We start from the raw sequence: 57,671 nt of genomic DNA on the forward strand, positions 1-57,671 counted from the left end.
ACAGCTTACAGCTTACAGCTTACAGCTTACAGCTTACAGCTTACAGCTATATCATTTATTGCGGTTTTCTTTACTAAATGCGCGGATCTTACGTTTTTGCGAAAGAGTCACTTTATTAGTACGTCCTGCAAATGGGTTATCACCTTCTCTAAATTCGATTTTGATAGGTGTGCCCATAATTTTTAATGCTTTACGATAGTAGTTCATTAAGTAGCGTTTATAGCTATCTGGTAAATCATGTACTTGGTTACCGTGAATTACGATACGTGGTGGGTTATAACCACCCGCGTGCGCGTATTTAAGCTTAACGCGGCGACCACGAACCAGTGGCGGCTGGTGATCAGCTTGTGCCATGTCCATGATGCGGCGCAGCATAGCAGTGCTAATACGCTTAGTTGCTGATTCATAAGCTTCGTCAATTGACTCAAACAAATGACCAACACCTGTACCATGTAAAGCTGAGATAAAGTGTAAGCGTGCAAAGTCAATAAAGCCTAAGCGACGGTCAAGCTCCGATTTAATACGATCTTTCACGTAATCATCAAGGCCATCCCATTTATTCACAGCAATAACCAGTGAGCGGCCAGAATTTAAGGCAAAACCAAGTAAGCTTAAATCTTGATCCGAAATGCCAGCGCGGGCATCTACAACCAATAGCACCACGTTACAATCTTCGATTGCTTGGAGGGTTTTGATCACTGAGAATTTCTCAACCACATCGCTGACTTTTTTGCGTTTACGTACACCAGCGGTGTCGATCAACACGTATTCTTTTTCGTTACGAGTCATTGGAATATAAATAGAATCGCGGGTTGTGCCCGGCATATCATAAACAATAACGCGTTCTTCACCTAATATACGGTTAGTCAGTGTTGACTTACCTACGTTAGGACGACCGATAATAGCAAGTTTTACTGGCTTATCTGCAAATGCTTCATGCGCTGTAGAATCTTCATCATCTTCAGAGTATAAATCGATTAACTCGTCGTCATCGCCTTTACCATCATCATTTTGCGCACTCAGCTCTGCAAGCAAAGGCTGTAAGGTGTGTTCAAGTAACAAGGTAATACCACGGCCATGAGCGGCTGCAATATGATGTACTTCGCCCAGTGACAATTGGTAAAACTCAGCACAATTTGAGTCAGCATCAATACCATCAGTTTTATTGGCAACAACAAAGCTTTTCTTTTCTTGTTTACGTAAATGGTTGGCAATAGCTTGATCAGCTACTGTCATACCTACACGTGCATCAACTAAGAATAATACGATGTCGGCTTCTTCAATCGCCAGTAGCGATTGATCAGCCATTTCGATTTCGATGCCTTCTTCAGAGCCATCAATACCGCCCGTGTCTACCACGATAAATTCATAGCCATCGTAATTAGCTTGGCCATATTTTCGATCTCGCGTTAAGCCTGGAAAATCGGCAACGAGTGCATCACGCGTACGTGTTAAACGGTTAAATAATGTGGATTTGCCCACATTGGGTCGCCCAACTAGAGCGATCACGGGAAGCATAAACTACCTCTTAAAAAAACAACAAAAGGCTTCGCATAGCGAAGCCTTAAAAAAATAAATTAACTATTAATAACTTATAGTTATTTAGCAAATTAGTCCGGTATTTTTACCGCACTAACTTCACCATCTCGGGTGTATAAAATCAGTTTGTCGTCAGCAACAATTGGCTCAATAAAAAAGCCTGAACTGTCGAAGTCTTCACGCGATACAAGCTCGCCTGATTCTTTATTTAGCCAATGTAGATTACCTTCTTGGTCACCTATGGCTAAGTAATTTCCTGCTACCGCAGGCCCTGTTAAGTACCAACCACGAAGGGCTGGCTGACTCCAGCGTTCAATGCCAGAGGTTTTATCTAATCCATAAACAACACCATTACTATCTACTACGTAAATAGTTTGGGTATCCATGGCAATTTCACGGTAACTGCTGTATTCGCGTTTCCAGACAACATTACCAGAGCGAATATCTACAGCTGCTAAGTTACCATTATAAGCAATAGCATACGCATAAGGACCACTGATCAGAGGTTGTGTATCAACATCGACTAAACGTTCGAATTCTGATGCGCCTTTTGCTGTAGCAATTTCAGCACTCCACGCAGAGTAACCACTGTCAGAGATAAGTACGCTTAACTTGCCTGTTTCAAGGCCAACTAATACACCGCCGTTAGCAACGGTCGGAGAGCTTTGCCCACGTAGTGTTAATGCGGGGACTTCTTGCTCATGGCTCCAACGCTCTTCACCGGTATCTGGGTGAAGGGCTAATAATTTACCTGAGCCTAGGTTAACATATATAAGGCCATCACCGGCAGCTGGTTTTGCTAACACTTCACCGGGTACTTTTTTGCGCCAAACAACATCACCCGTTTCACGGTCAAGGGCAACTAAATAACCATGCTCGGAACCGATAAAAATTTTACCATAAGCTTGTAAAATACCACCGGATAATTTTGCACTAATGTCGCTTTGCCATGGCCAAAAGGTCAAATTTTCGCGAACATCAGTCTCCCAAAGAGTATTACCGTTTTCAAGCGATAGCGCTTCGACTTTACCAGCACGGTTAGCTACAAAAACACGGTCTTTATATACCGCCGGTGTTAGCCGAGAAAAGTAATGTTCAACACCGTCACCAATGCTTTCTTGCCAAATTACTTTGGTTTCAAACTGATTAACGATTTCAGGCAACACCAGTTCGTCTTCGTCATCGCTTGATGAACAACCGACTAAGGTTGCCATGCATAGCGCTATGGTTGCCGCTGTTAATTTTTTCATGGTAACCCCTTACGCCGTTGGGCTAGTTACTGCTAAGTCATCAAGTTTGATTTGCAATAATGGGTTATTCTCCAGACCGCCCGCATCAGCAGCAGTCTGATAAGCACTGCGAGCTTGATTTGCATCGCCTTGAGCTGTGTATATATCACCTTTAAGCTCAGCGACTGTTGCAGTGAATGAATCTGCAAGTTTAGCGTTAAGCGTTGTTAAAGCTTGGTCGTATTGCTGCTGTGCTATTTGCACGCGAGCTAAACGGGTGGTCGCCGTTGCTTTTAAATCTGCATTGGTAACATTAGTCATTATCCAGCTGAGTTTTTCACTGGCTACATCAAGTTGACCTTTTTCTACGGCTTCTTTAGCAGCAACAAAGGCTGCAAGTGCGCTGTAGTTAGTATCTTTGTGCTCTGCGATAAATGTATCTGCCGAACCTAATACTTCACCACCTTCAACCAGCTGAGTATATGCATCAGAGGCACTTTCAGCAGTTGTAATTTGATTTTGGTTATATGCTTTCCAGCCATACAGGCCACCTAAACCAAGCACTACACCTAGCGCCAGTGATACACCATTTTCACGAAAAAAACGTTTGATCGCTTCAGCTTGTTGTTCTTCTGTTGAATAAATATCCATTACTACCTCGTCTTTTTTAGCTGTTTATTAGCTCAGCTAAAAGCGTTTTAATTTGTTCTAATTCTAAGGTGACCTGTTCTTTACGCTCACGTAAATACTTAACTGTCACTACGCCTTGTTCTAATTCATCTTCGCCGATAATCAGTGCAACGAGTGCATCGCTTTTATCTGCGCGTTTAAGTTGTTTCTTAAAGTTACCACCACCGGCATGGACCATGATACGTAAGCCAGGTACTTCAGCACGTAATTTAGCTGCGATAATAGGGGCTTGAATGCTGGCTTTGTCACCCATCGCTGCCAAATATACATCAGCGTTGCGACGAATGTCACCAACACATTCCAATGCTTGTAACATTAACACTAAACGTTCCAGACCCATAGCAAAGCCCACAGCTGGCGTTGCTTTGCCACCTAATTGCTCAACTAAGCCATCATAGCGGCCACCTGCACATACAGTACCTTGTGAGCCGAGGCTATCTGTAACCCACTCAAAAACAGTACGGTTATAGTAATCAAGGCCACGGACTAACTTTTCATTAACCGTGTATATGACGCCTGCGGCGTCTAAACGTTCACATAAATTTTCAAAATGTTCTTTTGATTCAGCATCTAAGTGTTCAGACAGTTTTGGTGCATCAACTAAAACCGCTTGTACATCAGGGTTTTTGCTATCTAGCACGCGCAGTGGGTTGCTGTACATACGACGTTTTGAGTCTTCGTCTAGTGCATCAATATGTTGCTCAAGATAAGCCACAAGTGCATCACGGTATTGCGCGCGAGCTTCGTTTGAACCTAGAGAATTAAGCTCTAAACGAACATGTTCGCTGATGCCAAATTGTTGCCACAATTGCGCCGTCAGTAAAATTACTTCAGCGTCAATATCAGCGCTGGCAATACCGAAGGTTTCTAAACCAAATTGGTGAAACTGACGATAGCGACCTTTTTGCGGACGTTCATGACGAAACATTGGGCCCATATACCAAAGGCGTTGCTCTTGGTTATACAGTAAGCCGTTTTGATTACCAGCACGTACACATACAGCGGTACCTTCAGGACGAAGTGTTAAGCTGTCGCCATTATTGTCGGCAAAGGTGTACATTTCTTTTTCAACGATATCGGTGACTTCACCAATTGAGCGTTTAAAAAGATCGGTTGATTCTACAATTGGAAAACGAATTTCTTGATAACCGAACGATGCTACTGTCTCGCGTAAGATGTTTTCTACTTTCTGCCAAACTTGGGTATCGCCCGGCAGACAATCGTTCATTCCACGTATTGCCTGAATTTGTTTTGCCACTGCTAAATCCTAAAAACTGTTTTTTGCGTAATAAAAGATGACTACACAACAAGAATGCTAAAAATTGACCCGTCATTATAGCGTTCTAGCTATAAAGGTAAACGGCAAACGGCTTTGTTTGCCGACTATATTGTATTTATTCGACGATTTTGATGTCGATAGGGGTCTGTTTTTCTTTTTGTGCGATAAAGTCGCGTACATAGCCTTCGAGTTGATCAACAATATTGTTGTTATCAATTCGGGCTTTTTGACGTTCGCCATTAATATAAAGGCCCGAGCGACGGTTTGCACCAGCTAAGCCAATATCACTCACTAACGCTTCGCCAGGGCCATTGACCACACAACCAATAACCGATACTGATACCGGTTCGATGATATCTTCCAAACGCTCTTCAAGTTGGTTCATGGTACTAACCACATCAAACTCTTGACGTGAACAGCTCGGACAGGCAATAAAGTTAATCCCGCGAGAGCGAATGCGCAGTGATTTTAAAATATCAAAACCGACTTTGATCTCTTGTACTGGATCAGCCGCCAACGATACTCGCAGCGTATCGCCGATACCTTCGGCAAGTAACATACCTAAGCCTACAGCTGATTTCACTGAGCCTGAACGCATACCGCCTGCTTCTGTGATCCCTAAGTGCAGAGGTTGGTCAATTTCTTTAGCAAGTAAGCGATATGCTCCCACAGCTAAAAACACATCAGAAGCTTTTACTGATATTTTAAATTGATCAAAATCTAAACGGCGCAAAATATTTACATGGCGCATGGCTGATTCAAGTAACGCTTCAGGCGTTGGTTCGCCGTACTTTTCTTGTAAATCACGCTCTAATGAGCCGCCATTAACACCAATACGAATTGGAATGTTGTGCTCACGGGCAGCATCGACTACCGCGCGAATACGTTCTTCACTGCCAATGTTGCCAGGATTAATACGTAAACAATCAACACCATACTTTGCGACTTGCAAAGCAATACGATAATCAAAGTGAATATCTGCAACCAGTGGAATGGTGACTTGTTCTTTTATGCTTCTAAATGCTTCGGCGGCGTCCATAGTCGGCACGGAAACACGCACTATATCGGCGCCGGCATCTTGAATAGCTTGAATTTGTGCAACAGTTGCATCAACATCCATGGTATCGGTGTTGGTCATTGATTGCACGGCAATAGGGGCGCCATCACCGATCGGTACGTTACCCACGTTGATGCGGGTAGATTTTCTGCGTTTAATGGGAGATTCTGAAAACATAGTGACTACTCTGTTAACGGTAAATTAAATTTGGCTAAACGATTTTTTGGGAAACTGGAAATATCAATCTTTTCACCGTCAAGAGTGATATCAACAGCTTGATGCTTACCAAGCACGATAGAAAAAGGCAGATGACCTGATAAAGTCATATCATAACCCGCTTTTTTAACACCAAACGCCACTTTATCACCTTTGCCGTCATGAACTTCAACCCAACTTTCTTCATTGAAATGCATAACTATGGTGCCTAGGCCATCATTTTGTGGCTCGCTTGACGTTTCGCTCGGGGCAACGTCTAGTTCGGTATCGGCTTGTTGCTCCATAATTTGCGCCGCAGTGGGGTCATCAATCGATTCATCAGGGCCAGCTTGTTCTAGCTGGCTGATTGACGCCACATCAGGCTCTGTTTGCGCGACTGCAACTGTCTCTTTGGCAAAGCTATTTAAAGATTGCGTTACAACTTGTTCGTCAAGAGGGGTTGAATTTTGCCACCACCATAATGCGGATGAACCAATAACAATTGCCAGAATAACGTAACTGACCAGCATCAAGCGACTATCATGAGCTTCTTTTTCTGTTCGTCTAGAAAAGCTTTGCATGTTGGTTTTTTTAACGGTTTCCTGTGGTTCAGGGAACAGTGCTAAAACGGCCGCAGTATCTAAATTAAAGGCGCGACAATAACTTTTTGCATAACCTTTAACAAAGGTAGCAGGGCCGATTAATTGGTGTTCGTCATTCTCAAGACGTTGTAATTGCAACACCGATAATTTTAAATTTTTTGCCAACTCTTCTAAGCTGACATTCGCTTGCTCGCGGCTACTTTTTAAAGTTTGGCCAAGAGTGAGCGTTGTTGATTCTGTATTTTCATCATTCATAATGAGTATGATTCAGGGTCCACTAGTAACAGTCTATGCCCAGGTTTAAGTGCAACATCCGGGCTTAATTTATTCCATCGCATTAACTGATCAATTAACAAGCGACGCTTGGTGGCAATACTATACAAAGTATCACCGACGTTAATTTCGTAATAAATGTTGGGATCGTTAAGATAAATTTTCGTCCCATTGACCACCCGATCAGATTCTTTCAGACCATTCCATTGGAGTAATTTCTGTAGTTTAACATTGTATCGTACTGAAATGCTAAATAGGTTTTCACCATCTTGCAAAACATGGTAAGGCGTCGTTAATTGTGGGATCCGCGAATTTAGCAACGGTGCGTGAGTATTTTGTTGCGGATCTTGAAAACGGATCTCAGGTGTAGAGCTATAACTTGACTCTGCGAAGACGGCAGCGTTGCGTTTTGGCTGGTAAAAAACCACCTTTTCTTCATCCGTTAATTCATCACTAAATTGTGCTTGGCTTGAAGCCTGGCTGTTATTTGCAACGGCTTGGCTATCAGTGGGCGCACCAAAAGAAACAATTGTTACACCATCTTGTGCTTTGCTACTACGAGCAAGCGTTTGGGGAGGCGTTGCGGCAGTCGCTGTGGGCGCTGTTGCTAAATGCACAGTTGGTATTGCTAATGCTTTAGCAACTGCCTCCTCAGAGGCTAATGATGCAATGTCCGTCGCTTGAGTTGAATTTACAGCTGGATTGTTTGGTGTTTGTGCGACCACCAGAGCAGACATTACTGCCACAGGATCATTATTGTTTGCTGGAGCACTGATCTGTACAGCGGTAGTATCAACGTTTGTTTGCACTGGCGTTGTTATTGCTGTGGTACTTAAAGCCGCCAAAATACCACTCGTATCGACTGGTGTTGATACTGTTGCTTGGCTTTGCTGGCTACTTTGTGATGCGGTGCTTTGCGTTGGCGCAACCGGTGAGGTTAGCAACGCGGTAGTTAATTCATTGCTGCTTGCATTGTTATTTTTAACGGCCATTGTTGGCGTTGTGATACTTTGCGCCGACGTACTAGTTGCTGGCGCTTTTTTCTTTTTTACAATGCGTATTTTGGGTGCCGAGATCACCTCTCCCGCAGGGCTATTTGCTTGTAGCTCATCTAATTTTGCTTGGCGGTATTGCGAGCGTAGTATTTCAAACTCACTACGTTTGATTTTTTGTTCGCGAATGATCCCCGCTTCACTTGAGGTTGGGTAGGTTTGCAATATCATTGCCGCAGTGGTTTCGGCTTTTTCAATGTGGCCCATACGCTGCTCAACTAAATAGCTTAATAGCAATGAGCGAGACGATACTTGACCACTATTCTCATAACGCTCGAGTATTTCTTTTGCTCTATGTAAATCACTTTTAGCGTAATACAAAGCGGCTAAACTGATCAGTGATGAGGCACGCATTGAACTGTGATTAATGGCCGATTTGAAATATTTTTCAGCGTTATCAAAATCATCAAACTCAATGGCGCACAGAGCTAAATTTTCATAACTTTCTGCTACTCGTATATAACTTGGGATGGCAATGGCTTTGAGTAGTTGTTCTGTGGCGCGGTCGTACTCGTCAATACCGCATAAAAATACCCCGTAGTTATTTCGGGTATTAGGATCATTGGGATCAATTTTTATTGCTTTTTGATAGGCTTTATCGGCTTGTACGTTTTCGCCGACTTGTTGGTAATAATAAGCAAATGAATAATGGACTTCAGGAAGATCAGGAGAGAAAGACGCGGCGCGTTCGAGGTTATACTTTGCTTGCGAGCTATTACCAGTGCTTAAATATTCTAATGCTAAGGCTATTCGGGTACGTGCTGCGCCGGTATTATTGATTTTATTTTCAACGACTGGTTTGTCATTGCCATCATAACTATTTTCAGTTACACACCCTGTTAAAGCGAGTGCACTGATAGTTAAAGCAAGTAAAGATCGCATTACTTCATCTCTTTATTATTGTCCATGCACCTATATTACCGAAAAGCCCTTATCTTGCATCATTTATTTAAAAATAAAGCAGCGCTAAGGGCTTTTGATTCACGACAACAGATTATGCTTGGTGGATATTAACCGCAATCGCATTATCGTCGCGCATTTTCTTTTTCGCTAAACGTTTTGTACGGTCAACTACATCACCAACTAACTGGCCGCAGGCTGCATCAATATCATCACCGCGAGTACGACGCACAATACAGGTAATACCTGCTGCTTGTAGCACTTTTGAAAAGCGGTCAATACGGCTGTTACTAGAGCGTGTATATTCGTTACCCGGGAATGGGTTAAACGGGATAAGGTTCACTTTAGATGGTGTGCCTTTGAGTGTTTTAACTAATTCATGGGCTTGATCTGTGCTGTCGTTAATACCATTTAGCATCACATACTCAATGGTCACATCTTTATTGGCTTTAGAGCCATCAATGTAACGACGACACGCCGCTAAAAACTCTTCAATTGGGTATTTTTTATTGATTGGCACTAAAATATCACGTAATGCGTTATCAGGTGCGTGTAGAGAAATAGCCAATGCAACGTCGATTTTTTCTTTCAATAAATCAAGTGCAGGCACCACACCAGAGGTACTTAAAGTAACGCGGCGTTTAGATAAACCAAAACCCCAATCGTCCATCATTAATTCCATTGCCGGAACTACGTTTTTAAGATTAAGCAATGGCTCGCCCATGCCCATCATAACGACGTTGGTGACCGGACGCTTTTCACTGTTGCCATCAAGACCTATGTCTTTGGCCACACGCCAAACTTGGCCGATAATTTCAGATACTTTTAAGTTACGGTTAAACCCTTGCTGCGCTGTTGAGCAAAATGTACATTCAAGCGCACAACCAACTTGCGATGATACACACAAGGTGGCACGTTCTTTTTCTGGGATCCACACCGCTTCAACTTCTTGGCCGCCTTCAAGTATCAGCGCGTACTTGATTGTACCATCACTGGCTTGTTGGCGTACGGTGATTTCAGGCGCGACAATTTCACATTCCGCTTTAAGTTTTTCTTTCAGCTTTTTGTTAACGTTGCTCATTTCGTCAAAGTTATCAACGCCAAAATGATAAATCCATTTCATCACCTGATCGCCACGGAATGGCTTTTCACCGAACGATACAAATAACTCGCGCATTGCATCTCGGTTTAAATCTAATAAGTTAATCTTTTTTTGCTCAGTGGTCATGAAACAACCTTAATCAGTGACGGTGGTGATAAAAATTTACAAAGGCGAATTGTACACAATTCACTCACTTTAATCATTAAGTAAAACATCATAAATTAGATAATTAATACTTTAACTAATGACTAAAAAAGGGCTCGAAAGCCCTTTTTACTTTTGCTTAGCGCATTCGAATTAACGAGTACGTGGGCAAAGCTCTTCGTCTGCGAAGAAGTACGCGATTTCGCGAGCAGCAGATTCAACAGCGTCTGAACCGTGAACAGCATTTTCGTCGATGCTATCAGCGTAGTCAGCACGTAAAGTACCAGCTAGTGCTTCAGCAGGGTTAGTAGCACCCATGATTTCGCGGTTTTTAAGAACAGCGTTTTCGCCTTCAAGAACTGTAACCATTACTGGACCAGATGTCATGAAAGATACTAAAGCACCAAAGAAAGGACGCTCGCTGTGTTCTGCGTAGAAACCTTCCGCTTTCTCTTGTGAAAGGTGAACCATTTTAGCTGCAACGATTTTAAGGCCAGCAGTTTCGAAACGGTTGTAGATAGCGCCGATGTGGTTTTTAGCAACTGCATCAGGTTTTACGATTGAGAAAGTACGCTCTAAAGCCATCTTTATGCTCCAATAATTTTTAAGTAAAAGTGTGAATATTAACGGGCGCGAATTATACGCGTTTTAGTAGGCAATGCCTAGTTTTATTAAAAACTAGCTTGATGACAATTGTGCGATTTTTAAATGTTAGGCAATCACCACGCATAGAAAAGCATGATGCTGTGAATTAATTAATGATCTAACATTGCATGGGACTACGTATTACTTAATTTAGCTAATAATAAGTTGAAATATTTTTCGAAGGTTATTTTTAGTACAAAATGGTGCTCAGTGACTATAACGTTTAGGCCCTTATCTGTAACTGCACTATTAAAAATTACCTTAAATTTTATTAACCTTATGTTTTAATTATTTATTTTAAAATTATTGATAGGCGCTTTTGTATCATTCGAGCTTTTGCCATTTAAACTGCTATAAGGTGCACAATAGAAAATCCACTTTTAGCTTAAAATGATTATTTTAGTTAAATTCTACTAAATTTGGGGACTTGGTTTACACTCAAGTTATAACCATGAAATAAATTAAAGGTTTTAATATCTTCGTGCTTCATTTCATCCATTTCATTGATAGTAGGTTGCTATGTTTTTTAATAACACTATAAAAAGTGAGAATGCTAAATTAAAAAGTCAGCTTTTTGTGCAGAATCAAGTAAGAAAAAGCTTAGACGAAGAAATGCTAGTTTTAATCATTGATAAGACTGGGCTTATTTCATCGCAAAATAAAAACTTTGCAAACGAGCTTGGTTACCCTGATCAGCAACTGATTGGAAAAAAGTTACTAGATTTTGTGCCAAGTAACGCCAGACAGACAGGGCATTTTAAAAGCTTAAAAAAAGCATTAGAGAAGCATGAACACTGGGCTGGTGCATTGCAGTTTGTTCATGTTAATGGTGAACAAGACTGGCTAAGAAGTATTTTACAGCCGATCATTGATGAGCAAGGTAAGCTAGTTGAGTTTACTCTGCATTCTAATGTGTTAACGCGTACGATTGAAACCTCCCGTGAGCATCAAGATTTAATTAAAGCATTACATCGTGCCATGGCCGTTATTGAATTTGATACTAATGGCATTGTATTGACAGCAAACGAAAACTTTTTGGCGGGAATGGGCTATTCACTTAAAGAGATTGTTGGCCAACATCATCGTATTTTTTGTGAACCAGAAGAGGCTAATTCACCAGAATATGAAGCCTTTTGGAAACAGCTCAAAAGAGGCGAATACGTTTCAAGCCGTTTTAAACGCATAGATAGTTATGGGCGAGTGGTTTGGCTTGAAGCTTCTTATAACCCAATTTTCAATGAGCAAAACGAACTGTATAAAGTGGTTAAATTCGCTACTGTTATTACTGAGCAAGTTGAGCGGGAGCTCGCAATCGCAGAGGCGGCAGATATTGCCTATAGCACTTCAACTGAAACTGACCACCTTGCAGATCAAGGTGCTGCTGTCATTGAGCAAGCGGTTAAAGTAATGAATGAGCTGGCGGTGCAAATGTCGCAAGCAGGGGATGAAATATCAGCATTGGATAAACAATCACAGTTAATTGCCAGCATAGTGCAAAGTATTAGCAGCATTGCTGATCAAACTAATTTGCTAGCCTTAAATGCGGCGATTGAAGCAGCAAGAGCTGGTGAGCAAGGGCGAGGTTTTGCGGTAGTCGCCGATGAAGTGCGTCAATTAGCATCTCGAACCAGTAAAGCCACAGAAGAAATTGTTGAAGTGGTACAAAAAAATCAAAGCTTAACGCAGTCAAGCGTAAAAGCCATTAAGCAAGGTGAAGATAAAGCACAAGAAGGATTAGAGCTGTCAAACGAGTCTGGCATTGTGATGAGCAATATTAAAAAAGGTGCCCAGCAAGTCGTTGATGCAGTGAGCCAGTTTGCCAATCAATTAAAGTGAGTTTTATGATTTCGATCAAAACATCTTAATTTAACGTACCATATACTGCCGCGCTTTATTACTTGATCTGATTTTCAGGTTATTTTCATGCCACTGGCTTGATCCCAGTTTTATGTATGGAGCGCGCATGTCGTCAATTATTACCTCGTTTACCCCAGAGTTACTTTCACCAGCTGGCAGTTTAAAAAACATGCGTTATGCCTTTGCTTATGGGGCTGATGCGGTGTATGCCGGACAACCTCGTTATAGCTTGCGAGTACGTAATAATGAATTTGATCTGGAAACGTTAAAAATAGGCATTGATGAAGCGCATGCGCTGAATAAAAAGTTTTATGTGGTATCAAACATTGCCCCGCACAATGCCAAAGTGAAATCGTATTTACGCGACATTGAACCAGTAATTGCGATGGGGCCAGATGCGCTGATCATGTCAGATCCGGGTTTAATCATGTTAGTGCGTGAAAAATGGCCTGATATGGCTATTCATTTATCAGTACAAGCAAACGCTGTAAATTATGCCAGTGTACAGTTTTGGGCTAAACAAGGCATAGAGCGGGTGATTTTATCCCGCGAGCTATCACTTGAAGAAATAAGTGAAATTCGCACGCTTTGCCCAGCAACCGAGCTAGAGGTATTTGTACATGGCGCATTATGTATGGCGTATTCTGGCCGTTGTTTGTTATCAGGCTATATAAACAAACGCGATCCAAACCAAGGCACCTGTACCAATGCATGTCGCTGGGAATACGATGTAAAACCGGGCGTTGAAAACGAAACCGGTGAAATGGTGCACAAATTTGATCCTCAGCAGGTTATTCCTACTCTTGGCGACGGCGCACCAAGTAATGATATTGTTATGCTTGAAGAGCAAGGCCGCCCGGGTGAATACATGCCAGCGTTTGAAGACGAACACGGCACTTATATCATGAACTCAAAAGATTTACGCGCCGTGCAATACGTAGAGCAGCTTACAAAAATGGGCGTGCATAGCTTAAAAATAGAAGGCCGGACTAAATCGTTTTATTATGTTGCGCGTACAGCACAGGTTTATCGTAAAGCAATCGACGATGCCGCAGCAGGAAAACCATTCGACGCTGATTTATTTAAAACATTAGAAAACCTAGCCCATCGCGGTTACACCGAAGGCTTTTTAAAGCGCCACGCCCATCAAGATTATCAAAACTACGAATACGGCCATTCGGTATCGACTAAGCAGCAATTTGTCGGCGAAGTATTAGGGCGAAATAGCAATGGCTTGGTAGAGATTGATGTTAAAAACAAATTTTGTGTGGGTCATTCATTAGAGCTAATGACTCCAAAAGGTAATATTAGCTTTACCCTTGAATGCATGGAAAACAAAAAAGGCGAGGCAATTACCGATGCCAAAGGCTCAGGGCATATAGTAAAAATTCCACTGCCCGACAATATCGATTTAGAACACGCCATACTTATGCGCAACCTAGATGAAAACCAAGACACCCGCAATCCGTTTAAACAAATCGCGGGTTAGCTTGTAGTTAACAACAGGTGTTAATGCTTTCAACACCTTTAATTATCTATCATCCAAGTTTTGGGTTGATTATTACCTATAAAAAGTGATGCCGAAAAACAAAGCCGCGGTATCACTTTCAATAGACATTAGCGTAATTGAAAGTGCTGGAAAACAGCTTGTCGAACTTCAATATACTCAATGTGGCCATTACTAGGTATGATCATATCTTGAAATTCATACTGGTATCCGTTGAAATTAACAAAGACATCACAGGTATAAAAAGGCGTACCCTGTGCGCCAGATTTACTGACAGGAACCACACGTTGATGATCGCTGGTTGTGAAATTTTCGCGATCAATACGCCCATACGAAAACCCCTGTGATGATTCAAACCAAGTAAATGCAACAATTGAAAGAATTACGGGCATACACAAGTAAGCGTGCTTTATAAGCCTTTCCCTATATTTATAGGCCAAATTTGGTAGCATAATCATATTAATAACAATTAATGCCGCAGATAAATAAACGCCAAAAATGAGGAGTAAACGAGTATCAGCCATTGCGATCACCATAAATGGAAATAAAGCGATAACGATTAAGATAATGGCATAACTAAGGCGGGTTTTAGGGTTGCTTGCAAATAATGCTAATAACACCATTCCTATAAAAATATAAGCAAGGAACAAACAAAGTGGTAAGCCCAGTATTGAAACGCTAATATATATTTTCTGCATGCGGGTAAAGTCCAGCATCGGTATATTTACAACCGTTACAGCAATAACGTAAGCAATTAAATAAACCATTAAACTTATTTTAAAGTTGTTAAAGACTTTGCCAATAAGCCAGTTGATTGACTTGGTAATGTAGCAAATAGGCGATAGCATATTTAAGTCATCTTTAACTTCTATTAACTTTTCTTTACTCATTTATCTCCAATCATCATATGTATTTTTTAAGTTGTTGACTCCATTAGTATTATAAAATAGTTGCGTAAAAATAGTAATCAGAAAAAGTCGCCCTTAAAATACACGTCGTTACTTAATTTAGTTCCTTAGGTTTATTCTTAACCCCAAAACCAGCACTTCAGTAGGTGATTATCACTAATTAGACCTTTTCTGTAAAAAATATTTATATTAATTATTTAACTGTTTTTTAGTTAAGCCGTGCAGGAAACTTGAGTCGATAGGAACTCTATAACTGCATGGCAAATTCTGGAATTACTGAAGAAGATGTAATTCGTTGTCGATAATCGAGATTAGTTAACCCAATAAATTGGGGCGTTAAATGCAGGGCAAGCTTACTGTCGAAAACAGCAAAGAACTGGGTAATACAAAGGGTCGTAAAGTAAAATTTATCATAATAGTTATAATCACTTTTTTAAGAGGTTGTTAAAACTAGCATTACACGGACTAACTCTCTATGACCAGATTTTTGATAGCTATTACGATATTTGTTTTTGATTATTAAAATTGCATTGCCTGCGATTCAATTCCCACCTACAACTGCTACAGATATTAATAAGATAAAACCATGAAATTACAAAGCAGATAATTGATTCAAGATCTTTACCGACTAAATTATATGGTTTTTGAACAATTAGAGTAAAAATTGCAACCCCAAATTTGTAGAGAAAATCTAATTGATTTGTAAGTGCTATTAGCTGAATACAATTAGCGACCAGTTAAATGCTTATTCATGGCGTACGTATTATCAAGCTGTTGCTCTATTAAGTTAATCGTTTGCTTATTTACGCCGAGTGCTTTAGCTGTGTCTTTAAAGTTGAAAATAATCTCTGCTATTTCAGATATGATCACTTGTACCTGCTTCCAATTTGCATAACCAGCTGCAGAGGCCAGCTTTTGAATCGCTTTTAGTGGTGGGTTTTTTCCAAATCCGGCAAATGAAGTCGCATGCTCGTTAAAAGGATGAGGACTAAAAGTTACATCATAAAAAGGCGCTAAATCCCACTCACCTGAATCTTCTTGTAAAAAAGCCCAGTTTTTACTGTGGTCATCTTGATTACAGCTAAATAAATTAAACATAGCTCGACGAAATTGCAATTGCCCTGCAGCAGGTGATTTGCATAAAACACGGCTCGCTTTAATTAAATCCTCATAATCTAATGAAGGTGTGCGAAAATCAGCATCCAGCAAGCCACATGCACTATGCATATGTTTGCAGCCCATTTTATCACCCATTAATTTAAACCTATCGAATCGCTTTAAGGCGAGCCATTGCTTTGCACCGGTTCCTTCAGGGGCGGGTACCAGTAATCTCTGAGGTGGGTTTAATCCCGTTTGTTCAGCCAAATCCAAATATACAGCTTCACATAACCCTTCCTCATGTCCTAAAGCGAGGTTTTTGGATGTGAACTTTATTAACCAAGCATCATCGCCCGTTTTAGGCTTAGTTCTACATTCTTGTATCTTATTGTCAGGAAAATAAATTTGAGCCTTAGGTCGTGCACCGCCGGAACTGCCAGCAGCTACTAACGCAGAAAGTACTTCTTCTGTTTGCCCGTCAAATATTGCTTGAGCTTGTTGACCCAATGTAGCAAGGCCAGCCTCATTGTCATTTGTGCCATCATAATGAGTTTCAGGTGTAAACGATAATGCGCCCATAGCCGAATGGCCAACAAAAGATAAGCGGTCCATAGCGGTAATAAAGTTAGGCATTATATTATTTTGTCTGAATACGCGGTCCTGTAGAAGTAACCCCCACCCATCAGGTAAACAATCAGAAAAGACCCCATGCAACCCGTTGTGTGGGGTTTTAGGTGCTAACTGAACCTCTCTATTAAAGGCGAGTGAGAATGGCGAAAGATTACCGTATGTGTCTAAATAACTTTCCTCGAATTGAAAGTAAACACCTTGCCTATTTTGAGCAAGTACACCCACCATTAATTCTGATGAATCTGAAAGTGTACGTTTTACTTCTAGCTTATCTATGGGTTTAAAGGCCATTGTTTAACACCTGATCAATAGACGTTGGCGCATTTTTATTTTGAGCTGGCACTTTTGTTAAGTCATATAAACGAGTTAAGTCGTCGAGTGTTTGCCACAAAAGCAATAGCTGTCTGAATGAAATAAGCCCTGTAACCTCAAACTTTTTTATTGTAGAAGCAGGTACTGTGCTTTTTTTAGCTAACGCCTCGCGTGACATTTTTGCTTTTTTGCGACATTCTTTTAGATGCTCAGCAAAGGCTTGCTGCACATCACCTTCGCTTAATAATAGATAATTAATAATAGCACCTCACGAACTTGATTGGACATTACTATAGCCAAAATTGCTTTTTTATGAGCTTAATGGATATTATAGTATCCATTTTTTAGTTGTAAAGTGAATGGTTGAATGCGGATTACCTAATATGATTTTTATTGATTGAGATCAACAAGAAAACGCGAAATAAAATGCATAATTTACGGCTGCAAATTTATGCTAGAAGTACTAGCTCTAATAAATGAGGTTAGAGAGTGGCTTTACTAATTAACAGCAAATGCATTAACTGCGACATGTGCGATCCAGAATGCCCTAACGAAGCCATTTATATGGGCGCTAAAATCTACCAAATCGACCCTGCAAAGTGCACCGAATGCGTAGGCCATTACGACAAACCCACCTGCGTGAGTGTATGCCCGATAGATTGTATAAAGCCCGATCCCGCTCATCGTGAAAGTATAGATGAACTGGCCGAGAAGTATGTAAGGTTGATGGGTTAGTTTGTTGATTGGTTTTTTATGTTTCATCGGGTTACGAGGCTAAAGTTGCGACACTGTCGCAACAATTAAACTGCTCGCATATTGCGTATTGTTATCGATAAAAACCTCCTCATATATTTTATAATTAACACTCAAAAAAGCACGACCTTTGCGGTATGATAAGCTAATAATTTATATTGATATTCTTGCAAAGAGAGACCACATGGACGCTGCATCAAAAAAGCCTGCAACAAAAAAAGCCGCAAAAAAAACACAAGTCGGGTTTGAAGAGTCCCTTTGGGATGCCGCCAATAAACTGCGCGGAAGTGTTGAATCAGCCGAATATAAGCACATTGTTTTAAGCTTAATCTTTCTTAAATTTATTAGTGACAAGTTTGAAGGGCGTAAAAAAGCCATTGCCAGCGAATACGGTGACGAATACATCGACATGGTCGACTTTTACGCGATGGATAACGTATTTTACCTACCAGAAGACGCACGCTGGTCGCATATTCAAATCAACGCCAAGCAAGGCGATATAGCCGTTAAAATAGATACCGCCCTGCACGCGGTTGAAAAAAACAATAAATCACTCGCGGGCGCATTGCCCGACAACTACTTTTCACGTTTAGGGCTTGATGCCAGTAAGCTCTCAGCGCTTATCGATACCATTAATAATATCGACACCATTGCCAACCAAAACGAAAAAACAGAAGAAGACCTCGTTGGCCGTGTTTACGAATACTTTTTAGGTAAATTTGCCGCATCTGAAGGCAAAGGCGGGGGCGAGTTCTATACGCCAAAATCAATTGTTACCCTAATTGCCGATATGATTGAACCATTCGAAGGCAAAATTTACGACCCCTGTTGTGGCTCGGGCGGTATGTTTGTGCAATCGCTTAAGTTTATTAATAGCCACAACGGTAATCAAAAAAATGTGTCTATTTATGGGCAAGAGTACACTAACACCACCTATAAATTGGCAAAAATGAACCTAGCCGTGCGCGGTATTTCGGGCAACTTAGGTGATGTAGCAGGCGACACCTTTTTTAAAGACCAACACCCCGACCTAAAAGCCGATTACATTATGGCAAACCCACCGTTTAACCAAAAACAGTGGCGCGCCGATAACGAGCTAGTCGACGATGCCCGTTGGGCAGGTTATCCAACACCGCCTACCGGTAATGCCAACTATGCGTGGATCATGCATATGATCTCAAAGCTCAGCGAGCATGGCACCGCAGGCTTTGTACTGGCTAATGGCTCAATGAGTTCTAACACCAGTGGCGAGGGCGATATTCGCCAAAAAATAATCGAAAACGATTTAGTCGATTGTATGATAGCCCTACCAGGGCAGCTATTTTACACCACGCAAATTCCAGTGTGTTTGTGGTTTATAAGTAAAGATAAACGCGGTAATAACGAAAAAGGCATTCTAAAACGCCGTGACCGCCAAGGCGAAACGCTATTTATAGACGCTCGCGAAATAGGCTCTATGGTAAACCGTACTTTAAAAGAGCTCACCAACGACGACATAGCTAAAATTACACAAACCTACCACCTTTGGCGCGGCGAAGAGCTTGCCACACAAAACGCGGAGCGAGAAAGCGCAAGTAAAGAGCAAAGCGCAAATAAAGAGCAAGAGCAAGAATATGCGGATGTTGCCGGTTACTGTAAATCAGCCACTCTGAGCGACATAAAAGCGAACGACTACGTACTGACTCCAGGGCGCTATGTCGGCGCTGCTGATATTGCAGACGACGGCATCCCGTTCGAAACTAAAATGAGCGAACTTAGCCAAACCCTTTATAGCCAAATGAATCAAGCCGATGAACTTGATAACGCTATTCGTAAAAATTTACAGGCCTTAGGCTATGGCGAAGAACGTTTTGCTGAAAAGCGCGATAGTGAAGAACGTAATGACTAACAGTGAAGAACACCCATCGACTCAAAACGAGCACTTATTAGTTGATATTCGCCGTATTGTTGAGCAAGCCCGTGGGCAAGTTAAACAACCCGTAAATACCGCCATGCTACAAGCGTATTGGCAAATAGGGCGCTTAATTGTAGAAGATGAACAAGGCGGTGAAACACGCGCAGCTTATGGTAAAGCATCATTAAAACGGTTATCGCAGCAACTCACCACTGACTACGGTAAGGGGTTTGACATAACCAACCTGCGTAATATGCGCCGCTTTTATCTCGCCTTTGAAAAACAAGACGCAGTGCGTCTCGAATTAAGCTGGACGCATTATCGCACCCTATTACGGATTGATAATTCAACTGCACGCAATTGGTATCGCGATGAAGCCATTTTACAAAATTGGTCGGCGCGCGCCTTAGAGCGCCAAATTGGTACACTTTACTACGAACGTTTACTCTCAAGTAAAAATAAACAACCCGTAGAGCAAAGTATTATAAATACCCTACAACAGTTTTTATTAGAGCTTTGTAAAGTGCTCTCCAAAATCGTGGAAACGCAGAATCATGGAGAGCGATGCAATGGAAAATAAACACCCTTTATTGCTTGAAATAGAAAAAGGTGAAAGCAAAAATTTAGAATTTAAAGTGCAATTGCCAACCAGTAAAGAGTGGGTTAAAAGCATTATCTCTTTTGCCAACTCTGCGGGTGGAAAGCTGGTTATAGGCGTTTCTGATAATAGAACACTGATAGGCTTGCAACATTTTGACCTATTTGAATTAATGGATAAAATTAGCTCAACAATGCATGAACTGGTTGCACCTACGCTATTACCTAATATTTATATAGAGAATATTAACGGGATTGAGTTATTAGTGATAGAAGTGCAGCGCGGAGCATTACTCCCTTATTATTTAAAGAGTAAGGGCAAAGAGTTGGGTTGTTATCAACGTATTGGTGCGACTAATCGCGTAGTCAGTCAGGCGCAAGTGATAGAGCTTGAACGTCAGCGTAACCATATTAGCTTTGATTCACTTATTAATTATGAAGTGGATTTATCAACCCTTGATTTAACGCCACTTCAACAACGTTTTGCAGCGCATGGTAAACCATTAACACCAGAAAAGTTATTAAGTTTAAAACTAGTCAAAAACGATAATAATACGCTTTACCCCACACATGGCTTGCTGATCTTATTAGGCTTTTATGAGCATGTAGAAATAAAATGTAGCCGATTTAAAGGCAACACAATGTCTATCTTTTTAGATAAAAAAGAGTACACGGGTGATCTTTTTCAGCAAATAGAAAACGCAGAGCTATTTATAAAAAACCATCTTCATTTACGCGCAGAGGTACTGGGGTTGCAACGTACTGATACCTTTGAGATCCCATTTCCTGCAATTCGAGAAGCATTACTCAATGCAGTGATGCATCGAGATTACAGCAATTTTGGACGAGATATAAAAATAGGTATCTACGATGATATTGTAAATATTGTTTCTCCGGGCGGTTTACCACATGGATTAACTATGCATGATGCGCTAAAAGGGCGCTCTGAAATCCGCAATACGGTGATTGCAAGAGTGTTTAAGGAGCTGGACTTAGTTGAGCAATGGGGCAGCGGTATACAAAGAATAAAAGAGTATTGCACCAAGGCGAACACCGGTTTACCTGTGTTCTCTGAGTCAGGCGATTTTATCGATTGGGAATTCCCAAGAAAAACACACCAGAGTAATGAAGTATTAGCAATAAATGATGGAATAAGTGATGGAATAAGTGATGGAATAAATCATCAAACTGCTATTCCAAAAAATATTCAACCATTGTTAACGTGTATTAAGCAAGCGCCTTCATTGTCTACAAAGGTATTCGCTAAAAAGCTTGATTTAGGTACGGCAACGGTTGAACGTCATATTAAATGGTTAAAAGATCATAACGTAATCAAGCGGATCGGATCAAAAAAAGACGGATATTGGCAGGTGTTAAACAATGAAAAATAATAAATATAAACAACTCGCATTTAGCCAAACGCTTTATAGCCAAATGAACCAAAGCGATGAGTTTGAGAAAGCCATCCGTAAAAACTTGGAGGCACTGGGGTATGGGGAGTGAATTTAAGCTAGGTCATAGGTGCATTGTTAAATCTAGTAAAAGAATCTTTGCTCGCGAATATGTTGAGCATGGTATACCATTTTGGCGTTCTAAAGACGTTATAGATAAAGCTCTTGGTGTCTTTTCGAGTTACGATCTTTATATCTCAGAAGAGCGATTCGAAGAGATTGATTCCAAGTTCGGATCTCCGCAAAAAGGAGATTTATTATTGAGTTCAGTGGGTAATCGTGCCGGTCAACCTTACGTTATTGAAGAAGAGGAAAATTTCTACTTTAAAGATGGGAATATTCTTTGGCTAAGTGAATTTAACGGTATCAATCCTAGGTTTTTAGCTTATTGGTTAAAGTCCGACTTCGGTCAAAATAAACTGTCATCAGTAATGATTGGTTCTGCCCAAAAAGCATTAACCATAGATGCCATAAGAAATTTAAGTGTAAAATTTCCTCCAGAATATTACCAAGTTAATGCTGTAAAGATTCTATTAGCGATTGATAACAAAATTGAACTCAACCAAAAAACCAACCAAACCCTTGAACAAATGGCGCAGGCGCTGTTTAAAAGCTGGTTTGTTGATTTTGATCCGGTGTTCGACAACCTACTTGCCAGCGTTGATTTTAAATTAGAAAACCTTGAAACTAGTCTGCCTGATGAGTTAAAACAAAAAGCACAGCGCCGCTTAGCGGCACTAAACAGCTTACACAATGCGACAGAGTGCAAAGCGTCACTCAGTGCGCTTGCTCATGAGTTACAAGCACTCTCACAAACAAAAGCACCAACACCAGCAGCAGTGCAAGTATCAGAAAAAGCCGCTGAAACACCCGTTAAAGCAAACTTTAACGCCAACCCTAAAATATTAGCGCAACACGCCAACACCCACGCTCACTTCCCCAATGAGTTCGAACACCACGAACAACTAGGCTGGATACCAAAAGGCTGGGAAATGAATCAGCTTTCAGAAATTACGACTGAATTAAGACGTGGCATTTCACCTAAATATATAGAAGAAGGTGGTGTTCAGGTAATAAATCAAAAGTGCATCCGTAATCATGAAGTTAACTTCACTCCGTGTCGGAGAAATAATACCGAGTTACGAAAAATTACTGGTAGAGAACTCAATGTTGGTGATTTACTTATTAACTCAACAGGTGTTGGTACACTCGGAAGAATGGCTCAAGTAAAGTACTTAAATGAAGTAACTGTTGTTGACTCCCATGTGACAGTTGTAAGAGCCGATAGTGAAATATATCCGGTGTACTCATTTGCACAGATGATGTTATCAATTGAAGACAAAATAGAAGCTCTTGGTCATGGGAGTACAGGCCAAACAGAGCTCAGCAGAAAAACTGTTTCTGAACAGTGGGTTTTAGTACCTAAAAGCAAAGCACTAAACCATTTAAATTCTCAATTAATTAGTATTAGTGAAAAAATAGTTCTTAATAGCCGTCAAATTAACGAGTTAACAAAACTCCGAGACACTTTGTTACCTAAACTCATCTCTGGCGAACTACAAATACCTGATGTAGCCACTGATGAAGAAACAGCAGATTAATACATAAACTGAGCTCTTAACCATTTAAAATAACAAGAATAAGGATGTTTGATGAAATTTACTGAAGCCAAATTAGAACACGCGGTGGTTGAGCTATTGGGCGAGCAAGGCTACCCGCATTTACTAGGTGGTGAGCTGAGCCGTAATAATAGTGAGGTATTAATTAAAGACGACTTACGGGCTTTTTTAACCAAACGTTATGCTAAAAATAATATTACCACGGGTGAAGTAGACTCAATTATCGCAAAGCTTGAAAAGCTGCCAGCCAGTGATTTATACGAGAGTAACAAAACCTTTTGTAAGTGGCTGAGTGATGGGCTTTTACTGAGCCGTGAGCGAGGCATGGTGGCAGGCAGTGCAGCGCAAAAAGATTTGTATGTTCAACTGCTTGATTACGACAATGTTGAGCAAGGCATTAAAAGTAGCTTAATAGCTGGCAGTGCGATGGCACAAGCGACATTGGATAATGTGAATGAAGCCAGTGTGACTTACCTACAAGACGATAACATTTACCGCTTTGTTACCCAGTTAGAAATACAAAGCCCCACAAGTTACGACAACATAGAACTGCGTATTCCCGATGGCATTTTATATGTAAATGGTTTACCGCTGGTGGTGTTTGAATTTAAAAGCGCAATACGCGAACAAGCCCCAATATTTGAAGCGTATGAGCAGTTAACTGTTCGCTATAGGCGCGCTATTCCGCAGTTATTTGTGTTTAATACCTTGTGCGTTATAAGCGATGGCGTAAACAATAAAATGGGTAACTTATTTGCGCCGTACCAGTTTTTTTACTCGTGGGGTAAGGTAACGGGGCAAGAGCTGACAGCGCAAGAGGGGATTAACTCGTTACATACCTTATTGCAGGGCTTATTTGATAAAGCGCGCTTGCGCGATGTAATGCGCAATTTTGTATTCTTCCCTGATTCTGATAATAAAAGCGCTGGCAAAAAAGAAATAAAAATTGTGCCGCGTTACCCGCAATATTATGCGGCTAATAAGCTGTTCGAAAACATAAAACAGCATTTAAAGCCACAAGGCGATGGTAAAGGCGGTACGTACTTTGGCGCAACGGGTTGCGGTAAAAGTTACACCATGCAATTTTTAACACGCTTGTTGATGAAAAGCGTTGAACTTAAAAGCCCCACCATTATTTTAATTACCGACCGAACCGATTTAGACGACCAGCTTTCGCAGCAGTTTGGTAATGCTAAAACCTACATTGGCGATGACACGGTAAAAACTGTTACCAGCCGTACTCACTTACGTGAGTTATTAGAGGGCCGTAACAGTGGCGGTGTATTTTTAACGACTATTCATAAGTTTACCGAAGACACCCAGCTTTTAACTGACCGCACTAACGTTATTTGTATTTCTGATGAGGCACATCGCAGCCAAGTTAATCTTGATCAAAAGGTTACCATTACCGAAAAAGGCCCTAATGCCGGAGTTAGAAAAACCTTTGGTTTTGCAAAATACCTGCACGACTCACTGCCCAATGCTACTTATGTTGGTTTTACTGGCACCCCAGTGGACGCGACTTTAGATGTATTTGGTGAAGTGGTTGACTCGTACACCATGACTGAGTCGGTTAAAGATGAAATTACTGTACGCATTGTGTACGAAGGCCGCGCTGCCAAGGTGTGCTTAAACAACAGCAAGCTGGCAGAAATTGAAGCCTATTACAAAGAATGCGCCGATGCAGGCAGTAACGAGCTGCAAATAGAAGACAGTAAAAAAGCTACCGCTAACATGAATAGCATTTTAGGCGATCCTGACCGCATACGTGTATTAGCAAGGGACTTTGTTGAACATTACGAAAAACGTATTGAAGAGTGCTCTACGGTCGCAGGAAAGGCGATGTTTGTGTGTAGCTCGCGTGGTATTGCTTATCAGCTTTATCAAGAATTAGAAGAACTCCGCCCACACTGGTTTGATGTAATTGACACCGATGACGCTCAAAAACTATCTGATACCGAGCGAAAGCGCGCTATTAGCGAAGGCCGTATTGCAGCACCGTCTGAAAAAGTAAAAATGGTGATGACGCGTGGCAAAGATGACGTTGAACGTTTATATAATTTACTAGGCAGTAAAGACGCGCGTAAAGAGCTTGATAAGCAATTTAAAAACAAAAATTCAAACTTTAAAATAGCCATAGTGGTCGATATGTGGTTAACCGGTTTTGACGTGCCATTTTTAGACACCATGTACATAGATAAGCCACTGCAAAAGCACAGCTTAATACAAACTATTTCGCGGGTTAACCGCCAGTTTGAAGGCAAAGACAAAGGCCTTGTGGTTGACTACATTGGTATTAAATCGCAAATGAATAAAGCTCTTGCGCAGTATTCAAAAACTGACGAAACCAACTTTGAAGACATTACCGCCTCGGTGATTGAAGTAAAAAACCACTTGGCGTTACTTGCTCAGTTATTTCATAACTTTGACAGCCGCCCATACTTTAGCGGTGAAGCGGTTGCACAGTTAAATTGTTTAAACCACGCTGCTGAGTTTGCACTAATTACCGAAAAACGCCAAAAGCGCTTTATGGATTTAGTTAAGCGTTTAAAAGCCGCTTACGATGTATGTTGTGGCAGTGAAAAAATTAACGAAAAAGAGCGTAACCACATTCACTTTTACCTCGCTATTCGCTCGATTATTTACAAGCTCACCAAAGGCGAAGCGCCCGACACCGCGCAAATGAACGCTAAAGTGCGCGAAATGATAAGCGAAGCCCTGCAAAGCGACGGTGTTGAGGAAGTATTTAAACTCGGCAATGAAGACGGCGGCGAAATTGATATTTTTAATGATGACTACATCGCTAAAATAGAAAAAATAAAACTCCCCAATACCAAAATTAAAATACTTCAACAAATGTTAGCTAAGGCCATTGGTGAGCTTAAAAAAGTAAACCAAACCCAAGGTATCGATTTTACTAAACGCTTTGAATCGCTAGTACAGCGCTACAACGAGCGCAAAGAAGATGACGTACTGGTAAGTAGCGTACTGGATGACTTTTCAGAAAGCATGGTTGATATGATTTACAGCGTACGCGACGAAATGAACGCCGGCGACGAGCTAGGCATTGATATTGAAGAAAAAGGCTTTTACGACGCGTTAAAAATGTTAGCGGTTAAATACGACTTTGACTACCCCGAAGATAAGCTAATAGAGCTCGCCCAAGCAGTAAAAGTCATTGTGGACGACAAAGTGAAATTTGTAGATTGGCAAAACCGAGACGATATTAAATCATCACTTAAAGTGGAGCTAATTTTATTACTGGCTAAATTTAAATACCCGCCAATAAGCCGCGATGAAGTGTACAAAGAAATATTTGAACAAGCGCAAAATGTGAAAGCAAAGAAAGAGGCTTAAAACAGCCGATAACTCGTTTATTTTGCTGACTGAGTTTGCAAGATTTCGGTTGAGTGCTTTTTATTTACTTTAATAAAATAACGGCCTAAGAAGGTTTACATGACAATAATAAACTGGGGTCTACTTGGCCCTGATAAACTTGAATCTGAACGACGCACTCGCACCTTGGGTCTTGCAGTTGCTGTACGTGCATTTAATGACTTGGCAGTACCTAATTTAGGTGGGGTAAAATTTAGTAAAAATGTTTTTTTAGCCTGTTTGGGCATTCATGTGGCTGAAAAAGTAAGATTAGAGGGTAAGCAGGTAAGTAACATACAAGTTGCAAATGCAATTGAAGCGCTCGGCTGTATTTTGTCGTTTGAAAAAAATAATTGGCAGTCTGATGAAAGGTTAAGGGGAAACTCCAAGTTAGCAGGTGCAAAAGATTTATCATATAAAGTAGTTGGCGCTAACAATTATTATGTAACACAGCCTATGCGTATGGCTACTGTGCAATTATTACCAGGGCTTGGGTTAGTTGAATCACAAGGAGAGCGATTTAATAGCTATAGTTTGAACGACAACGGATTGAAGTTAGTTATTGCCGGCTGCGCTAATCTTAAATGCCATAACAGTAGTATTGTTAATTTTTTAGTTAAGTGGGTGCTAGGCAATCATAGAAATCCTAGAGTGAGTGGTTTAATACAGGCGCTAGCGCCAATTTATAGTTTAGCGGCAGACGCTACAGCTATTTTAAAAGACCGTTTGGTTTCTGGTAATGATGAGTCTGCACTTCGAAGAAGAAATGCATTAACGTGGGTTAGTAATATAAATACAAACCCATGTATTAATTGGCGAAAACCATCAGAATTAACAGACTTACATTTTAAAGACATAAAAAGCGGAGCTTACTTTTTCATACTCAGAGATAGTGTGATGATGTTATTAGACGCTATTGAAACCGCAGTTGCTAATGAAAAGTCGGGGAGTTTAGATTTACGTAAAGGCACTCCTTTAGATTTACAAAACGCATTAACCAGAGTGAAGTCGGCAGCAACTAGTTTTGTTAATTTAAGCCATGATCCTACACCTGATAAATTAGCGCTGAGTTTTGCACGTGAATGCTTACAAAGTCAGGATGAATTAATTATTTTAAGTGTTGTTGAAAGAGATAATTTAGTACTTAAAGTAAGAGATAAAGCTGTTATTAAAGGATCTGCTTTTGGTGGAGTCCAGCAAGATGCCAGCGACGCTGGCGAAACAGAAAGCTTATTTCCAAAAGGCGTTTCATTTCGTTTTAGGAACTTGTATCTACTGAATATTGACTTTAATGTGCAGCCCAATATGTGGCTAAATAAAAAGGAGAAAGCTGATGAGTAATCCATTACCACTTTCTTTATCGGCTTATTTTGTGCCACCGACAGATTGTATTGGTGAGTTTGGCTTGTTGACTGGATATTCTGCAGATACTCACTTTTTTAATGATGCACTTGATAAGTTTACGCAAACAATTAAATCACAAAGAGCCTATGAAGGAAGTGGTTATTTAGCCATGATGTTAGACCCAAGCCATCACCAGATATCTGCGGTTGACTGCCCTGGGTTGGTTCATTTAGCAGCTAAATCTAATACAGAAAAAAAGTTTAGATTATTACATGCAAAAGTAGCGTTATTACTATTTAAAAATAAGCTAACAGAGCAAAAAATTATTAGGGTTATTGTGTCTACGGGGAATTGGACACGCCAAACAATAGAAGACAGTTTAGATATGGTTTGGTCGATTGATTATGAAGTAGCCTATAGTGATGATCATCAAGTGCAAACTGATATTGCCAAGGTAAATGATTTTATCAATCACACTTTAACTTTTTTTAATATCGATATATTAAATAGCGTAAGAATAGAAAATAAAGCAACAGCAACAGCGTTAAGGTTTAAACACTATCAACATGTTTTAGATGAAATTAAGCCAGTAAAAAATGTACAACCTCGCTTTTTTGATAATACAAAGCAAGCACTCATCACACAGTTACCACATTTAATAAAAACACATAGTAATAATACAAAGTGCAATTATTTAGCCCTTGGTTCTGGTTTTTATGAAGGTGGAGATAATAAGAGCAAAGTGCCAAAAGTGATTTCTGAGATTGAAAAAGTATTACAGCAGGCTGGTCTCTTAACTAAAACAGCTGAAAAAGATGTTTATGTCAACCCTGATAATTGTCAACTAGTCGCTCAAACTTTAGATATATTAAATACAAATGATTGGTCAGTTAGGCCTGCTTACGATGCTGTTTATCAAAGTAAAAATTATCAAAGATCATTGCATGCAAAGTTTATTTTTTCAGCCAAAAATGGAAATGACGATATCTGCAAAAGATCATGGTTGTATTTAGGGTCAGGAAATTTAACAACGCCTGGCTTTTTAAGTAAAGCAAGTTTGCATGGCGGTAACCTAGAAGCGGGAGTTGTGTTTTCTCCAAAAGAATTGAGTTGGTATGGCGAAGATGACTCAGCTAATTGCATTAGTGATAAATTGCCTATTAATTGGGATGAAGAAACGATTATTACAGATGCTACGCAGTTGTGCTCAGGGAAAGGGATGCCAGAACTCGAAGGTGAATTTGTAGCTGCACCGATAAGTTATTTTACTATTTGTAGCTTAACTAAGACAGGTTGCTTATTACGACCTAATACTGATGATATAAAAGGCTATCAAGTTTGGTACGCTGAAAATTACGCGTGTGAGTGTAAAGGTGAAAATATAATTTGGCCCGATAATACTCCGAGGCAAGTGAAAGTTACGTGGAATATCAAAGATGAGACGCACAGCATTTATATACCTGTATTCGATGAGTTTGGACGAATGGCAGCAACCGCTTTGCCTGAGTTAGAGATAGATGACGCATGGAACTTACTAGGCGCATTCCCTACTTTGCCCGCAGAGGACGGTTTCGATGGCGAGGTGCTAGATGAAAGTCATTCAGTGGCATTAAATTGTCAGCATGAGACATCAGGTTCTAATTATCATATAAATAAAATGATGTTATTGATTGAACATATAGCACAAAAACAAACAGAACTAGATCCATTCAACTGGGAACAGTGGTGTTATCGTTTAGAGCAAATATTTTGTCAAATGAGTAAATCAGCAGCAATTTCTTACTTTAAAGAAATTAATATTAATCCATTATCCCCTTTATGGGCAGCCCCTTTTAGACCTCATTTTGCAGAAGATTCAAGTACTGAACAAGGTCGTTTATATGAGTCATTATTAAGAAAAATTGAACATAGTTTGGAATTGAATCAGTTAATAACGCTTGGAGGCAAAGGTGAGTAGTTTTTTAGGTTGGAAAAAGGTTGCTGAAATAATAAAACATACTCTCGCATTTAATGAGCGTTTGAACTCAACCCAAAAAGAAAGTGTAAATGCGATATTAAATAGGATAGCTGACACGGGAGTAATTATTGCTGATGAAGTCGGCATGGGTAAAACACGAATAGCAGTTGAGCTTATCCATGCTGTTAAACAAGCAGGTGGTCGTACAGCCATTATTGTGCCCACAACATTAGGATATCAATGGCAAAAAGAGCTTAATGAACGCGAAGCAGATTTAGCGCCACAGTTCACAGTAAATAGTCTCTGGCGTTTTATGTCTGCTTGGGCTGATGGTGATAAGCAAGAGCATTGGGATAAACAGTCGGTTATTTTATTATCTCAAAATTTTGCGAATTGGCGCATTGGTGGTAATTCTCATTCAAGTCGTTGGGCACTGTTACCAGAAGTGTATGCACAGTGGCGAAAAGCTAAAAATAACAGGTTACCTAATGGTTACAATAGCCATGAAGACCTAAAATATATGGATGCTGAATATTGCGCACGTAGAATTGTTGAACAAACATATTACCTATCGAATAATGATCCTAGAAAGAAAATTTTAAATTGCATCATTGAAAACTTTGAATGGGGTGTAAATTCATTTGGTGGGGATAATTTTTCTGCTGGAAGTGAATATCGAGATTTGTTAGAAAAAACGGTAGGTTTAGGACTCGGTTCATTTGACTTAGTTGTTATAGATGAAGCACATAAAAGCCGAGGTGAAAGCAGCAGCTTAAGCCGAATTTTGAATGAAATTATTATTCAAAATGATAATGGTCGCCGGTTAGCTATGACGGCTACACCTGTTGAGTTAAATGTTGAGCAATGGCAACAAATGCTCAATAGAATTGAGTTATCCGAATCTGATCAGCAGCCTATTTTAAAGAGTGTTGATAACTATGCTAAAGCTGTCGCTAAACTCAAGTTATATTGGAAGGTTGATGAGCAATCTAGGTTGAGTTTTCAGCGGGCGGCTAGAGCGTTTGAAAATTCGTTAAAACCTTATTTATTAAGAAGAGATAAGCGACAAGACCCAACAATTCAACAATTTCACTCTGTTTCAAATTTACCAATTAATGCATATAGGAAGCATACCCAGGTTGAAATCAAAGTAGAAGAACTATCAGGGCAGTGGAAGCAAATAGTGTGCTCTGTTGAGGGACTATCTGCTGCTTCAATTATGCAAGATGCGACTTCAAAAAGAGCACGACTTACACTAGCTAATGGTCACGGGATTGCTGGAATTATTGATAACTCAGCTTATTCATCCCCTGACGATGACGAGCTAGAAAATGATTTGAACAATGATGATAGTAAAAAGCTTCAACGAGCTCACTGGTGGAAAAAACAGATCACTGAAGTATATGCAAGTGGAGATGAATCGTTATATCAACATCCTGCATTATTAAAAGTTATTTCAGAAATTGAAAATAATTTAATGTTGGGTCAAAAAGCATTAGTGTTTGGTAAGTTGACCAAGCCTATGAGGATATTAGTTAATTTATTAAATGCAAGAGAAATGCTACGCAGGCTAGATAAAAACGAGTTTTGGCCTCAAACTAAAGTTCATATCAGTGATAAAGAAAATGATGACTCTGAAGTGCATGCGGCCAAATTTGCGTCAAAGCAACTTGGTTTAAATTGGGGTATTGATGAAATAAATGAGCGTTTAAAACGTCAATATGAAAAACATGCAAACCAAGTCGACCAAACTAAACAGCATCTAATTGAAAATATAGAGCGCTCTATCTCTTTATTGGATACACGTTGTGAACAGCTCTTCAAAGCATTTAAAAAATCTGTTGAACAAGCCTGCTCAGAGGAACATTCTGTTCTTACCTTTATGACTCGTGCTATTTATGAGCTATCAGATTCAAGCGATTTTAATTTAACATCTGAAGAAGTTGCTCAGGGTTTTAAAGATCTAATGGGGGCAGTCACAGCAGAAAATGAAGGTGATGCCGATGGTGATGGTCAATTAGATGAAAAAGAAGCAAGCAAGCTTTGGCCCTGTATAGAAGCAAGGGTAAAAGAAGAGTATGAACATGTTAGAGGTGGCATGGCGCGTTTAATGTATGGGAATACGTCAGCGGCAAGTCGTCGTATGTTACAGCTGGGTTTTAATCGTAAGAACAGTTTTCCTAATGTGTTAGTTGCACAGTCAGTAGTTGGAAGAGAAGGGTTAAATTTACATCAAGCTTGTCGGTTCGTATATTTATTACACCCAGAGTGGAATCCTGGCGTTGTTGAGCAACAAATAGGTCGTGTTGATAGGCTCGGATCTCGTTGGGAGAAAGAGTTTTATGAGCAACAAGACCAAGGGGGAGAGCTTCCATTTATTGAAATTAAGCAGGTTATATTTAAGGGAACTTATGACGAATATAATTGGCAGGTATTGCATGCACGCTGGGATCAACTTCGCTCACAATTACATGGAGTTGTCATCCCTATAAGTGAACGAGATGATGCGTTTTCACATTATTATGATGAATTATGCTCAGCTGCACCGGATTTTACTCCTTGATACAAAAGTTTATTAATGAATTCACATCGTCATTTATTTATTCTCGAGCTTGTGCCAATGGGGCCAAGCTTTATCTCGACACAACAATTACAACAGCAATTAATTGAACGTGGCTTTGACCTTTCAACCCGCATGCTCCAGCGAGACCTCCAATCACTTTACGAGCAAGGTTGCTTTGGGCTTGAAAAAGACACGCGGAGTAAACCGTATGGCTGGTCTATCAATGCGCAGTGGCGAGGTGGTAGCGCTAAAATAATGAGCAGTGAAGTCGCTGAACATTATTTGCTGCTAGAGCAGCTACTACCGCAATCTGTACCGAGCGATGTGAAACGCTCTGTGCATACTAAAGCAGAGCAGGCTCTTAAGCGTTTTAATGGCCATGTACCTGACTGGCTTGCAACCCTTCCAAAATCGTCGTTAAAGGTGAATATTGATACTCATTTAGTTGCGCAAATTGAGCATGCGATTGAGCATAAACGTGCAGTGAGTGCTGAGCTTTATAGAGTACTTTACAATGAGGCACATTGGCTTAAGTTTACTGAATTGAGTTTTTATAACTTAGTTGAGCAAGGCGGTGTTTTAATGGTGCAGTTTATGGTGGGGCAACTTCACGATAAATGCTACCAAATGCCGGTTTACCGTATTCGTAATGTACAGGTACTACAAAAAACACGACGTGGGCCAACTGCTGAGCAATTAAAATCGTTACGCAGTGCTATTAATAAAGGCATGAAGCAATCAGCTATTGAGTTAATTGTTAAAGTGCCCAGCCATTCGGCGGTTAATCAAGGTTTTATTGAACTTGGCGAGCTGATTGACAAGCAACAGATTGACGATAAAAACGTATTACTCACCTACCAAACCATTGATACAGAGCAGTTAACTGATGAGTTGCTTAAATGTGCTCATTGGCTTGAGGTTATTAAACCTGAAAAGCTGCGGCAAAGAATTATTTCTAAGCTTAAAGCTGCTACTACAAACTACCTCTAATGACCTTAGCTAGTCTGGGTGCGTCAATTCTTGACGCACCTGTTTGCTATGCTTCTTTTAAAGATGAAAGGAGTGGTTATGTTTCAATTAATTGAGCAGCAAGATGGTTTATCTATTGGTGTATTTGGTATTGGTGGCTGCGGCTGTAATACGTTAAATAGTATTTATGAGCAGCGAGAGAGTAAGCAGGCTAAGTTATTTAGTGTTAATACCGATAAAGTGGTGCTCGAACATACACAAAGTGATGATGCCGTGCTTATCGGTGCTGAGTTAACTCATGGTTATGGCGCTGGGGCCGATCCTGAGGTTGGCCTACAGGCTGCTCAAGAGAGTAAAGAGCAACTGTTAGTATTAATAAATAGCTGCGATATTTTATTGTGTGCAACAGGGCTTGGTGGTGGCACCGGCACTGGCGCAAGCCCATTTATAGCGCAGCTTGCGCGTGAGCAAAATAAGCCAGTGATATTTGTAGCGACATTGCCTTTTAGCAGTGAAGGGCAGTTTAGAAGCAACATAGCGCAAGCAGGGCTGAATACCTTAAAAGAGTATGCTAATGCGGTGATCACGTTACCTAATGATCAACTTATTGAAGTGTTAGGTAATGATGTTGGCTTGTTTGATGCATTTAAACACAGCAACCAAATATTGCATTCATTAATAAAATCGTTAATCGATATGCTGTGTTATCAAGGTTTGATTAACGTTGATTTAAACGACTTTGCTAAAATTATGGATTGCCAAGGCGATGCCGTATTAGGTGTAGGCAAGTGCGATCTTGAAGATGAACTTTCAAACGCGCTTGATGGGGCGCTTAATAATCCGCTGGTTAACCAAGTTGATATGTCATCAAGTACCGGCGTTATTGTGCAAGTAAACTGTAAAGATGAGATTTCACTGGGTAGTTATAATCTCATCACCGACACGGTTCGCCAGCAAGTTAGCCCTAATGCGTTAGTGATCTGTGGTGTGTCTAAAATTGAGAGCTTAGCAACTAATTACGAACTGTTGATCATAGCAACGGGCGCAAGCGCGAAGATGCTTGTTGAACCTAATGATAAAGCGCCTAATAGTGAACTAAAAAAGCCAGATGCTGTAATCTATAAACCTCAAGCTTCAGATATTTTTGATATACCCGCATTTATTCGTAATCAAGCCCCGCCGCCCTCCGGGAAATAACGGTTATTCACTATTTGTACTTAAAGGGTTGTTAGCTGTTGTTTTCAGAGTCTGAATACTTTTTTAAGTGGTATAAATCTATGAACGTATATTTAGATGATGAGAGGGAAACTCCAGCCGGTTGGTTACGAGCCTATTGGCCCGATGAAGTGATTAAACTTTTGAAGACCGGTAAAGTAAAGCAGCTCAGCCTCGATCATGATTTAGGAAATGATAATAAAGGCACTGGCTATGATGTTTTACTTTGGATTGAGCGGGCAGTGTTTATTGATGGCTTTGTACCACCAGCAATAGCCGTTCACTCAGCTAATAGCTCAGCACGCATAAAAATGGAGCGCGCAATTACACAAATTAACTTACTGGCTAGAAATCAACAGGGTTCTAAACGCTGCAATAACGAGTCGTAAATCTTACAATTAAACAGGATTATTTATGACGATATTATATATCACTGGCGCAGGTGTAAGTGCAGCCAGTGGCATACCGACTTTCAATAATATATTTAAGGCTCAAGTAAATCGGCAGCACTTAATGTGTAATTGATTGGTGGATAGTTAAACTCAAGGCTTTTGTTTTCTTCTCCTCTGAGCTTATAGTATTGTTTTTGTTCAGATTCTGTTGCGAAAGTAAGCCGCTGGCCGTTGTTTAAATAGGGTTGGCCGTTTTTAAATTTGATAAAGGTTTTTGACTCTCTAAATGTTAGGCCAAACCATTTATTATCTATTTCACCCTTTTTAAAACTGGGTGTTTTTTGCAATATAATTTTATGATGATACTGCTCATTGGTATCGGTTGAAAATAACACCACACTGTTATGTGTGAGCAGTATATCAAATTGCTCGTCACTATTTTTATGTTTAACGCGCAGAGTTCTAATATGCTTATCAGTTAATAAATCGGGTTTTTCGTAACACGAAAATAGCGCAATACATGAAGGTTTTTTAATGTCTAAGCACTGATCACTGTGATATTTCATGGTGCTGTAGCTGGCATCATACACTTCGACCAACGCATTGTTAAAGTCAGTCTCTGGTAATGCATGTTGTTTAAGCGCTTTATTTATATGCTCAACAATTTGCTGGTGGCAGGTTAAAAACGCTTGAGCTGGATTTTGATATTGGCTGGTGGTTCTAACAAGGGGAATACCCGCACTGGTTTTTTTAATCAGCGTGTTACCTAGCCGACCTTTCGTTATATTTTCTAATTGGGTATGCGCTTGTAAATGAGCAAATAAGTGCTCATCACAAGGGAGGGTTATTTTATAAAACGGGAAGGTCATAATATCGGCTTTTTATAATCGCCAGAGTTCATACTAAAATGCACTGTGCCGTAATCAACGTGGCTTTGGTATTTGTTTTCTTTGTAGTAAGCATCTCTTAAATCAAGCATGTTTTCGTCATTGATATTTTTCATTTCAATGAGTTCATCATTTTCTTTTATGAAGGTTTTATCGTTTGTATAAACCGCTTCTAAATTAGAGCAGCGTATTACATAGCCCATTCTAATAGGAATTTTATCGATGTTTAATACCGAAGGGCGTATTTCATGGGTATATAAGCGATTAGTTGACAGCGGAATAATAAACACCGAGTTAGGGTATAAAGTCACGGTAAATTCTTTTACTAATGATTCATCAGTTACCGTGGGTTTAAGCTTAAAGATTAAACGAGTTAGGGCGCTTGATTTTTTATAACACCAATCGAATGTGTCGGTTTTTGATGGTGTTAGCTCAGCAAATTTACTGTTTTCGTAAAATGTACAAAAAGCAATTAGCCCCGCTTTTGGCATATCTTTGGTTTTATCTGAGTGGGCTTTTATTTTTGCTTTAACATCTTTTGGGTTATTTTCATCTTTAGCTTTATTTTCATAAATCTGCGCCAATACATGATTAAGGTCGGTAGGCTGTGTAAAGTCATATTTAGCTGCCTCATTTACCAAATTAACAACGTGATGGTCGGTTTCACGCAGGTTGTCGGTAGCCCCGGTTAAATTGCTAGAGCAGCGTAGTAAATGAAAATGCAGTTGCTCGTCTTTAGCGTTAGTTTGCGTTACTTTGCTGATGTATATGCCTTTACGCAGCGCGGTTGATGGTTTGTTAGACTCTGTTAATTGTTGAAAGTCATGCTCGGCTTTTATTTTTGAAAAATAGTCACATTCATCACTAAACAGTTTACGATAATAAACCCCCGCACCGTGAATATTTAATGGCACTTGCCCATGGCTAATGGTTGTTAGTGTCGCATTACTTATATGCTCAATATTAAGAGAAAATTCTTTAATAACTAACAGCTCAACATGCTCATTAAAACAGCTATCAAGTTTTGCAAGATCGCCAATAACATATATTCTTTGCGGATCATTAACGCAGGTAATATCAGCTGCGCAGGTTATTGTTGTGCCACAAAAGTGTGTTAATAGGTAATTTAAATTAGCATCGCTACTATTTTGATCAGTAAGATTAATGAGTATATTTTTACTGTTAGAAAGTGAATTTTCGGCGTGAATATACATCCTTTGTTACTAGCGGCTGATGAATTATTAAATCATTATAGTATTGATATATGGTTACTTTTATAATATTTACAAGTAGATGAATAAAACTTTTATAGAATATATTTAACCATTATCACGAGCGGTTATTAATACCTCTAATCACAGGGGAAAGCATGACTTTAAGGTGTTTTTGGCTCATTACACCGGCGATTGTGTCATATCGAGGGATACCTTGTATATGAGGGCTTATACTTTCCTTCTTCTAGCTTACTTGTGCATCTAATTCTAATTGCATTGATATCTTAGGTAAGCTCAATGCAGTTAGACTTTAAGAATTCTAAAAATACTTTTACCTTTTCTAGCGGGTATTTTCTGCCTGCATAAAATGCGTATAACACCAGATCTTCTGGTTCATGGTCGAGTTTAATATTGATCAATGAGCCGTTGTCTATATCTTCTTGGCATGCATGAATGGGTAAAATGGCATAGCCGAGCCCTTTTAGTGCAGCGGCTTTGGCCATGTTGCCACTGTTTACTTTAAAATTAGATTTTACTTGCACTGCTTGTTGCTGTTTAAAACGCCAAGGCATACCTTGCAGTACTGATAAGCTAGTAATACAAGGAACTTTACTTAACTCATCTAGCGAGCGAGGCGGTGGCGCATTGTTGATCAGTTGTGGCGCGCCAACAATGCAACTGGGCCAGCGCAGCAGTTCTTTAGCAACCCAACCTGAATCGTCCAATGGACCACGGCCAAAGCGTAGCACCAAATCAAATCCCTCTAACAAGCCTTCGGTTGGATTTAGTTGCGTATCGCAACTTAGTTGTATTTGTGGATGCACAGAGCAAAACTCTGCGCTTATTTCGGCTAAAAAAGGCAGATCAGGCATGATGATTTTAAGATGCCCGGCAAGAGAATCACCATACAAAGACACCTCTTCTAGCGAGTCATTCATTGCTTGTATCAGTGGGGTGATAGATTGATAAAGTTGTTTTCCTGCAGCCGTTGCAATCATTTTTCGGGTGGTACGTTGTAATAACCTTAAATTAAGTTGCTTCTCTAATAACGCGACATGGCGGCTAACATTAGATGTAGGCAATTGCAGTTGTTCGGCTGCGAGTTTAAAGCTCAGTTGTTCATATACGCACTGAAAGCTGAGTAACCACTGAAGTTCGATTTTATCAATCATTAATTAACTCAAAATATGGGATTAATAACGCAATTATTACTAATTTATCTTAAAAAATGACTTTGTGATAATGGTTATTCAGTTAATTATTGAGGTAAAGAATATGAACAGCAAGCGAATTGCCATTGTGGGTGCGGGCATCGGGGGGATAGCGCTGGCCATTCTTGCAGCACGAAAAGGTTATCAGGTGAACATATTTGAGCGCGATAGTGAGATTTCCTCTATTGGTGCCGGGGTAACGTTATGGCCGAATGCAATGTTTGTGTTACAGCAAATGGGCTTGGATAAACAGATCCAAGCGCTGGGCGGTATGCCTTTGTTTATGCGTCAGTGTGATCAGCATGGCACGGTGCAAAGTGAATTTGATATTGCAAAAGTAAATACACTCAGTGGTTTTTCTAGTATCAGTATATTGCGCCGTGATCTTATGAGTGTGTTGGGCCGCACATTAGCTGATTTAGGGGTAAACATACATTTTAACAGCGCAATAACCGTATCAGAGATTGCTCAACTAAAACAAGATTTTGATTTAGTTGTGGGCGCTGATGGGCGGATGAACTCGGTGGTAAGGCAATTTTTATATGCTGAAAAAATCACTCCTCAGTATCAGGGGTTTATTAATATTATTGCTATTAGCCAGTTAAAACCAGGCACTTTAGATAATGTGATCCATGATTTTCGCGGCCGTGGCGAGCGCTTTGGTATTGTGCCTGTTAAAGCAGACCTTTGTTATTGGGCTGCCGGGTGGAGTACAAATATTGATAAAGCGCGGCCGCTATCTGCTTGGTATGAAGAAATGCACCAACGCTTTTTAACTTGGCCAGATGCAGTACAGCAGGTGCTTAAGTCTTATGATGAAAACTCACTCAAACGAATATTTGTGCACGATATTGACCGTTTGCCATATTGGCATCAAGGTAATGTACTGATTATGGGGGATGCGGCTCATGCTCCTTTACCTACTTCAGGGCAGGGGGCATGTCAGGCGCTAGAAGATGCTTGGCATCTTGTACGGGTGTTAGAAAAGTATGATGATTTAGAGCACGCCTTAACGGCTTTTTATCAACAACGCATAGATAAAACCTCAGCCTCTCAACTTGTTGGTCGGCAAGTCGCGCAGAAAATTTTCACTACAGCAGCTGATACCAATGAGACACCAGCGCTAGGTATCTCTGCTCAGCAGTTAGTAACGTTATGGATGCAAGGCTTGAGTAATTAACCTATCGAGCTCTGTTATTTAGGTGCGAGCAAGGCTATTTATGAGGTGGTTATTTGCTCGCTTATTCAGTTACTTGTAAGTTGTGGTTAACAATCCATTAAGTCTGGCTGTGTACAATTGCCGCCTTTACAATTGTTAACCAGTAATGGACTCGTACATTCAATGTCAACCTCAACGTGTTACTCGCCTTTAGCAGCATCGCTGCGTTTTTCAGTTATTAGTTTATCGGTTTTTAGTGCTATGAATGCGGCGGCTGCCGAGCAATTAACAGGCACTCAAACAGAAAAAGATATGGAAGTGATTGAGGTGCGAGGTATTCGCTCTAGCATGGCTGAAAACTTAGCGGTGAAGCGTTTATCAAGTTCTGTGGTTGATGCCATTACCGCTGAAGACATTGGTAAATTCCCGGATAAAAACGTGGCTGATTCATTAGCCCGTGTGCCGGGTGTAGTGATTGAACGTGAAGGCGGTGAAGGATCAACGGTGAGTATTCGTGGTTTATCGTCTGATCTTACTTACACGCAGTTAAATGGTAATTTTATTGCCTCGTCACCAGGAGAGCCATCTCGTTCATTTGATTATGCTTTACTCCCATCAGCGATGATCGCAAGCGTTGAAGTATTCAAATCACCTGAAGCGCGACTAGATGAAGGTGGCGTCGGTGGTACAGTGTTAATGCATAGCCGCAAACCATTGGATATGGATGCTAATTCGGGCGTTTTTAATGTTGAAAGTACTTATGCAGATGTAACGGAAGATTATGAACCTCAGTTTACTGGTTTGTATTCATGGAAAAACGATAGCGATAGCTTTGGTTTTTTACTTGGCTATACCCGTCAAGAGCGCACCAACCGTACGCTCTCTGGTGGCACAGATGCCAATGTTTGGCGTTACACAGGTCAGCAAGCTGTTGATATAAATGGTAACGAGGTTAATAACAGTAATGACTGGGGCGCGGTGACTGATGCCAACGGGCAACGTTATGAGAATATGTGGTTTCCGCAGGTGGTGCGCAGCTCTGTTGTGAATGAAAAACGTGAACGTGAAGGCGTGCAGTTTTCGACTCAGTGGCGACCAACTAATCGCATTGAACTAGGTTTTAATTACTTTGGTTTTAGTTTAAAGCAACAACGCAGCGACTCGGTCGTTGATATGCCGGAATGGGCGTTAAATCCTGACTTTTTAACCGGTATTACACTTGATGAAAGTGGCACAATTGTAAATGGCATGGACTACAGTGCCATGGCCAGTGGCGTTGAAAAAGATATGCAATTGCCGTGGTTGCGCGGCAGTTATGTGGATGAAGAGTCAACCTCTGATACTTTTGATTTTAACTTAAGCTACGAAGGCGACAACTTTACAGCACGCTTTGTCGTTGGTAAAACTAAAGCTAAAGGCGGGCCAAAAGAAAGTTGGCAAGCAGCGTATAAAAGCTCAAACGCGGGTGAGGGGCAAAGTAATATTGAGAACGCCTCGCAAAGTGCCGCTTGGTCAATCAGTGATGACCGTATTTCGATGCTGATAGACCCAAATACACTCAATAACTTGCTCGCAGGTGTTGGCGGAGGTCGTGATGCAGGCTCATCGAACTCAAGTTTTGTACGTAGCACCTTAGCAGAAAAGTACTACCAAGCTGACGTTGATTTTTATGTTGATTGGGGCATATTGACCACCATTCGCACTGGTGCAAAATACCGCGATGCATCACTGCATCGCGAAACGGGCAACAACTTTTTCCTTGATCCGAGTTTTGATATTGCCGCAGGCGAGGCAAGCGCAAGCGGTATCACGCAATTTGATAGCTATCAATGGAATAATGGTATGCCACAGGCACAAGATGTGTTTAATGTGGAAGGTGAAAGCAATATTGCTGGTGGCTTTAATATCAATTTAATGCCAACTATTAATTGGCATAAATATCGCGATTATATTTACAGTAACTATGTGCCGTATACTCGAATTGAAGATAACTTTGTCTATGATATTGCCGAGCAGATCAGTGCGTTTTATTTACAAGGTGATTTTGAGTACAGAGATATACGCGGTAATTTTGGTGTGCGCGTTGTACAAACCAAGACTAGCAGTGCTTCAACCGATCTCTATACCTTTTTATTGGATGAAACCGATGACGAAACGGGCGAGCAAATCACCGGTGATGATCGTTTAGTTGAGCAATACCAGTTGATCACCCAGCAAACAACAGACACCCACGTATTGCCGAGTTTAAATATTGCGTGGGATGCCAGTGATGATGTGGTGATCCGTGGTGCGCTTGCTAAAGTGATGTCGCGCCCCGATTACGGCGATTTGGGTAGTCAACAGCGTATTACTTATGTGTCGGACGAATGGGCAGATGATCGCGCCGCTTTTAATGAACAACCCGGATTTAGTGGCAGTGGTGGTAATAAAAATTTAAAAGCGTTTGAGTCAGTACAAGCCGATTTATCTCTTGAGTATTACTACGCGCCAGGTTCTGCATTAGGTGTAGCGTTATTTCATAAACAGGTCGATAACTTTATCGTGCCACTGGTGATTGATTCACAGCGTGAATTTGCAGGGCAAGCAGGTCTTGTTGATGCTGGTACTATTAGCATTTCACCGTATAGCACCGTAGGTAATGGTACTGACGCGGTATCAAAAGGGGTGGAAGTGTTTATTCAACACGCCTTTGATAGTGGCTTTGGTATTTACGCAAACTACACGTATAACAACACCAATCAGGCCGATGTAACAGTTGCAGGTGAAAAGTTAGCAGAGTCGCCATTAATAGGCAGTGCTGACTATCAATATAACACCTCCGTTTATTATGAAGGGGATCGTTTTAATATTCGCGCTTCGTACAATAAACGAGGTGAAACGGTGCTCGGTATTAACAGTGGTTTAAATGTCTACCAAGACCCATACCAGCAAGTAGATGTAAACGCAGCATATAACGTTACCGATAACTTAAGCCTTACCGCAGCGGTAATTAACTTAACGCAATCGGAGTCGGTAACACGTTTGGGTAAAGATACCGATGCGCGGCTACTTAATACTAGTTATTCAGGCCGCCGTTATTATGCTGGGATTAATTACAGTTTTTAAGTGTGCTAACAGCGCGATGTAAAATCGCGCTTACTAGCTTACTTAGCATAATCGCGCTTTTTAGACATGCCGCCAATGCCCGCATTAAAGCTATTGGTTGGATCTAAATTGCGGTAGTTATCAGCAAGGGCTGGTTTTGCATCATAATGATGCCCTACATTATGCTCTGCGGGGTATTGTGCGCCGCGTTGCTCTAATAACTCAAGTAAGGCTGCTTTAATTGCTTTGCCGTCTTCACCTTTACGCACTAAGTAATCTTGGTGAAATACGTGACATAAAAAGTGCCCGTAATACAGTTTCCCTACTAATTTATTGCAGATGCTTGGCGGTAATTTTTCAAACCATTCGTTGTCGTTACGTTTTAAAGCGATATCCAGCGCGAGGATATCTTCGACTTCTTGATGATTTATTTTGGCATATTGCACAGCAGCACCTGCGGCAGCAAAACGCAGTAAGTATGCCGATTTAGCTTCTTGCTCACTACACTGAAAAAAATCAATTTGGTAGTCTTTTTGAACGTGTTCAAGCAATGCAAGAGTTTGTTGATGCGCCTCGCCTTTAACTGTCAAAATGAGCTGATGTTGATATTGACTATTCCATTGCTTGAGCTTATTGGGTGTTTGGCTTGGGAACAGTTTTGCGAAGCGATAAACTAGTTTATCAATAGCATTTTTGGGTATAAAAGGCAGTTTTTGACAGACGGAATCGAGCTGGCGCTTAATATTAAAAAAAGTAGGCAACCAATTGGTGCCAAGATGTTTAATTAATAATACCGTATCTCGACCATAATTATCAGCAAGCTCAAAAATATCACGGTGTAAATATTCGGCGTAAACAGGCAAGCTGGTGGCTTGCTCTAATAACGTTTTTCGTACCGCTTGCAACGCAGTGGAGGAATTAGTACCGAGGTAAAACGTCAGTTCTTGTTGATTTTTTGCGAAGGTATCTACTCGTACGGCAAATACAGCTAGTTTTCCCGCACAGCCGCTGGCTTGATGTAAACGCCGAGGATCGGCATTAAATCGTGCCGGGGTATCATCATCTGTTTTACGAACCCAATCGGCATATTCGCGATCGGATGCTTTCTTAGCTGTCGTTTTAACATCTTGGGTGCGGTATTTTTTATTTTGTAAATTAGTGAGTATTTGCTCTGGTGTATCGCCAAGTTCAATATCTAAATTATTAATTAAACTGAGGCTACCATTGCTATTTACTTGGGCGTATAAGGCAAGTTCAGTATATGCTGGGCCTCGCTCAACTAGAGCCCCACCTGAGTTATTACATACCCCACCGACAATCGATGCGCCAATACATGATGAGCCAATAACTGAATGTGGTACTCGGCCGTATGGGGCGAGGGCTTTTTCTAATGAGAACAAACTCGCCCCAGGGAACGCGACAATTTGTTGTTGCTCAGCTAATACTTGAATGTCGTTAAGGCGCGAGGTGTTGATGATCACCGTATTGCGATCGCAACCTTGTGTCGGTGTTGAGCCGCCCGTTAAACCGGTATTTGCGGCTTGCATAATAACGATGACCTTTGCACTTACACAGGCTTGTAAAATATGCCATTGTTGTAATAGTGTTGCCGGTTTTACTACTGCTAGTGCCGGACCGTGACCTTCTCTAAAGCCTTTACGGTAAGGAGCAGTTGCACGATCGCTCGTTAATACATAACGTGCGCCAACAATCTTTTTAAAAGATCGAACTAAGGAGGATTGTGACATGAAAACTCTAGTTAAGTGAAGACTTTAACGATGTATCTATATACTGGCTTTTGCGCACACTGGTACGCAATTTTTCTTGTTCTAAAACTTGTGTCGCGTCGATATCATTTAAAGGTATCGCATCTTCGCGGGTTAAGTTGCCATCGGCCACCAGCGATAAATAACGCGAACAACAGACACGTAAAAATGAAGTGAAATTACCAATGTCGTGATCAGCATCAAGAGATTCAAGGTACAGCTTAGTGATCATTTGATTAACGGTCATTTGATCACGAAATGCCACTTCTTCTAAAATATCCCAAAAAAACTCTTCTAAACGAATCGACGTAACAACGCCGTCAATCCGCAGTGATTTGGTACGACAGGTCCATAACCGACTGTCGGCATTAATAAAAAGTTGGCACATGATTAACCTCTTGATGCTGCTGAACTGCGATTATAGCAAGGCTACAAACTGTTTTAACATGGCAGGGTGTGCAGGCCATGCTGGTGCTGTTACTAGTTTGCCATCGGTAATGGCGCCATCCATTGGTAATTCAACGTACTCGGCACCCGCCATTTTCACTTCAGGTTGGCAAGCAGGGTAAGTGGATACTTTTTTACCTTCAATAACTCCTGCCGCTGTGAGCAATTGCGGGCCGTGACAAATAGAGGCAATGGGTTTATCCGCTGTAGCAAAATGCTGAATTATTTCAATTACTTTCGCGTTTAAGCGTAAATACTCAGGGGCACGGCCACCGGGTAAATACAGGGCATCGTAATCAGCGGCATTAATATTGGCAAATGTCGCGTTTAGCGCAAAGTTATGACCGCGCTTTTCAGTATAGGTTTGGTCGCCTTCAAAATCATGAATTGAGGTGGCGATAGTATCACCTGCTTTTTTATCAGGACATACAGCATCAACTTGGTGACCCATCGCCAATAATGCTTGAAAAGGCACCATGTTTTCATAGTCTTCTACAAAGTCACCGGTGATCATAAGTACTTTAGCCATGTTCTGCTCCAGATATTAATTGTGCGTAAACGTATCAGAGTGGAGATTAAGTGCACTCTAATACAATGAGCTCCTAGTAAAACATACACTAATCAGTAACGGGTAATATTCTAATACTACACAGTCATTTTATAGGATATCTTGTTGCCATCGCAGCGCTAAAAAATCAATAAACGCTCTGACCACATTTTGTTGATAATGACGAGATAAATACACAGCCCATAAATGCTGGCCAGGTGATGAAAAAGATGGATTCACTTTAACCAGTTTACCTTGCTCTAAATAGCGATTTGCCAAGTCACACGGCAAATTTGCGATCCCCATTCCTTTGATTGCTGCTTTTAGTAGCACAGACATATCATTAGCATTAATACTGCCTTTTACGGTGACTTTTTCATCCTCGTTATCACTAATAATATGCCATGTTGAACTACCGCTATGCACTAAACAATTGTGTTGCAATAAATCTTGCGGTTTAGTGATTGGACTGTTGTTCGCCAAATAAGTTGGGGAGGCGCAAATAGCCGTATTGATATACATAAGCTTACGCGCAATTAATTGCTCATCAGGCTCATGAGTATAGCGCAGTGCTATATCTACTCGCTCATCAACCAGTTGTGATAACCGATCTGAGAGTACTAGCTGAAAATGAGTATTTGGGTGTATAGCAACAAATTCTTCAATTGCATCAAACAACAGATTTTGGCCAAGTCCAATAGGGGCTGCGACTCTAATGGTACCAACCAGCTCGTTATTATGGTTATGTGCTCTACTTTGTAAATCCAATACGGTGCTGAGTATTTGCTTACAGTAGGCAAGCGCTTCTTCGCCCTGATTGGTTAAGCTGACTTTACGGGTGGTGCGGTGAAATAATCGCAAGCTCAGCCACTGCTCAATGTCTTGTACGTGGCGGGTGACTTGTAAGCGGCTGAGCTCTAAGTGAGCAGCTGCTTTTGTAAAGCTGCCACTGCGGGCGACTTCAACAAAGCTTTGGATTGCAGTTATCTTATCCATTAGCATCCTAAGGTGAACTAATGTGTATCTATAAGGTTTATTTATCATCAATTAATGAGCAAGTAAACTGATTACATCAACTCAGATGATTAATACTTTTTTAAGGATACAGACATGAATATTACTATTTTAGGCGCAACAGGTTGGATTGGTAGCCACATCATGGCGCAGGCAAAAGCTAATGGTCACAATGTGACGGCGGTTGTTCGTGATGCGGATAAGGTGACTGACGGTACAGCGGTAGAAGAGTTTGACTTACAATCTCAAAATGACATTGCAGAAGTATTAACGAACGCTGATGTGGTGATTGCCTCAATCGGTGGACGTGCAGCGGGTAACCATGAATTAGTTGCGCAAACGGCCAAGCGTTTATTAACTGCACTGTCAGGTAGCAGTACTCGTTTACTGTGGGTTGGTGGTGCAGGTAGTTTAGAAGTTGCGTCTGGTGTTACGTTAGTGTCATCGCCGGACTTTCCTGCTGAATATAAAGATGAAGCGTTGGCGCAAGGTGAGGCTCTCAGTGTATTTAAAGCAACAAACACAACCACACAATGGACGTTTGTAAGCCCTGCCGCGGTTATTTACCCTGGCGCAAGTGAAGGTCCGTATCGTATTGGTGGCGATGCGTTTTTTACTAATGAACAAGGTGAAAGCAAAATATCAGTGACTGATTACGCGATTGCTATGCTGGATGAAGTGCAAAATGCCGCGCATATTAATCAACGTATGAGCGTCGCTTATTAAGGGTTTTTCGCAGGGCTTACAAATAAAGTATGATTATTTAATGATACTTTTGAACCCACTTTTATCCTTTGCATTAACCAGCTTTAACCAGCTTTACCTGAGCCTTTTGCAACTTAGGTAAAGCTAAATCTAAAGGTTATTGCTAATGAGCAGCCGATTTTTTGAAGCAATGATATGGCAAAACCTATTTGCTCAGCTTAGTAATACCAGGATGTTATTCGCGTGTAAGCTTACTTTTAGCAACTATTTATTACTTTCACTTTTACAATGATCTCATGTCTAGACTATATTTGAACTGGTAACTGATTAATTATTTTAATTTTAGTGCAATCTTACAATCAGTTTTTGCATGCAAAGATTGCCTTTACTATTGATAAGTGATGCATTGTATTGATGATTAGCTATTCTGATATGGCCGAACGAAAACTTATTATTAGGTTCTTTTCCGTAATAGGTACGTTGACAACGCTTTGTATGGCAATAATCGCTTTGTTTAATAATCAATCTACTTTGGTTTACCCTCTATTAGGCTCATCAATTTTACTTGCTTCCCCTTTTTGCCTTGGTGATAGAGTCGAGATTTCCTCTTTAATTGTTTTGTATACTTTATATGCTTTAATGATTTATTTAGTACTTACAGGAGGGAGCCATGGTACTGGGCCTATTTGGATTTTTATTGTATCTCCGGTAACCTTTTTTGTGCGTGGTTTTAAACGGGGAATCATTGATTTAATTATTTTTGTAATTTGCGTAACTGGCGCCTTTTATTTATCGAGCTACTTTAAATTTTACAGCGGCTACTCGGCTTATTTTCCAATTCGTATTATTGCTTCTTTTATTATTGTTGCTCTGTTGAGTGGCTTTTATGAATATTTTCGGCAAATGTATAGCCACCGTTTGATTGAACTTGTTCAAAAAAATGAATATTTAGCGACTCGCGACCATTTAACAAACCTGCCCAATCGACGTTATGCTATGGCGGAACTCGAGCAATTTGATGCCCAGCTGCTAACTGGGAGTATTATCATTGCGGATGTAGATAATTTTAAGGATATTAATGATCAATATGGTCACTCAGTTGGCGATGAAGTACTAAAGCACCTTGCTGATTTATTTGTTGCTCAGTTAAGTGAAAATGATATGGTGGCGCGCTGGGGCGGTGAAGAGTTTTTATTTTTTCTACGCCATAAAAATAAACAACAAGCGACACAATTTGCCAACGATATTCATTATGCTTTATCACAAAATCGTTTAGATATTGGTGTAAACCAGCTGGCTGTTACAGTGAGCATGGGGATCAGTAAACTAACTGCGGATGTGCCGATTGATAAAGCGATGCACAAAGCGGATGAATTGCTTTATCAAGCAAAGAAGCAAGGCAAAAATCAAACGTGTGTTTAGCGCTTATTGGGAACGCTATGAATACATTATATATAACCGGAGCCGGTGTGAGTGCCGCCAGCGGCATTCCTACCTTTCGAGGTGAAGATGGGTTTTGGACTATTGGCAGTAAAAACTATACGCCAATGGAAATGGCTACGCGTGCTATGTATGAAAACAACCCACGGGAGTTTTTAGCTTGGTATTATCATCGCTTTGCTACTTATCGCAACCACGGTCCTAACGAAGTTCATCAGTGGTTGAGCGATAAAAACCTGATCACACAAAATATTGACGGGCTAGATGGCAAAGCAGGCAATAAAAACTATATCGCCATTCATGGCCGGCTTGATCAAATGACTTTGTTTCATCATCAAGGCGATGATGTGAAAGCGCATACGACACCGTGGGATAATGTAGACGAAAGCCGCTTACATGAGTCACTGCTTGAGCTGTTTAACATTGAAAACCAGCAGCCAGTGGTGGATCAATCTTTAAAGCCTTTTGTGTTGTTATTTGATGAATACTACACTGAACTTTATCGTATTAGCGAAGCACAACAGCGGATGCTTGATGCCGATAAAATCGTTTTTATTGGCACTTCGTTTAGCGTTAATATTACCCAAATGGCGCTAGAAGTGGCACGCAATTACGATATCCCAATCGAAATCGTTGATCCAGAACCTGCGCATGTTATGTATAGTAATGTGAGTTATCATAAAATGACTGCATTAGACTATATTCAACGTAACTAAACATAGCAACACTGAAGAGATTTAAATGAAAGATTTAACAGCAATAGCCAACTTATCAATATTATTAGTAGAGCCTTCAGATGTTCAGCAAAAGCTTATTATAAAGTCACTTACTCAATGCGGTGTGTCACAAATTGAAACTGCCACTTCTCAAGCGAAAACGTTAACAATGCTGGAGAATTATCAGCCGGATTTGGTTATTAGCAGCATGTATTTTTCTGACGGTAGCGCTGACTCTTTATTGCAAAAAATCAGAGTAACCCCTGGTATTGAGCATCAAGCTTTTATGCTGGTATCAACAGAGCGCAATAAAACCTATCTTGAACAGTTAAGGCAGTCAGGGGTATTAGCTATTTTACCAAAGCCATTTAGCGCTGAGGCAATTACGCGTGCGTTAAAGGCAACCTTAGATATCATCACTGAAGAAGAAGTTGAGTTAGAGCATTTTGATGTAACGCTATTGCGTGTACTTGTGGTTGATGACAGTCGTTTTGCTCGTAAGCATATTATTAGGGTCTTGGCTGGAATGGGAATACCGACGCCTGTAGAAGCCGAAAATGGCAAACAGGCGATTGAACACCTTAATAGTCAATCATTTGATTTAATTGTTACTGATTACAATATGCCAGAAATGGATGGCAAAGAGCTAACGGAGACCGTAAGAAGCTCGAATGCTTACTCGCATATTCCTATTTTGATGGTGAGTTCTGAGGCAAACGACACTCATTTAGCTAATATTGCTCAAGCTGGTGTAGATGCCATATGTGACAAGCCATTTGAACCTGCCACAGTAAGAGAGCTGCTATTTAAAATAATGTCTTAGATATTCACCTAAATGACTTAATAGCAAGCTGAGTTACTTCAACACTATTTTATTGAGGCTTTAGCTTGTGTTACATCAAGACGAGCTTCAAGAGGATCTGGTGAAAAAGTCGCAGTACCTTGTTTATTCAGTTGTAGGATATAGCGCTCATCTTCTTTAAATGCGCGCCAAGCAGATAACCCCGGCCCATTGGGTGTGCCGTATTTAATAAAATTAGTAACGTAACGATGCATTGTTTTAGCCGTTTGTTTGTCTTGCTCGGTGGTAATATGGCCATACTTAGTTGTTACTGTATTGAAAAAGTAAGGTATTTCAGTCGCGTGCGCTGCGCCTTGTGCAGTAACTGTTTGTGCTACATAGCCAAATCGGTAAATAAACGCGGGCTGTGAAAATTTACTCACTTGTTGAGCAACAAAACGAGCAGGTTCTTGCATTAAGAGGTCTTGACCAGTTTCATAATTAAGTATTGCGAGATCTGTGTTGCCTTTACTGTCATAAGCTTGTTGGGCTTGCTCAGCGCGTGAGCCAAAACTTTTAAATAATGCTTCCTTTGTGCTGTAAATTGCAAAGCCAATATCTTTATCTGTGGTGCCAACCATAGTGGGAACATGGCTAAAGTTACCTTCGTTGAATGCTTCTTCGGTCGATGAACTAACTAATATACCGTCTAAAATGGGCCCGCCTACATAGGTGGGCGCTTCTGGGGAAGGGGTCATATTTGCTAAGTTAAGGCCATCAACAAGCTGCTCGGCGCTTAGCGCACGCAGTGCGTTTAATGCTGCTTTATTATCGCCTGTTATACCGTGCTGAGCTGCAAAGTTAACTCCCACTTGCTCAGCTGATAGGATATTTTTATTATCACTGGTTAGTGGCAGTTGATTAAAAAGCTCTCTACCACCACCAGACATAATAATAGCTTTATTGAATAATCCTTGTGCAGCAGAGGTTTGCATCATTGCATGCACCGACTTACCGCCCGCAGATTCGCCCATCAGTGTGACTTGCTGAGGATCACCACCAAATTGGCTGATGTTACTTTTGACCCAGTTTAATGCTGCAATTTGATCCATGAAGGCATAATTGCCAAGAGCATCATTTTCAAAGCTACTCAGTGCTGGATGAGCAAAAAAACCAAACCGGCCAAGTCGATAATTAAAGCTGACAAACACCACACCTTGCTTTGCAAAACTTTCACCGGAATACACACCAGGAGATGAACCGCCATTGACAAAGCCACCCCCATAAATCCACACCACTACTGGGTAAGGCTGTTTACTCTGTTTTGCAGGCTTAAACACATTCAAATATAAACAATCTTCAGCTGGTGGGGTTCCCAGTGGTGCAGCATCGCCAGCAAATGGTTTTTGCATGCAATCTGCTGCGAATTCGGTAGTACTTTTTACACCTTGCCAGTGAGTTACTGGTTGCGGTGCGCGCCAGCGCTTATCATTTATCGGCGGAGCAGCAAAAGGGATCCCTTTAAAAGAAATCACTTTACCCGAATCAGTACCTTGAATTTTGCCGCCAGTTACATCAGCAATGGTATTTTGGGATGGCTCGGAGCAAGCTTGTAGAATAAAAATAGTAGCGATCAGTGATGGAATAAAAAGCAGAGATTTAAGAGAACGCAATACCATTTTTAAGCCCTGTAATGGTTGTTTTAATGTCTATAGTTATCAGATAGTAGCATCTAGACTCGTATAATAAAAAGTGGCTATACAGAGAATAATCAAATGCTATACCGAGAGACTCGTTGTATTTATTAGATTATTAATTCATCAATGCTAGACTTATTGCTACATAAAAATACTTTCGTTACTCAAGCAAATAACTTACCCAAATGTGGGTTATAAAAATGCTAGCATTGCAGTGCTGCCAATAGCTAGATCCAAGTGTATGTAAAGGAATACGTTGATATGCAATACATTGAGTATATTACAATACTTGCTGTGATATCTATCAGTGGTTGCAGTGATATTAAAATAGAGAAGCAGTGCTTTGAGCCCATTCATTATCAAGCAAATAAATTATTTCAAAGTAGTGAAATTCGTGTCGAACCTATATGGGTTGGCCATCCTCGAAACGACTACTTAAAAGATCACAACGTAGAGGGTCATCTCAGCCCTTACGGCGGGTTTGAAAAGATATCAGCCTCTAGTCAGCTTACTCTTACCGGAAATATATATAAGATAACGCCAAATATAGGTGAGCGTTATATTGGCAGAAATTCAGAGTATCTTTTATTTGAAGTCACAGTTGATGCAAAAAAGTATGTGATCTCTGATCAGATCCCTGAGCATATCCAGCTACCTTTACGGTGTTTTTTTAATTAATGGCGTGTCTATATAGATAATGTTATTTCGTTGGCTGCTAGTGGTGCTTATCTTGTCACCTACTTGCATAGTTAAAAACATGGAAAGTCGTTGTTCAAAAATTTAATTTAAATAAGGAAATGTTTAACAATGAAGTATTTTAAAACCCCTGAATTTTTGCATGAAGTGTTTGGCGAAAAACAATCGATTTTAGAGATCACCGGTACTATTTTGTTTGCTTTAGTCGGCAGTTGGGTTATTTATTCGGTTGCGGAGATTAAACTCGATAATTGGCGAGCAATCTTAGCTTTTATATTAATTGCTGACGTATTAGCAGGATGTATTGCTAATTTCACTCTTGGTACCAATGAGTTTTACACAAAGCGTCCTAAAAATAGGCTGATTTTTATTGCCATTCACGTTCATATAATAGTGATTGCGTGGTTACTTTCACAGCCACTAGATACTGCACTGCTTATATGGGCATATACGATAGTGGCAGCATCTGTTGTTAATGCGTTACATGGTAAATTAATACAGGGTTTTATTGCTGCAAACTTAATGTGTTATGGCATCTTTTTGTTGATTTACTTATCGCTGCCAACGTGGTTTTTGATGGTGAGTCTATTTTTTATGATCAAAGTTTTATTTAGTTTTGCTGTTGATCACTATCGGCAATCAGCCTAGATGAATCCACTTAGGTATAAAAACAAGTACAGCTTAATTATTGATGCTCTGCAAAATAAAGATGCGTTAAGTGAGTCGCAAGTTATCGAGATCAATCATGGTACGATTGCGCAAGTTATCGCATCAATTAACCGATTAAAACAGGCGCGTTTAAGTTGCAGTAATTAATTTACTGCTTGGATCAAATTAAATGCCCTGTTAAGGGCATTTATTACTGTCGAGTCCGTTAATTACTCGGCATCAAAAATAACTCTCGTACATTGCAACGTGGGTTTGCCTCTATAGCAAATAGTACCGCCTCGGCTACATCATTTGGGTCGAGTTTGTCGGGTTTTGCTTCATCAAAAAAAGGCGTATTGACCATGCCTGGGGCAATAGTGGTGCAGCGTCCTTGCCATGGCTTCATTTCTTCAGCTAAGTTTTGTCCAAAACCGTAAGCAAACCATTTTGTTGCGCCATAAACAGAGCCTTTAAGGGAAATCCGTCCTGCGGCTGAGCTGGTTAAAATAAAGTGTCCTGTGGTTTTTCTTAGGTGTGGCAGAGTGAGTTTTGCGGTGTAAAGCAGTGCATTGATATTAATATCAATCATTGTTTGCCATTGCTCAGGATCGCCCTCTTCAACACCTGGCGTTTGAACACCCATACCGGCATTGGCAAATGCAACATCAAGGCGGCCAAAGTGTTTTATACCTGTATTAACTACGTTTTCAAGCGATGAAAAATCAGTGGCATCTGCGCAAACTGCTAATGCGTTATCAGCCCCGAACTCTTCAACCAGCGCATTAAGTGTGTCTTCACTGCGAGCGGTCAAAATTACTTTATGACCGTTTGCGACTAAGGTTTTTGCTGTTGCTTCACCAATACCACTGGAAGCGCCTGTAATAAGTACAACTTTTTCTTTACTCATGACTTGCTCCTCGATTAAATCTGAGACTAGGTTTGATACTCTTAGTGGTGATGGTAACAATGAAGGATTAACCTCCATTGAATGCTTATTACACCAACTTGCTGGCTTGATTTAACTATATGATTTTTAATTGTTTTTAAAGATTAAAATAAAAAGTTAGGTTTATATTTATTATGCTATATAATCGCGCGGTTTCGCTTTGAGGCCAGCTTATTTTTAGCAGGCTACAAATCGCAAATGGTTATAGCAGCTCACACTTATTGGCTTATAACAATGTGGTTTTAACCTTGTGTAAGCTATGTTAAACCTTGCTCAATTGCAGCAATTACTTAGTGGAAATAAACAGTGAAAGATAAGTTATTAGTGTTTTGGCAAAATCATTCAGAAACCATAATGACTCTAGGTTATAAACTGATTCTAGCGTTGGCTATTGTTATAGCTGGTGCTCTAATTGCGCGCTCTGTTAAAAGAGCGATCCAAAACTCTAAGTCGCCTCTTAAGAAAATGGATAAAACCTTACTACCAATTTTATCGAGTGTGCTGGGCTACTTGGTGTATATCATTGCAGGGTTGTTTATTTTAGATATTTTTGGTGTTAATACAGCCAGTTTAATAGCACTTATGGGGGCGGCTGGCCTTGCGATTGGCCTTGCGTTAAAGAATACCCTCAGTAATATTGCCGCAGGTATTATGTTATTAATACTTAGGCCATTTAAAGTTGGTGACTTTGTTGATGCCAGTGGCACAACGGGTACTGTGAGTGAAATTAACCTCTTTACAACTATTTTTAAAACCAATGATGGCCTGTATATCGCTTCGCCAAATGGCAAAGTGTGGGGTGGCAATATTAAAAACTTCACTCGCAATGGTAAAAGACGCATGGATATTGTAGTAGGTATTTCGTTTGCTGACTCAATAGATGATGGCTTAAATGTACTTAAAGAAATAGCCGCATCAGAAAGCCGATTATTAGCGGATCCAGCACCTAAGGTGATGGTGACATCGATAGCTGAAAGCTCAGTGAATATTCAATTACGTGCGTGGACAGTTAACGGTGATTATTGGCAAACAGTCTGGGATCTTAATAAACGCGTAAAAGAGTCTATTGAGCAAGCAGGACTGACAATTCCATTTCCGCAGCGTACGTTACATATATCGGAGTCGATGGCATCGGCAATAACCGTTAACAAGGATGTATAAATAACGAGGAGTGAGCAAGCTCTGAAATTACCACCTATTTTATTCCTTGAGAGTAGATGCTTGCTACCAAGGAATGTAAAAAAGCCAGTCAGTTAACACTGACTGGTTTTTTTTGTTGGTATTAAGGCTTTTCAGCGGAGCAATTAATTTTCACTGAACGGCATGATTTACACGGCCAAATTTTATAGTGGCTAACTATTATTGACTGATAGTGAAAGTCACATCAAGGTCATCGCTAGCGGTTACCGTAACGGGTTTAACTTGATAAAGCGTAAATACTTCGTCTTGTAGTTCAGCGTCATCAATGTGTGCCGCGCAGGTGTAAGCTAATTGATAGTCACCAGGGGTTATGAAAGCAAGCTCAAACTCATATTGGTTGTCGTCGCTATCAAATACCACATTAGCTGTTGCCAATGGCGCATCAGCTGGTGTTTCATCCTCGTTCACTTCATAATTATCAAGTGGTGCTGCTACATCACTGCTATAAAGATAGACCGCATGACCAAATGAGCCATCTTCAGCGGCAAGGGCGATGTTATCTGTTTCACAGTTGGCGATAAGCGCATCACTTACTGTGCCTTCAATGTCTTGTGATTCAGATAGATTTTCTAAACGCACACCGCGTGGTTTTAAAAATATTTCTTCACTATTTTGTGGATCAACAAGAGACTTTTTCAAATCAAATTCAAGTACAAACTCATTGTCTGTTTGATTTAAAGTAAAACCGTCTAGTTGGATTTCGCCAACACCGTCATTGCCTTTACGTTTGACAACCAGTGGTGCAATGCTGCCATCTTCATAGACAACGTGCGAAGTGGTTGCAAGGTCGTTTGTGTCGCCATTGACCACATCAGCACGGATCCATGAATATTCGCCAGCAGGTACATCTTCGTCGTCTAATAACGAGAAAATGTCATCGCCAGTGTAGTCAAGTAAGTTAACCATTTGCGGTTTTGTTGAATCATTACTGTCAACGGTGGCAAAGCTATATTCTTCACCGCCTTGTGATTTTAAGGTGATTCGATCAAAAACCACGTTTACTTGTTTTAAGCCAGTGATTGGTGCATCTGAAACACCCAAGCTAAAGGTTGATTTTTGCGGCTCTGGTGTCGTTGGTGAATCATCATTAGATGAGCCACATGCGGTAAGAGCTAATAAAATTGCAGTTGTTAAAGCGGTTAACCTAATGTTCATAACTACCCCATTAATTATTTTCAAAACAACCGTGAGTATAGGGTAGCCAGCTTAACCGAACTTGAACTTGTTATTTAAATGTTATTTTAGTGGCTAAGAGGTGCGTAAAGTAATTTATAAAACAGCACAGTACTTTGTAATTCGCCCGATGAACTAAGGGCAAACTGTGGTATTTCACCGGCTTCTATATAGCCTAATTTTTCATATAAAAGTGAGGCAATATCGCCTAAGCGGGTATCCAGTACCAGTAGCTTTAATTGTTGCTGCAGCGCACTTTTTTCAAGGGTATGCATAAGTTGTTTTGCAAATCCTTGGCCTTGGTATTGGCTATGTACCATTAGCTTTTCAACCTCACCGCGGTGAACGCCATTAGCTTTTTGACACAGCGATAATTGCACTGCACCAATTACCTCAGATCCTTCGGTGATAACAAATAATTCGCGGCTATCATTTAATAAATCGCATTCAATACTGTGCCAGTAGTGATCTGCTTGTGCGCGCGTCAATGGCGCGATAAAACCAATCGATGCACCATTGTTAACGCTATCAACCAGTAAATGATTTAGCGATTGCTGATATCCCGCTAGTGAACTGATTTTATGTATTTGCGTATCTACAACGCTTGTATCTTGCATGGTTTATCCTTCTAATTGAAATGGATACACAGAGCCTAGGTGCAGATGTTGAGTTAATTCATCCAGCGCTTGCCAGCTTTCACGTAACAAGTTTGGATCTGCAAAATCATCATTGCTAAGTTTGTCACGATAGTGCTTATTTGCCCAATCACATAGTTGTTGGTACTTACTATCGTTTAAAATAACCGCAGGATTGACTGCCGCGAGTTCTTGCTGATTTAGCGCTACACGTAAACGTAAGCAAGCAGGGCCACCACCATTTTGCATGCTTTGTTTTAAATCAAAAAATTGCACTTGATCAATTGGATTGTCTGCAAGGATCATTTCTTCAATATAACTGTTAACTGCCTGATTGTTTTTACATTCTTGTGGAGCAACTAGTAACATTTTGCCATTGTTTAAACTAACCAGTTGGCTATTAAATAAATAGCTAGTTACAGCATCTTGCACGCTTACTTTGGCTGTTGGCACCTCAATAATATGCAGTGTTTTGTCGCCAATATATGCATCTTTTATTTGTTGTAGGGCGAGAGGCTGATTTAAGAAAGCTTGCTCGTGACAGAGTAATACATTGG

General features: G+C 40.5%; 49 protein-coding genes (1 of these 49 running past the window's edge). 25 read left to right on the forward strand and 24 right to left on the reverse strand.

The genetic code is table 11. The features are described from left to right. Positions 1–51: 51 nt before the first annotated feature. From der to ndk, 9 genes are all read right to left on the reverse strand, one after another. Positions 52–1,518, reverse strand: a complete 1,467-nt coding sequence (gene der, locus H5201_RS12380; RefSeq protein WP_145239710.1) for a ribosome biogenesis GTPase Der — start codon at positions 1,516–1,518, stop codon at positions 52–54. A gap of 92 nt (positions 1,519–1,610) precedes the next feature. Then, positions 1,611–2,789 carry an outer membrane protein assembly factor BamB gene (bamB, locus tag H5201_RS12385; protein WP_182740587.1) on the reverse strand — a complete coding sequence of 393 codons (1,179 nt, stop codon included), beginning with the start codon at positions 2,787–2,789 and terminating at the stop codon, positions 1,611–1,613. Between the two features lie 9 nt (positions 2,790–2,798). Continuing rightward, entirely contained in the window at positions 2,799–3,419 is a 621-nt protein-coding gene (locus H5201_RS12390; protein WP_149981918.1) for a tetratricopeptide repeat protein, read from the reverse strand. Between the two features lie 16 nt (positions 3,420–3,435). Next, a complete protein-coding gene (gene hisS, locus H5201_RS12395) occupies positions 3,436–4,716 on the reverse strand; it encodes a histidine--tRNA ligase (protein ID WP_145239702.1) in 1,281 nt (426 codons plus the stop codon). 136 nt (positions 4,717–4,852) lie between these two features. Next, the gene (gene ispG / locus H5201_RS12400) at positions 4,853–5,971 is read right to left on the reverse strand and encodes a flavodoxin-dependent (E)-4-hydroxy-3-methylbut-2-enyl-diphosphate synthase (protein WP_145239699.1); all 1,119 of its coding nucleotides are present in this window, start codon (positions 5,969–5,971) and stop codon (positions 4,853–4,855) included. Positions 5,972–5,976: 5 nt separating this feature from the next. Continuing rightward, positions 5,977–6,846 carry a RodZ domain-containing protein gene (locus tag H5201_RS12405; RefSeq protein ID WP_182740586.1) on the reverse strand — a complete coding sequence of 290 codons (870 nt, stop codon included), beginning with the start codon at positions 6,844–6,846 and terminating at the stop codon, positions 5,977–5,979. Next, the gene (pilW, locus tag H5201_RS12410; RefSeq protein WP_182784672.1) at positions 6,843–8,798 is read right to left on the reverse strand and encodes a type IV pilus biogenesis/stability protein PilW; all 1,956 of its coding nucleotides are present in this window, start codon (positions 8,796–8,798) and stop codon (positions 6,843–6,845) included. The genes H5201_RS12405 and pilW overlap by 4 nt, the downstream gene beginning before the upstream one ends. A 112-nt stretch (positions 8,799–8,910) precedes the next feature. Next, positions 8,911–10,044 carry a bifunctional tRNA (adenosine(37)-C2)-methyltransferase TrmG/ribosomal RNA large subunit methyltransferase RlmN gene (locus H5201_RS12415; RefSeq protein WP_145239689.1) on the reverse strand — a complete coding sequence of 378 codons (1,134 nt, stop codon included), beginning with the start codon at positions 10,042–10,044 and terminating at the stop codon, positions 8,911–8,913. A gap of 171 nt (positions 10,045–10,215) precedes the next feature. Further along, the gene (gene ndk, locus H5201_RS12420) at positions 10,216–10,647 is read right to left on the reverse strand and encodes a nucleoside-diphosphate kinase (protein WP_008111339.1); all 432 of its coding nucleotides are present in this window, start codon (positions 10,645–10,647) and stop codon (positions 10,216–10,218) included. A gap of 579 nt (positions 10,648–11,226) precedes the next feature. Here ndk and H5201_RS12425 point away from each other — a divergent pair. After that, complete coding sequence (locus tag H5201_RS12425; RefSeq protein ID WP_182718274.1) at positions 11,227–12,543, forward strand: PAS domain-containing methyl-accepting chemotaxis protein; 1,317 nt, start codon at positions 11,227–11,229, stop codon at positions 12,541–12,543. A gap of 127 nt (positions 12,544–12,670) precedes the next feature. Then, positions 12,671–14,053, forward strand: coding sequence for a tRNA 5-hydroxyuridine modification protein YegQ (yegQ, locus tag H5201_RS12430; RefSeq protein WP_182718275.1), 1,383 nt, complete (start codon positions 12,671–12,673; stop codon positions 14,051–14,053). Positions 14,054–14,181: 128 nt separating this feature from the next. On the opposite strand, the gene H5201_RS12435 is transcribed toward yegQ, so the two are convergent. From H5201_RS12435 to H5201_RS12445, 3 genes are all read right to left on the reverse strand, one after another. Continuing rightward, positions 14,182–14,961 (reverse strand): hypothetical protein, encoded by a 780-nt coding sequence (locus H5201_RS12435; protein WP_182784673.1) that lies wholly within the window; start codon positions 14,959–14,961, stop codon positions 14,182–14,184. Between the two features lie 744 nt (positions 14,962–15,705). Continuing rightward, positions 15,706–16,998, reverse strand: coding sequence for a type II toxin-antitoxin system HipA family toxin (locus tag H5201_RS12440; protein WP_182784675.1), 1,293 nt, complete (start codon positions 16,996–16,998; stop codon positions 15,706–15,708). Next, complete coding sequence (locus H5201_RS12445) at positions 16,988–17,278, reverse strand: helix-turn-helix transcriptional regulator (RefSeq protein WP_149981911.1); 291 nt, start codon at positions 17,276–17,278, stop codon at positions 16,988–16,990. The genes H5201_RS12440 and H5201_RS12445 overlap by 11 nt, the downstream gene beginning before the upstream one ends. A gap of 230 nt (positions 17,279–17,508) precedes the next feature. Between H5201_RS12445 and H5201_RS12450 the strand changes: the two genes are divergently transcribed. From H5201_RS12450 to H5201_RS12510, 13 genes are all read left to right on the forward strand, one after another. After that, positions 17,509–17,754 carry a YfhL family 4Fe-4S dicluster ferredoxin gene (locus H5201_RS12450; RefSeq protein WP_182718278.1) on the forward strand — a complete coding sequence of 82 codons (246 nt, stop codon included), beginning with the start codon at positions 17,509–17,511 and terminating at the stop codon, positions 17,752–17,754. Between the two features lie 202 nt (positions 17,755–17,956). Further along, entirely contained in the window at positions 17,957–19,660 is a 1,704-nt protein-coding gene (locus tag H5201_RS12455; protein ID WP_182784677.1) for a class I SAM-dependent DNA methyltransferase, read from the forward strand. Continuing rightward, positions 19,653–20,246, forward strand: a complete 594-nt coding sequence (locus tag H5201_RS12460; protein WP_259399688.1) for a DUF1016 N-terminal domain-containing protein — start codon at positions 19,653–19,655, stop codon at positions 20,244–20,246. Before H5201_RS12455 ends, H5201_RS12460 begins: the two co-directional genes overlap by 8 nt. After that, positions 20,236–21,654, forward strand: coding sequence for an ATP-binding protein (locus H5201_RS12465; protein ID WP_182784679.1), 1,419 nt, complete (start codon positions 20,236–20,238; stop codon positions 21,652–21,654). Before H5201_RS12460 ends, H5201_RS12465 begins: the two co-directional genes overlap by 11 nt. Continuing rightward, a complete protein-coding gene (locus H5201_RS23205; RefSeq protein WP_259399689.1) occupies positions 21,644–21,766 on the forward strand; it encodes a hypothetical protein in 123 nt (40 codons plus the stop codon). Before H5201_RS12465 ends, H5201_RS23205 begins: the two co-directional genes overlap by 11 nt. Then, positions 21,756–23,315 (forward strand): restriction endonuclease subunit S, encoded by a 1,560-nt coding sequence (locus H5201_RS12475; protein WP_182784681.1) that lies wholly within the window; start codon positions 21,756–21,758, stop codon positions 23,313–23,315. The genes H5201_RS23205 and H5201_RS12475 overlap by 11 nt, the downstream gene beginning before the upstream one ends. Before the next feature lie 51 nt (positions 23,316–23,366). Then, positions 23,367–26,690 carry a type I restriction endonuclease subunit R gene (locus H5201_RS12480; RefSeq protein WP_182784683.1) on the forward strand — a complete coding sequence of 1,108 codons (3,324 nt, stop codon included), beginning with the start codon at positions 23,367–23,369 and terminating at the stop codon, positions 26,688–26,690. Between the two features lie 99 nt (positions 26,691–26,789). Next, on the forward strand, positions 26,790–28,049 hold the full coding sequence (locus H5201_RS12485; RefSeq protein WP_182784685.1) for a hypothetical protein: 1,260 nt from the start codon (positions 26,790–26,792) through the stop codon (positions 28,047–28,049). Next, positions 28,042–30,009 (forward strand): hypothetical protein, encoded by a 1,968-nt coding sequence (locus H5201_RS12490; RefSeq protein WP_182784687.1) that lies wholly within the window; start codon positions 28,042–28,044, stop codon positions 30,007–30,009. Before H5201_RS12485 ends, H5201_RS12490 begins: the two co-directional genes overlap by 8 nt. Then, complete coding sequence (locus tag H5201_RS12495) at positions 30,002–32,572, forward strand: DEAD/DEAH box helicase family protein (protein ID WP_182784689.1); 2,571 nt, start codon at positions 30,002–30,004, stop codon at positions 32,570–32,572. The genes H5201_RS12490 and H5201_RS12495 overlap by 8 nt, the downstream gene beginning before the upstream one ends. Positions 32,573–32,587: 15 nt before the next feature. Next, positions 32,588–33,562 (forward strand): YafY family protein, encoded by a 975-nt coding sequence (locus H5201_RS12500; RefSeq protein ID WP_182784690.1) that lies wholly within the window; start codon positions 32,588–32,590, stop codon positions 33,560–33,562. Positions 33,563–33,640: 78 nt separating this feature from the next. Beyond that, positions 33,641–34,738, forward strand: coding sequence for a cell division protein FtsZ (locus tag H5201_RS12505; RefSeq protein ID WP_182719077.1), 1,098 nt, complete (start codon positions 33,641–33,643; stop codon positions 34,736–34,738). 80 nt (positions 34,739–34,818) lie between these two features. Next, the gene (locus H5201_RS12510) at positions 34,819–35,145 is read left to right on the forward strand and encodes a cyclic-phosphate processing receiver domain-containing protein (RefSeq protein ID WP_182784692.1); all 327 of its coding nucleotides are present in this window, start codon (positions 34,819–34,821) and stop codon (positions 35,143–35,145) included. Positions 35,146–35,240: 95 nt separating this feature from the next. On the opposite strand, the gene H5201_RS12515 is transcribed toward H5201_RS12510, so the two are convergent. From H5201_RS12515 to H5201_RS12525, 3 genes are all read right to left on the reverse strand, one after another. Beyond that, a complete protein-coding gene (locus H5201_RS12515; RefSeq protein WP_182784694.1) occupies positions 35,241–36,017 on the reverse strand; it encodes an alpha-ketoglutarate-dependent dioxygenase AlkB in 777 nt (258 codons plus the stop codon). Then, the gene (locus tag H5201_RS12520; RefSeq protein ID WP_220497170.1) at positions 36,014–37,249 is read right to left on the reverse strand and encodes a hypothetical protein; all 1,236 of its coding nucleotides are present in this window, start codon (positions 37,247–37,249) and stop codon (positions 36,014–36,016) included. Before H5201_RS12520 ends, H5201_RS12515 begins: the two co-directional genes overlap by 4 nt. Positions 37,250–37,533: 284 nt before the next feature. Continuing rightward, the gene (locus H5201_RS12525; RefSeq protein ID WP_182784696.1) at positions 37,534–38,421 is read right to left on the reverse strand and encodes a LysR family transcriptional regulator; all 888 of its coding nucleotides are present in this window, start codon (positions 38,419–38,421) and stop codon (positions 37,534–37,536) included. A gap of 103 nt (positions 38,422–38,524) precedes the next feature. Here H5201_RS12525 and H5201_RS12530 point away from each other — a divergent pair, with 103 nt between their 5' ends. Together H5201_RS12530 and H5201_RS12535 are read left to right on the forward strand one after the other, a co-directional pair. Beyond that, entirely contained in the window at positions 38,525–39,640 is a 1,116-nt protein-coding gene (locus H5201_RS12530; RefSeq protein WP_182719074.1) for an FAD-dependent monooxygenase, read from the forward strand. Between the two features lie 162 nt (positions 39,641–39,802). Next, a complete protein-coding gene (locus H5201_RS12535; protein ID WP_182784698.1) occupies positions 39,803–42,724 on the forward strand; it encodes a TonB-dependent receptor in 2,922 nt (973 codons plus the stop codon). Between the two features lie 38 nt (positions 42,725–42,762). On the opposite strand, the gene dld is transcribed toward H5201_RS12535, so the two are convergent. From dld to H5201_RS12555, 4 genes are all read right to left on the reverse strand, one after another. After that, positions 42,763–44,451: a D-lactate dehydrogenase gene (gene dld / locus H5201_RS12540; protein ID WP_182740476.1), complete on the reverse strand. Its 1,689-nt coding sequence runs from the start codon at positions 44,449–44,451 to the stop codon at positions 42,763–42,765. Between the two features lie 7 nt (positions 44,452–44,458). Further along, on the reverse strand, positions 44,459–44,857 hold the full coding sequence (locus tag H5201_RS12545; RefSeq protein WP_149981898.1) for a ribbon-helix-helix domain-containing protein: 399 nt from the start codon (positions 44,855–44,857) through the stop codon (positions 44,459–44,461). A 30-nt stretch (positions 44,858–44,887) separates the two neighbouring features. After that, positions 44,888–45,445: a DJ-1/PfpI family protein gene (locus H5201_RS12550; RefSeq protein ID WP_182740475.1), complete on the reverse strand. Its 558-nt coding sequence runs from the start codon at positions 45,443–45,445 to the stop codon at positions 44,888–44,890. A gap of 129 nt (positions 45,446–45,574) precedes the next feature. Beyond that, a complete protein-coding gene (locus H5201_RS12555) occupies positions 45,575–46,459 on the reverse strand; it encodes a LysR family transcriptional regulator (RefSeq protein ID WP_149981896.1) in 885 nt (294 codons plus the stop codon). A 114-nt stretch (positions 46,460–46,573) separates the two neighbouring features. Here H5201_RS12555 and H5201_RS12560 point away from each other — a divergent pair, with 114 nt between their 5' ends. The 4 genes from H5201_RS12560 to H5201_RS12575 all read left to right on the forward strand — a co-directional run bounded on the left by H5201_RS12560 (position 46,574) and on the right by H5201_RS12575 (position 50,161). Then, complete coding sequence (locus H5201_RS12560) at positions 46,574–47,203, forward strand: NAD(P)-dependent oxidoreductase (RefSeq protein ID WP_182784700.1); 630 nt, start codon at positions 46,574–46,576, stop codon at positions 47,201–47,203. Between the two features lie 474 nt (positions 47,204–47,677). After that, complete coding sequence (locus tag H5201_RS12565; protein WP_182784702.1) at positions 47,678–48,604, forward strand: GGDEF domain-containing protein; 927 nt, start codon at positions 47,678–47,680, stop codon at positions 48,602–48,604. A 17-nt stretch (positions 48,605–48,621) separates the two neighbouring features. Continuing rightward, the gene (locus H5201_RS12570) at positions 48,622–49,338 is read left to right on the forward strand and encodes a Sir2 family NAD-dependent protein deacetylase (RefSeq protein ID WP_149981893.1); all 717 of its coding nucleotides are present in this window, start codon (positions 48,622–48,624) and stop codon (positions 49,336–49,338) included. A 25-nt stretch (positions 49,339–49,363) separates the two neighbouring features. Beyond that, entirely contained in the window at positions 49,364–50,161 is a 798-nt protein-coding gene (locus H5201_RS12575) for a response regulator (RefSeq protein ID WP_182719069.1), read from the forward strand. A 44-nt stretch (positions 50,162–50,205) separates the two neighbouring features. On the opposite strand, the gene H5201_RS12580 is transcribed toward H5201_RS12575, so the two are convergent. Next, positions 50,206–51,798 (reverse strand): carboxylesterase/lipase family protein, encoded by a 1,593-nt coding sequence (locus H5201_RS12580; protein ID WP_182784704.1) that lies wholly within the window; start codon positions 51,796–51,798, stop codon positions 50,206–50,208. 279 nt (positions 51,799–52,077) lie between these two features. On the opposite strand from H5201_RS12580, the gene H5201_RS12585 reads away from it, so the two are divergent. The 3 genes from H5201_RS12585 to H5201_RS12595 all read left to right on the forward strand — a co-directional run bounded on the left by H5201_RS12585 (position 52,078) and on the right by H5201_RS12595 (position 53,328). Beyond that, positions 52,078–52,494, forward strand: a complete 417-nt coding sequence (locus H5201_RS12585) for a hypothetical protein (RefSeq protein ID WP_182740471.1) — start codon at positions 52,078–52,080, stop codon at positions 52,492–52,494. 129 nt (positions 52,495–52,623) lie between these two features. Further along, entirely contained in the window at positions 52,624–53,160 is a 537-nt protein-coding gene (locus H5201_RS12590; protein ID WP_182740470.1) for a hypothetical protein, read from the forward strand. Beyond that, on the forward strand, positions 53,161–53,328 hold the full coding sequence (locus tag H5201_RS12595) for a hypothetical protein (protein ID WP_182740469.1): 168 nt from the start codon (positions 53,161–53,163) through the stop codon (positions 53,326–53,328). It abuts the gene before it with no gap. Positions 53,329–53,386: 58 nt separating this feature from the next. On the opposite strand, the gene H5201_RS12600 is transcribed toward H5201_RS12595, so the two are convergent. Next, positions 53,387–54,067, reverse strand: coding sequence for an SDR family oxidoreductase (locus H5201_RS12600; protein WP_182784706.1), 681 nt, complete (start codon positions 54,065–54,067; stop codon positions 53,387–53,389). Between the two features lie 345 nt (positions 54,068–54,412). On the opposite strand from H5201_RS12600, the gene H5201_RS12605 reads away from it, so the two are divergent. Continuing rightward, positions 54,413–55,267, forward strand: a complete 855-nt coding sequence (locus tag H5201_RS12605; protein WP_145242032.1) for a mechanosensitive ion channel family protein — start codon at positions 54,413–54,415, stop codon at positions 55,265–55,267. 198 nt (positions 55,268–55,465) lie between these two features. On the opposite strand, the gene H5201_RS12610 is transcribed toward H5201_RS12605, so the two are convergent. The 3 genes from H5201_RS12610 to astB all read right to left on the reverse strand — a co-directional run. Further along, the gene (locus tag H5201_RS12610) at positions 55,466–56,461 is read right to left on the reverse strand and encodes a DUF4382 domain-containing protein (RefSeq protein ID WP_182784708.1); all 996 of its coding nucleotides are present in this window, start codon (positions 56,459–56,461) and stop codon (positions 55,466–55,468) included. Between the two features lie 86 nt (positions 56,462–56,547). Continuing rightward, positions 56,548–57,096: a GNAT family N-acetyltransferase gene (locus H5201_RS12615; protein WP_182784710.1), complete on the reverse strand. Its 549-nt coding sequence runs from the start codon at positions 57,094–57,096 to the stop codon at positions 56,548–56,550. 3 nt (positions 57,097–57,099) lie between these two features. Further along, positions 57,100–57,671, reverse strand: the final stretch of a protein-coding gene (gene astB / locus H5201_RS12620; protein ID WP_149981885.1) for an N-succinylarginine dihydrolase. The gene runs 775 nt beyond the window's last position; only the last 572 of its 1,347 coding nucleotides appear in the window; its start codon lies beyond the right edge, outside the window — the gene reads right to left on this strand; its stop codon occupies positions 57,100–57,102.

The organism is Pseudoalteromonas sp. SG43-6, from assembly GCF_014164365.1.
GTDB lineage: Bacteria > Pseudomonadota > Gammaproteobacteria > Enterobacterales > Alteromonadaceae > Pseudoalteromonas > Pseudoalteromonas rhizosphaerae.

Bases quoted from the DNA above. Each gene is read 5' to 3' on its own strand.
- pilW (WP_182784672.1), bottom strand. From the start codon at position 8,798: ATGCGATCTTTACTTGCTTTAACTATCAGTGCACTCGCTTTAACAGGG.
- H5201_RS12610 (WP_182784708.1), bottom strand. From the start codon at position 56,461: ATGAACATTAGGTTAACCGCTTTAACAACTGCAATTTTATTAGCTCTT.
- H5201_RS12485 (WP_182784685.1), top strand. From the start codon at position 26,790: ATGACAATAATAAACTGGGGTCTACTTGGCCCTGATAAACTTGAATCT.
- H5201_RS12565 (WP_182784702.1), top strand. From the start codon at position 47,678: ATGGCAATAATCGCTTTGTTTAATAATCAATCTACTTTGGTTTACCCT.
- H5201_RS12425 (WP_182718274.1), top strand. From the start codon at position 11,227: ATGTTTTTTAATAACACTATAAAAAGTGAGAATGCTAAATTAAAAAGT.
- H5201_RS12510 (WP_182784692.1), top strand. From the start codon at position 34,819: ATGAACGTATATTTAGATGATGAGAGGGAAACTCCAGCCGGTTGGTTA.
- ndk (WP_008111339.1), bottom strand. From the start codon at position 10,647: ATGGCTTTAGAGCGTACTTTCTCAATCGTAAAACCTGATGCAGTTGCT.
- H5201_RS23205 (WP_259399689.1), top strand. From the start codon at position 21,644: ATGAAAAATAATAAATATAAACAACTCGCATTTAGCCAAACGCTTTAT.
- H5201_RS12415 (WP_145239689.1), bottom strand. From the start codon at position 10,044: ATGACCACTGAGCAAAAAAAGATTAACTTATTAGATTTAAACCGAGAT.
- H5201_RS12555 (WP_149981896.1), bottom strand. From the start codon at position 46,459: ATGGATAAGATAACTGCAATCCAAAGCTTTGTTGAAGTCGCCCGCAGT.
- H5201_RS12570 (WP_149981893.1), top strand. From the start codon at position 48,622: ATGAATACATTATATATAACCGGAGCCGGTGTGAGTGCCGCCAGCGGC.
- yegQ (WP_182718275.1), top strand. From the start codon at position 12,671: ATGTCGTCAATTATTACCTCGTTTACCCCAGAGTTACTTTCACCAGCT.
- H5201_RS12500 (WP_182784690.1), top strand. From the start codon at position 32,588: ATGAATTCACATCGTCATTTATTTATTCTCGAGCTTGTGCCAATGGGG.
- H5201_RS12435 (WP_182784673.1), bottom strand. From the start codon at position 14,961: ATGAGTAAAGAAAAGTTAATAGAAGTTAAAGATGACTTAAATATGCTA.
- H5201_RS12465 (WP_182784679.1), top strand. From the start codon at position 20,236: ATGGAAAATAAACACCCTTTATTGCTTGAAATAGAAAAAGGTGAAAGC.
- H5201_RS12505 (WP_182719077.1), top strand. From the start codon at position 33,641: ATGTTTCAATTAATTGAGCAGCAAGATGGTTTATCTATTGGTGTATTT.
- H5201_RS12535 (WP_182784698.1), top strand. From the start codon at position 39,803: ATGTCAACCTCAACGTGTTACTCGCCTTTAGCAGCATCGCTGCGTTTT.
- H5201_RS12550 (WP_182740475.1), bottom strand. From the start codon at position 45,445: ATGGCTAAAGTACTTATGATCACCGGTGACTTTGTAGAAGACTATGAA.
- H5201_RS12560 (WP_182784700.1), top strand. From the start codon at position 46,574: ATGAATATTACTATTTTAGGCGCAACAGGTTGGATTGGTAGCCACATC.
- der (WP_145239710.1), bottom strand. From the start codon at position 1,518: ATGCTTCCCGTGATCGCTCTAGTTGGGCGACCCAATGTGGGCAAATCC.
- dld (WP_182740476.1), bottom strand. From the start codon at position 44,451: ATGTCACAATCCTCCTTAGTTCGATCTTTTAAAAAGATTGTTGGCGCA.
- H5201_RS12480 (WP_182784683.1), top strand. From the start codon at position 23,367: ATGAAATTTACTGAAGCCAAATTAGAACACGCGGTGGTTGAGCTATTG.
- H5201_RS12390 (WP_149981918.1), bottom strand. From the start codon at position 3,419: ATGGATATTTATTCAACAGAAGAACAACAAGCTGAAGCGATCAAACGT.
- H5201_RS12575 (WP_182719069.1), top strand. From the start codon at position 49,364: ATGAAAGATTTAACAGCAATAGCCAACTTATCAATATTATTAGTAGAG.
- H5201_RS12580 (WP_182784704.1), bottom strand. From the start codon at position 51,798: ATGGTATTGCGTTCTCTTAAATCTCTGCTTTTTATTCCATCACTGATC.
- H5201_RS12590 (WP_182740470.1), top strand. From the start codon at position 52,624: ATGAAGTATTTTAAAACCCCTGAATTTTTGCATGAAGTGTTTGGCGAA.
- bamB (WP_182740587.1), bottom strand. From the start codon at position 2,789: ATGAAAAAATTAACAGCGGCAACCATAGCGCTATGCATGGCAACCTTA.
- H5201_RS12545 (WP_149981898.1), bottom strand. From the start codon at position 44,857: ATGTGCCAACTTTTTATTAATGCCGACAGTCGGTTATGGACCTGTCGT.
- H5201_RS12460 (WP_259399688.1), top strand. From the start codon at position 19,653: ATGACTAACAGTGAAGAACACCCATCGACTCAAAACGAGCACTTATTA.
- H5201_RS12405 (WP_182740586.1), bottom strand. From the start codon at position 6,846: ATGAATGATGAAAATACAGAATCAACAACGCTCACTCTTGGCCAAACT.
- ispG (WP_145239699.1), bottom strand. From the start codon at position 5,971: ATGTTTTCAGAATCTCCCATTAAACGCAGAAAATCTACCCGCATCAAC.
- H5201_RS12600 (WP_182784706.1), bottom strand. From the start codon at position 54,067: ATGAGTAAAGAAAAAGTTGTACTTATTACAGGCGCTTCCAGTGGTATT.
- H5201_RS12615 (WP_182784710.1), bottom strand. From the start codon at position 57,096: ATGCAAGATACAAGCGTTGTAGATACGCAAATACATAAAATCAGTTCA.
- H5201_RS12595 (WP_182740469.1), top strand. From the start codon at position 53,161: ATGAATCCACTTAGGTATAAAAACAAGTACAGCTTAATTATTGATGCT.
- H5201_RS12525 (WP_182784696.1), bottom strand. From the start codon at position 38,421: ATGATTGATAAAATCGAACTTCAGTGGTTACTCAGCTTTCAGTGCGTA.
- H5201_RS12490 (WP_182784687.1), top strand. From the start codon at position 28,042: ATGAGTAATCCATTACCACTTTCTTTATCGGCTTATTTTGTGCCACCG.
- H5201_RS12440 (WP_182784675.1), bottom strand. From the start codon at position 16,998: ATGGCCTTTAAACCCATAGATAAGCTAGAAGTAAAACGTACACTTTCA.
- H5201_RS12455 (WP_182784677.1), top strand. From the start codon at position 17,957: ATGGACGCTGCATCAAAAAAGCCTGCAACAAAAAAAGCCGCAAAAAAA.
- H5201_RS12520 (WP_220497170.1), bottom strand. From the start codon at position 37,249: ATGTATATTCACGCCGAAAATTCACTTTCTAACAGTAAAAATATACTC.
- H5201_RS12475 (WP_182784681.1), top strand. From the start codon at position 21,756: ATGGGGAGTGAATTTAAGCTAGGTCATAGGTGCATTGTTAAATCTAGT.
- H5201_RS12530 (WP_182719074.1), top strand. From the start codon at position 38,525: ATGAACAGCAAGCGAATTGCCATTGTGGGTGCGGGCATCGGGGGGATA.
- H5201_RS12515 (WP_182784694.1), bottom strand. From the start codon at position 36,017: ATGACCTTCCCGTTTTATAAAATAACCCTCCCTTGTGATGAGCACTTA.
- H5201_RS12585 (WP_182740471.1), top strand. From the start codon at position 52,078: ATGCAATACATTGAGTATATTACAATACTTGCTGTGATATCTATCAGT.